At 71.7% G+C, this 46,017-nt stretch carries 37 protein-coding genes and 1 pseudogene (1 of these 38 running past the window's edge); 5 read left to right on the top strand and 33 right to left on the bottom strand.

The window, feature by feature from the left end:
• On the top strand, nt 1-462 hold a 462-nt coding region (locus BMX97_RS20355; RefSeq protein WP_143074661.1), incomplete at its 5' end, for an aldehyde dehydrogenase family protein.
• A gap of 262 nt (nt 463-724) precedes the next feature.
• On the opposite strand, the gene BMX97_RS20350 is transcribed toward BMX97_RS20355, so the two are convergent.
• The 13 genes and pseudogenes from BMX97_RS20350 to rimP all read right to left on the bottom strand — a co-directional run.
• Nucleotides 725-1,540 carry an ATP-binding cassette domain-containing protein gene (locus BMX97_RS20350; protein WP_091753099.1) on the bottom strand — a complete coding sequence of 272 codons (816 nt, stop codon included), beginning with the start codon at nt 1,538-1,540 and terminating at the stop codon, nt 725-727.
• Nucleotides 1,537-2,376, bottom strand: a complete 840-nt coding sequence (locus tag BMX97_RS20345; protein WP_177202288.1) for an ATP-binding cassette domain-containing protein — start codon at nt 2,374-2,376, stop codon at nt 1,537-1,539. Before BMX97_RS20345 ends, BMX97_RS20350 begins: the two co-directional genes overlap by 4 nt.
• Entirely contained in the window at nt 2,376-3,224 is an 849-nt protein-coding gene (locus tag BMX97_RS20340; protein ID WP_210187659.1) for an ABC transporter permease, read from the bottom strand. The genes BMX97_RS20345 and BMX97_RS20340 overlap by 1 nt, the downstream gene beginning before the upstream one ends.
• Complete coding sequence (locus BMX97_RS20335) at nt 3,221-4,165, bottom strand: ABC transporter permease (protein WP_091753098.1); 945 nt, start codon at nt 4,163-4,165, stop codon at nt 3,221-3,223. Before BMX97_RS20335 ends, BMX97_RS20340 begins: the two co-directional genes overlap by 4 nt.
• A gap of 326 nt (nt 4,166-4,491) precedes the next feature.
• On the bottom strand, nt 4,492-6,027 hold the full coding sequence (locus tag BMX97_RS20325) for an ABC transporter substrate-binding protein (protein WP_091753096.1): 1,536 nt from the start codon (nt 6,025-6,027) through the stop codon (nt 4,492-4,494).
• Nucleotides 6,028-6,151: 124 nt separating this feature from the next.
• A complete protein-coding gene (locus tag BMX97_RS20320) occupies nt 6,152-7,063 on the bottom strand; it encodes a LysR family transcriptional regulator (protein WP_091753095.1) in 912 nt (303 codons plus the stop codon).
• Nucleotides 7,064-7,174: 111 nt separating this feature from the next.
• The gene (locus tag BMX97_RS20315) at nt 7,175-7,600 is read right to left on the bottom strand and encodes an acyl-CoA thioesterase (protein WP_091753094.1); all 426 of its coding nucleotides are present in this window, start codon (nt 7,598-7,600) and stop codon (nt 7,175-7,177) included.
• Between the two features lie 12 nt (nt 7,601-7,612).
• Complete coding sequence (gene truB / locus BMX97_RS20310) at nt 7,613-8,710, bottom strand: tRNA pseudouridine(55) synthase TruB (protein ID WP_091753112.1); 1,098 nt, start codon at nt 8,708-8,710, stop codon at nt 7,613-7,615.
• A gap of 308 nt (nt 8,711-9,018) precedes the next feature.
• Entirely contained in the window at nt 9,019-9,429 is a 411-nt protein-coding gene (gene rbfA / locus BMX97_RS20305; RefSeq protein ID WP_091753093.1) for a 30S ribosome-binding factor RbfA, read from the bottom strand.
• Between the two features lie 167 nt (nt 9,430-9,596).
• Nucleotides 9,597-12,620 (bottom strand): translation initiation factor IF-2, encoded by a 3,024-nt coding sequence (gene infB / locus BMX97_RS20300; protein ID WP_091753092.1) that lies wholly within the window; start codon nt 12,618-12,620, stop codon nt 9,597-9,599.
• Between the two features lie 115 nt (nt 12,621-12,735).
• The gene (locus tag BMX97_RS20295) at nt 12,736-13,527 is read right to left on the bottom strand and encodes an RNA-binding protein (protein ID WP_060849705.1); all 792 of its coding nucleotides are present in this window, start codon (nt 13,525-13,527) and stop codon (nt 12,736-12,738) included.
• Between the two features lie 17 nt (nt 13,528-13,544).
• On the bottom strand, nt 13,545-15,248 hold the full coding sequence (gene nusA, locus BMX97_RS20290) for a transcription termination factor NusA (protein ID WP_091753091.1): 1,704 nt from the start codon (nt 15,246-15,248) through the stop codon (nt 13,545-13,547).
• Nucleotides 15,249-15,321: 73 nt separating this feature from the next.
• Nucleotides 15,322-15,924, bottom strand: a pseudogene (gene rimP, locus BMX97_RS20285) (ribosome maturation factor RimP); the annotation flags it as partial.
• A 316-nt stretch (nt 15,925-16,240) separates the two neighbouring features.
• On the opposite strand from rimP, the gene BMX97_RS32950 reads away from it, so the two are divergent.
• The gene (locus BMX97_RS32950; RefSeq protein WP_091753089.1) at nt 16,241-16,597 is read left to right on the top strand and encodes a nucleotidyltransferase domain-containing protein; all 357 of its coding nucleotides are present in this window, start codon (nt 16,241-16,243) and stop codon (nt 16,595-16,597) included.
• A 398-nt stretch (nt 16,598-16,995) separates the two neighbouring features.
• Here BMX97_RS32950 and urtE read toward each other — a convergent pair whose 3' ends face one another.
• The 5 genes from urtE to urtA all read right to left on the bottom strand — a co-directional run bounded on the left by urtE (nt 16,996) and on the right by urtA (nt 22,835).
• Nucleotides 16,996-17,691: an urea ABC transporter ATP-binding subunit UrtE gene (gene urtE / locus BMX97_RS20275; protein ID WP_091753088.1), complete on the bottom strand. Its 696-nt coding sequence runs from the start codon at nt 17,689-17,691 to the stop codon at nt 16,996-16,998.
• A 15-nt stretch (nt 17,692-17,706) separates the two neighbouring features.
• Nucleotides 17,707-18,498 (bottom strand): urea ABC transporter ATP-binding protein UrtD, encoded by a 792-nt coding sequence (gene urtD, locus BMX97_RS20270; protein ID WP_091753087.1) that lies wholly within the window; start codon nt 18,496-18,498, stop codon nt 17,707-17,709.
• Nucleotides 18,495-19,631, bottom strand: coding sequence for an urea ABC transporter permease subunit UrtC (gene urtC, locus BMX97_RS20265; RefSeq protein ID WP_091753086.1), 1,137 nt, complete (start codon nt 19,629-19,631; stop codon nt 18,495-18,497). The genes urtD and urtC overlap by 4 nt, the downstream gene beginning before the upstream one ends.
• Nucleotides 19,632-19,633: 2 nt before the next feature.
• Complete coding sequence (urtB, locus tag BMX97_RS20260) at nt 19,634-21,235, bottom strand: urea ABC transporter permease subunit UrtB (protein ID WP_091753085.1); 1,602 nt, start codon at nt 21,233-21,235, stop codon at nt 19,634-19,636.
• A gap of 313 nt (nt 21,236-21,548) precedes the next feature.
• Nucleotides 21,549-22,835, bottom strand: a complete 1,287-nt coding sequence (gene urtA / locus BMX97_RS20255) for an urea ABC transporter substrate-binding protein (RefSeq protein ID WP_091753084.1) — start codon at nt 22,833-22,835, stop codon at nt 21,549-21,551.
• Between the two features lie 260 nt (nt 22,836-23,095).
• Here urtA and BMX97_RS20250 point away from each other — a divergent pair, with 260 nt between their 5' ends.
• A complete protein-coding gene (locus tag BMX97_RS20250) occupies nt 23,096-24,760 on the top strand; it encodes an alpha-amylase family protein (protein WP_091753083.1) in 1,665 nt (554 codons plus the stop codon).
• 106 nt (nt 24,761-24,866) lie between these two features.
• On the opposite strand, the gene BMX97_RS20245 is transcribed toward BMX97_RS20250, so the two are convergent.
• Together BMX97_RS20245 and BMX97_RS20240 are read right to left on the bottom strand one after the other, a co-directional pair.
• The gene (locus BMX97_RS20245) at nt 24,867-25,898 is read right to left on the bottom strand and encodes a cysteine synthase A (protein WP_091753082.1); all 1,032 of its coding nucleotides are present in this window, start codon (nt 25,896-25,898) and stop codon (nt 24,867-24,869) included.
• Nucleotides 25,899-26,100: 202 nt separating this feature from the next.
• Complete coding sequence (locus BMX97_RS20240; RefSeq protein WP_244538541.1) at nt 26,101-28,542, bottom strand: heavy metal translocating P-type ATPase; 2,442 nt, start codon at nt 28,540-28,542, stop codon at nt 26,101-26,103.
• A 186-nt stretch (nt 28,543-28,728) separates the two neighbouring features.
• Here BMX97_RS20240 and BMX97_RS20235 point away from each other — a divergent pair, with 186 nt between their 5' ends.
• Nucleotides 28,729-29,367 (top strand): DUF1007 family protein, encoded by a 639-nt coding sequence (locus tag BMX97_RS20235; protein ID WP_091753081.1) that lies wholly within the window; start codon nt 28,729-28,731, stop codon nt 29,365-29,367.
• On the opposite strand, the gene BMX97_RS20230 is transcribed toward BMX97_RS20235, so the two are convergent.
• From BMX97_RS20230 to BMX97_RS20180, 11 genes are all read right to left on the bottom strand, one after another.
• Nucleotides 29,334-30,764, bottom strand: coding sequence for an ATP-binding protein (locus tag BMX97_RS20230; RefSeq protein WP_244538540.1), 1,431 nt, complete (start codon nt 30,762-30,764; stop codon nt 29,334-29,336). The two genes, BMX97_RS20235 and BMX97_RS20230, sit on opposite strands and share 34 nt — an antisense overlap.
• Entirely contained in the window at nt 30,733-31,860 is a 1,128-nt protein-coding gene (locus BMX97_RS20225; RefSeq protein WP_091753080.1) for a lysylphosphatidylglycerol synthase domain-containing protein, read from the bottom strand. Before BMX97_RS20225 ends, BMX97_RS20230 begins: the two co-directional genes overlap by 32 nt.
• Nucleotides 31,861-32,044: 184 nt before the next feature.
• Nucleotides 32,045-32,662: a uracil-DNA glycosylase gene (locus BMX97_RS20220; RefSeq protein ID WP_091753079.1), complete on the bottom strand. Its 618-nt coding sequence runs from the start codon at nt 32,660-32,662 to the stop codon at nt 32,045-32,047.
• A 23-nt stretch (nt 32,663-32,685) separates the two neighbouring features.
• The gene (locus BMX97_RS20215; RefSeq protein WP_091753078.1) at nt 32,686-33,435 is read right to left on the bottom strand and encodes a PIG-L deacetylase family protein; all 750 of its coding nucleotides are present in this window, start codon (nt 33,433-33,435) and stop codon (nt 32,686-32,688) included.
• 169 nt (nt 33,436-33,604) lie between these two features.
• Nucleotides 33,605-34,840, bottom strand: a complete 1,236-nt coding sequence (locus tag BMX97_RS20210; protein ID WP_091753077.1) for a glycosyltransferase family 4 protein — start codon at nt 34,838-34,840, stop codon at nt 33,605-33,607.
• Nucleotides 34,841-34,850: 10 nt separating this feature from the next.
• Nucleotides 34,851-35,675, bottom strand: a complete 825-nt coding sequence (locus BMX97_RS20205; protein ID WP_091753076.1) for a sugar phosphate isomerase/epimerase family protein — start codon at nt 35,673-35,675, stop codon at nt 34,851-34,853.
• Nucleotides 35,672-37,228, bottom strand: coding sequence for a YcaO-like family protein (locus BMX97_RS20200; RefSeq protein ID WP_091753075.1), 1,557 nt, complete (start codon nt 37,226-37,228; stop codon nt 35,672-35,674). The genes BMX97_RS20205 and BMX97_RS20200 overlap by 4 nt, the downstream gene beginning before the upstream one ends.
• 25 nt (nt 37,229-37,253) lie before the next feature.
• On the bottom strand, nt 37,254-38,297 hold the full coding sequence (locus tag BMX97_RS20195) for a Gfo/Idh/MocA family protein (protein ID WP_091753074.1): 1,044 nt from the start codon (nt 38,295-38,297) through the stop codon (nt 37,254-37,256).
• Nucleotides 38,297-39,469: a class I SAM-dependent methyltransferase gene (locus BMX97_RS20190; RefSeq protein ID WP_091753073.1), complete on the bottom strand. Its 1,173-nt coding sequence runs from the start codon at nt 39,467-39,469 to the stop codon at nt 38,297-38,299. The genes BMX97_RS20195 and BMX97_RS20190 overlap by 1 nt, the downstream gene beginning before the upstream one ends.
• Nucleotides 39,470-39,572: 103 nt before the next feature.
• Complete coding sequence (locus tag BMX97_RS20185) at nt 39,573-40,499, bottom strand: HD domain-containing protein (RefSeq protein ID WP_091753072.1); 927 nt, start codon at nt 40,497-40,499, stop codon at nt 39,573-39,575.
• A 2-nt stretch (nt 40,500-40,501) separates the two neighbouring features.
• Nucleotides 40,502-41,692 (bottom strand): inositol-3-phosphate synthase, encoded by a 1,191-nt coding sequence (locus BMX97_RS20180; RefSeq protein WP_091753071.1) that lies wholly within the window; start codon nt 41,690-41,692, stop codon nt 40,502-40,504.
• A 338-nt stretch (nt 41,693-42,030) separates the two neighbouring features.
• Between BMX97_RS20180 and BMX97_RS32945 the strand changes: the two genes are divergently transcribed.
• A complete protein-coding gene (locus tag BMX97_RS32945) occupies nt 42,031-43,365 on the top strand; it encodes a transglycosylase SLT domain-containing protein (RefSeq protein ID WP_244538539.1) in 1,335 nt (444 codons plus the stop codon).
• Between the two features lie 121 nt (nt 43,366-43,486).
• On the opposite strand, the gene BMX97_RS20170 is transcribed toward BMX97_RS32945, so the two are convergent.
• Both BMX97_RS20170 and BMX97_RS20165 read right to left on the bottom strand, forming a co-directional pair.
• Nucleotides 43,487-44,440 (bottom strand): cation diffusion facilitator family transporter, encoded by a 954-nt coding sequence (locus BMX97_RS20170; RefSeq protein ID WP_091753070.1) that lies wholly within the window; start codon nt 44,438-44,440, stop codon nt 43,487-43,489.
• 4 nt (nt 44,441-44,444) lie between these two features.
• Nucleotides 44,445-46,017, bottom strand: partial view of a DHA2 family efflux MFS transporter permease subunit gene (locus BMX97_RS20165; RefSeq protein WP_060849687.1) — the 3' portion only. 26 nt of this gene lie beyond the right edge of the window; the window shows 1,573 of its 1,599 coding nt (coding positions 27-1,599); its start codon lies beyond the right edge, outside the window; it ends in the stop codon at nt 44,445-44,447.

Here is a 46,017-nt window from a genome sequence, read left to right as displayed (position 1 = left end):
GAGCTGGTGGTCGACGGGCGGACCCTGAGCCTGCAGGGCTACGAGAACGGGTACTTCGTCGGCGGCACGCTGTTCGACCGGGTGACGCCCGAGATGACGATCTACAAGGAGGAGATCTTCGGGCCGGTGCTGGCGGTGGCGCGTGCGCCCGACTACGCGACGGCGGCGCGGATGATCAACGAGCACGAGTTCGGCAACGGGACGGCGATCTTCACCCGCGACGGCGACGCGGCGCGGGAGTTCGCGCACCAGATCCAGGTCGGGATGGTGGGGATCAACGTGCCGATCCCGGTGCCGATGGCGTTCCACTCGTTCGGGGGCTGGAAGGCGTCGCTGTTTGGCGACCACCACATGCACGGGCCGGAGGGGGTGCGGTTCTACACCCGGCTCAAGACCATCACGACCCGCTGGCCCACCGGCATCCGCGCCGGCGCCGAGTTCGTGATGCCGACGATGAAGTGAGAACCGGCGCCCCTTTCCACCCGGGAAGGGGCGTCCCGCCGGCGGAGCCGGGCCTCATCCGGACCGGGGCGAGGCCGGACGCAGAAAAAAGGCCGCCCCTTGCGAGGCGGCCCGAAGTCAAGGGAGGAAACGCCCAAGAAGGGCAGCACCGCGGCGACGCCATCGCCGCGGTGCGTGAAATCGTTTTCACACGCTGCACCGCACAACGCAAGCGCCGAGGCGACACAGCGGCCATGCGCTCACAGCATATCGTAACGTCATGTCAGGCCCGGCGTCGGCGTTGCCCCAGGGCCGCGAGGGTCGGCTCGGCGGCGAGCAGGGTCCGGGTGTAGTCCTCGCGCGGATGGTCGAGGATCTCGCGCACCGTCCCGGTCTCGACGAGCCGACCGGCCTGCATCACCCCGACCCGGTCGGCGATCTCGTCGACGACGCCGATATTGTGGGTGATGAACAGGACCGTCAGACCGTGCCGGTCGCGCAGGGACAGGATCAGGCGCAGGATCTGGGCCTGGATCGACAGGTCGAGGGCCGAGACCGCCTCGTCGGCGACGACGAGCTTCGGGTTCGTGATCAGCGCCCGGGCGATGGCGATGCGCTGGCGCTGGCCGCCGGAGAATTCGTGGGGGTAGCGCTCGGCGGCTTGCGCCGGCAGCCCGACATCCTCCAGCGCCCGGGCGACCAGGGCGGCGCGGTCGCGGCCCTTCGGCGCGTCGTCGAGGAGGTGGAGCGGCTCGGCGACGATGCGGCCGACCGAGTGGCGCGGGTTGAGCGAGCCGTAGGGATCCTGAAACACCATCTGGAAGTCGCGGCGCTTGCGCGCGAGCGCCTTGGGCGACAGCGCGAACAGGTCGTCGCCGCCGAGCCGCACCGTGCCGCCGGTCGGCCGGTCGAGGGCCATGACGATGCGGGCCAGGGTGGACTTGCCGCAGCCCGATTCGCCCACCACCGCGAAGATACTGCCGGGGGCGACGTCGAGGCTGACGCCGTCGACGGCGCGCAGGGACCGGATGGTGCCGCCGGCCCCGCGCAGGGCGTAGTCGCGGCTGAGATTGTCGATCGCGAGGAGCGGAGCGGTCACCGGGCACCTCCGGCGAGAATGGGTTCGGCGGCGAGGGCGGGTTCGGTGGAAAGCCCCGCCCGGGCCCGGCGCGGCAGCGCGGCGATGAGGTCCTTGGTGTACTGCGCGCTCGGGCGGCGCAGGACCGCCTCGGTCGGACCCGTCTCGACCGCGCGGCCGCGGCACATCACCAGCGTCCGGTCGGTGCTGCGGGCGATCACCCCGAGGTCGTGGCTGATCAGGATCAGCGACAGGCCGAGATCGGCCACCAGGTCGTCGAGGATGTCCAGGATCTCCTTCTGCACCGTGACGTCCAGCGCCGTGGTCGGCTCGTCGGCGATGAGCAGGTCGGGCTTCAGCGCGAGCGCGATCGCGATGCCGACGCGCTGGCGCTGGCCGCCGGACATCTCGTGCGGGTAGCTGTCGATGCGCCGCGCGGGATCGGGGATCCGCACCCGGTCGAGGAGGCGCAGGGCCTCGGCCCGCGCCTCGGCCCGGCCGGTGCCGCGGTGGAGCCGGATGCCCTCCGCGATCTGCTCGCCCGCCGTCATGGCGGGGTTCAACGCGGTCATCGGCTCCTGGAAGATCATGCCGATGCGCCGGCCGCGCACACCGCACAGCTCGCGCTCGCCCATCGCGAGGATGTTCTTCCCCTCGAGCAGGATCTCGCCGGAGGTGCGGGCGCTCTTCGGCAGGAGCCCGATGGTGGCGAGCGACAGCATCGACTTGCCGGAGCCCGATTCGCCGACGATGCCGAGGCTCTCGCCGCGGCCGACCTCGACCGAGACGTCCTCGACGACGCGGGCCTCGCCCCCGGGGCGCGGGAAGGCGATGGAGAGGTTGCGGATCGCGAGCATCAGGAGGCCTGCCGGCGGCGCGGGTCGAGGCGGGCGGCAAGCCCGTCGCCCAGGAGGTTGAGGCCGAGCACCGCGGCCGCGATGGCGAGCCCGGGGGCGAGCGCCAGGTGGGGCGCCTGGAGGAGGTAGGTCTGCGACTCGGCGAGCATCCGCCCCCAGGTCGGGGCCGGCGGCGGCAGGCCGAGGCCGAGGAAGCTCAGGCCCGCCTCGGTCAGGATCGCCATGGCGAGCTGGATCGTGACCTGGACGATGACCTGGGCCGAGATGTTGGGCAGCACGTGCTCGAGCGTGATCCGGGCCGTGCCCTTGCCGGCCATGCGGGCGGCCATGATGTATTCGCGCGCCCAGATCTGCATCGCCGCGCCGCGGGTGACCCGGGCGAAGACCGGGATCATGAACACGCCGATGGCGACGATGGCGGTGAGCGCCCCGGGCCCCAGGAGGGCGCCGAGCATGATCGCCGAGAGGATCGGCGGCAGGGCGAACAGCGCGTCGCAGACCCGCATCAGCACCGCGTCGAGCTTGTGGTTGGCCGCCGCCGCGACGCCGGCCAGCGTGCCGAGCACGGCGCCGACCGCGACCGCCGCGAAGGCGGTGGTGAGCGAGTTGAAGGCGCCGCGCATCAGCATCGAGGCGACGTCGCGCCCGAGCTGGTCGGTGCCCAGCAGCCCCGAGACCAGCGGCCCCTTGAGCTTCTGGAGGATGCGCATCCGGGTCGGGTCCGCGGGCGTCCAGACCAGGGAGGTGAGCGCGATCGCGATGAGGAGCGCCGTCAGGATGCCGCCGACGAGGAGCGGGACGCTGCCGGGGCGCCACCCGCGCCGCATCTTCAAGGCGAGAGCCGTCATGCGCGCCTCCTCAAGCGGGGATCCACGACCGTATAGAGCAGGTCGACCCCGAGATTGACCACGATGACGATGGTGGCGAAGACCATCACGACGTTCTGGATCACGATCAGGTCGCGCTGCGAGAGCGCCTGCCAGGCGAGCCGGCCCATGCCCGGCAGGGTGAACACGTTCTCGACCAGGACCGCGCCGCCGATCAGGAACGAGATCTGCAGGCCCAGCATGGTGATGACCGGCACCAGCGCGTTCGGCACCGCGTGGCGCCACAGGGCGCGGGAGACCGAGGCGCCCTTGGCCCGGGCGGTGCGGACGAAATCCTCGTTCATCACCTCGACCACCGAGGCCCGGGCGACCCGGGTGAGCACCGCCGATTGCGGGATGGCGAGCGCCAGCGCCGGCAGCAGCAGGGCGCGGACGGCCGCCCCGGGCTGGTCCCAGCCCGGAAAGCCGCCGGCCGGCAGCCAGCCGAGGCCGAGCGCCACCACCATGATGAGGAGGAGCCCGATCCAGAAGTTCGGCACCGCGATGCCGGCCTGGGCGTAGAGCGTCGCGGCCCCGTCCGCCACGCCGCCGGGCCGCGCCGCCGCGGTGACGCCGAGCGGCAGGGCGATGCCGACGGCCATGAGCACCGCGAGCCCGGTGAGCGGCAGCGTCACCGCCAGCCGCTCCCGGATCAACGCGCCCACCGGCACGCCGTAGGTGGTGGAGGTCCCCATGTCGCCGACGAAGAGCCCGCCGAGCCAGCGCAAGTAGCGGAGATAGGCCGGCGCATCGAGGCCCATCTGGGCGCGCAGGGCCGCCAGCGTCTCGGGTGTCGCCGAGGTGCCGAGCATCGCCGAGGCCGGGTCTCCCGGCACGATCTCCATCATGCAGAAGACCAGGATGGAGATCAGCACGAAGGTGACCGCGAAGCCGGCGGCGCGGCGGAGGAGGTGCCTCAGCATGGGGTGAACTCGAGCATCGGGGACTTCGCGGTGATCGAACTTGAAGTCGGGGAGAAGACTGCGTCGGCCCATGAGGCGCGGGTTTCCCCCTCTCCCCGCGGGCGGGGAGAGGGCCGCATCCCCCTTGCCGGGGATGCGGCAAGCGTAGGCGAAGCCGGAGCGACGGTGAGGGGGTGTTTCCGAAGAAGCTCCATTCGGCACCTCCCCCTCACCGTCGGCTGCCGCCTCGCTTTGGTGACGACAAGGTCACCAAAGCCCTCTCCCCGCCCGCGGGGAGAGGGGATGCACACGTCCCCCGTGAAACCCACAGGCGACAGGAAGAGCCGTCACTCGGTCCACCGCACCTCGGTGAGGTCGTTCGACGGCACCGGCTCGTTCCGCCAGAACCCCGTGAGCTTGGCCTTCCAGACGCTGAGCTTCGGCAGCACGAACAGGAACAGGGCCGGCACGTCCGCGGCCAGGATCTCCTGCGCCTCGCCGTAGAGCTTCAGCCGCGCGGCCTCGTCGGTCGCCTGGGCGGCTCGCGTCACGACGTCGTTGAAGGCCGGGTTCTTGTAGCCGAAGTAGTACGGATCGTTGGCGTAGATCCCGATATCCATCGGCTCGGCATGCGCGATGACCGTCATGTCGAAGCTGCGGTCGCGCATCACCTCCTGCACCCACTTGGCCGGGAACTCGGTCGGCACGATGGTCATCGTGACGCCGACCTCGGAGAACATCGCCTGCAGGATCTCCGCCGTGCGGGTGGCGTAGGCCATCTGCGGCGACTTGAAGGTGAAGGTCAGGCCCTTGGCGTAGCCGGCCTCCGCCAGCAGCGCCTTGGCCTTCGCCGGGTCGTAGGGGTAGACGCCCGTCAGGTCCTTGTAGCCCGGGTCGTTGGGCGTGTAGTGGCTGCCGATGGCCGCGCCGTAGCCGGAATACGCCCCCTCGATCAGTAGCTTGCGGTCGACCGCCATCATCAGCGCCTGGCGCACGCGCTTGTCGGCGAAGGGCTTTCCGGCGTTGTTCATGCCGGCCACGACCTTCATCTCGGTCAGGCCGGGCACGGCGGTGAAGGCCTTGTCCTTCTGGAACGCGCCGTAGAGCTCGGGGGCCGGCAGCAGCGGGTAGGCATCGACGTCGCCGGCCCGCAGGGCCGCGGCGGCGGCCTGGGGATCGCCGATGAAGCGGAACGTCACCTTGTCGAGATGCACCTTGCGGGCGGCGTCCCAGTGATCGGGGCTGCGCGCCAGCTCGACCCGGTCGCCCTTGCGCCAGGCCACGAAGCGGAACGGCCCGGTGCCGACCGGATTGCTCTTGAGGGTCTCGCGCGACTTCGGCTCGACCATCACGGCCGCCGGCAGGCCGAGCCAGAACAGCAGGTTGCCGGAGGGCTTCGATAGGGTGAGGACGAGGGTCGCGGGGTCCGGCGCCTTGACGTCGGCGATGACCGCGTAGAGCGCCTTCTGCGGGTTGACCGAGCCCGGCGCCCGGATCGCGTCGAGGGCGAACTTCGCCGTCTCGGCGGTGAACGGCTCGCCGTTGTGGAATTTCGCGCCCTGCTGGAGCGCGAAGGTGTAGGTCAGGCCGTCGGGCGAGACGGTCCAGCTCCTGGCGAGCTGCGGCTGCACCTTGCCGTCCCGGTCGACCCGGGTCAGGCCTTCGAACACGTTCTGCCACACCACCTGGCCGATCACGGTGGGCGCGGCGCTGGTCGGGTCGAGGCCGGGCGGCTCCACCGGCATGCCGACGACGAGGTCGGTCCGCGGCGCGGCCTCGGCGCGTCCCGGGAGCCCCAGCATCGCGGCCGCCAGGGCGGCCCCGGCGGCGGCACCGGCCAGCAGGCGGCGGCGCGGGCGGGAGAAGCGCGTGCGTGTGACCATGGAACCCCTCGTTGGCGTCTTCGCCGGCCGCCTCTGCCGGGCGGCCTGGCCGATGCCGCTAGGAGATCAGGATTTTGGGTGTGGCCGCAACAGCGATCTGGTGCGCACCCCGTAGCCGAAACCGCTACACCTCGCGATCTGCGCGGAAATCCGGCATGTGCTGCTCCAGAACCGCCACCAGCTTGGCGGCGGCGAAGGAGAGCGGCCGGTCGCGCAGGTGCGACAGGTCGAGATGGGTACGGATGCGCAGGCCCCGGAACGGCCGCGTCACCAGCGTTCCCGCCGCCGCGTCGCGGCGCACGCTGAAGGGCGGCAGGACCAGGACCGCCCGGCCCCGACGGGCGAGCTCGAGCTGGACCTCGAGGGCGCCGGTGGTGAAGACCGGATCGAGGGCGGGCAGGCCCGCCTCGCGCATCTGGCCGTCGAGGGCCTGGCGCACCCCGAAGGCGGCGTCGGGTACGGCCGTCGGATGGGCGAGGAGGTCGTCAGGACCGACCTGCAGGCGGTCGGCGAGCGGATGGTCGGGCGCCATCACGGCGGCGTGCTCGATGGCGACGCGGCAGCGCGCGACGGTATCGGTCCGGGGCGGCGTGAACAGGGTGACGGCGAGATCCGCCTCCCCCTCCGCCAGGGCCTGCATGCTGCGCCCGACGCTCGCCACCACGACCTCGAAGCGCACGTCCGGGTAGCTCGCGGAAAAGTCCGCCAGCGCCGGCACCAGCAGGCCCGAGGCCGCCGCCCCGCTGGCATAGACCGTGACGCGGCCCGCCCGCAGGCCCTTGAGGTCGTCGATCAGGGTGCGGACGTGGTCGAGCTCGCGCAGCGAGCGGGCCGAGCGCGCGGCGAGCAGCTCGCCGGCGGCGGTGAGGCGGATCCCGGTCGGGTCGCGCTCCACCAGCGGCGCGCCGAAATGGTATTCGAGGTTCTCGATCTGCCGGCTGATCGCGGTCGGCGCGATGCCGAGCTTTTCCGCGGCCCGCCGCATCGAGCCGTGCCGGGCGAGCTCGTTGAAGTAGATCAGGGCCCGCAGCTGCACGGCACGCACCCTCCTGGCGGTCGCGGGCCTCCGATGCGGGCCGCCATCACGGATACGGTGCGCGGGCGCCCGCGTCCACGCGTCCCCTCCCCGGCCGGCAGCGCAAAGGCTTCAGCCCTCCTCGACCACCAGCCCCACTGCCGCCTCCCCGGCCGCGCCGAGCGGCACGGGACGCCGGGTATCCTTCGAGAGCAGCACGCAGATCGATTCCGCCTCGCCCGCCACCGTGTCGCCGGTGAGGATGCGGTGGCGGAAGCCGAGCGAGGTGCGCCCCGCCCGGGCGAGCCAGGTCGCGGTGCGGACCCGGCCCGGGTAGTGCAGCTCCGCCCGGTAGTCGATGACGAAGCGGGCGATGACGAAGAAGGTGTCGGGCGTGAGCGAGGGGGTCAAGTGGGTCGCGAAGAACTGCACCCGGCCGCTCTCGCAGAACGCCGCGAAGACCGCGTTGTTGACGTGGCCGTTGGCGTCCGTGTCGCGGTAGCGCAGGACGTCCTCGCTCCACAGCACCCGCGGATCGGCGTCGATCCCGTTCGTCATCGCGCAAGCCCCTCAGGCGGTCCGGGGCGCGGTGCCGCCGAGGTGGAAGACCCGGTGCGGGACGAGCTCGCCGCGCTCGATGTCGCCGACCGCCACCAGCACGCCGCCACAGGTCGCGTAGGCCTTGCCCTCGGTCGGGGCGTCGCGGCCGCGCAGGATCACCGGCTGTCCGCGCATCAGGCGCATCGCCATGTCGCGGGAGACCGGGACGTGCGGCACCGCCTCGATCAGCGCCGTCTCGACCGGGCGCAGGATCGCCGCGTTGGCCTCGGCGTCGGCCGCCTCGAGGGCCGCGACGGTGCAGGACTGGTCCTCGGTGAAGGGGCCGACGCGGGTGCGGCGCAGGGCCGAGACGTGGCCGTAGCAGCCGAGCGCGCGGCCGAGATCGCGGGCGATGGCGCGGACATAAGTGCCCTTGCCGCACTCGGCCTCGATGACGGTGCGCTCGGGCGTGTGCGCGACGACCGCCAGCCGGTCGATCTGCACCGGCCGGGCGACCAGCTCCACCACCTCGCCGTCGCGGGCGAGGTCGTAGGCGCGCTCGCCCTGGATCTTGATCGCCGAGTAGCGCGGCGGCACCTGCTCGATCGCGCCGACGAAGCGCGGCAGCATCGCCTCGACCTGCTCCTGGGTGGGGCGGTCGTCGGAGGTGGCGACCGGGCGGCCTTCCGCGTCGTCGGTGTCGGTCTCGACGCCCCAGGTGACCGAGAAGACGTAGGCCTTGCGGCCGTCCATCACGAACGGCACGGTCTTGGTCGCCTCGCCCAGCGCGATCGGCAGGATGCCGGAGGCGAGCGGGTCGAGGGTGCCGGCGTGGCCGGCCTTCTTGGCGTTGAGCGCGCGCTTGACCGCCGCGACCGCATGGGTCGAGGTCATGCCGACGCCCTTGTCGAGGATCACCCAGCCGCTGATCTCGCGGCGCTTGGGCCGGTCGCCCGGCGGGCGGCCGCGGCCGCGGGGCCGGTCATGCCGCGGGCGGTCCTGACGCTGGCCCTCGCGCGGACCGTCCTGGCGCAAACCGTCCTGGCGCGGACCATCCTGGCGCGGGGCGTCCTCGCGGGCGGGGCGGGCCGCCTGCGGCGCGGGCTCTGAGGGCTGATCCTCGTGCATCGTCATCTTCCGTATCCGTTCTCGAACGGCGGTCGCCGCGGGACGTGCCGCCCGCTTTGCGCCCAAGCCGATCCTGTGTGGTGTCTCAAGTCGTCGCCGATGAGGCGGTTCACCGGCCCGGTCACCCGTGGGCCGGCAGCCACGTCGCGGGCTCCCCGGCCTCCCCTCGCGGCCGTCGCCGAACCGGTGACCGATTCGGCGGGCGATGCCTAGAGCATTTTCCGACGAAGGGGAAACCGGTTCGTCGCAGAACATGCGACAAAACAAAGACTTGGAGAGCTTTGCGATCGCCGCGATCGTGAAGCGCCCTAGTCCTCGGAATCCGGCTCGGATTCGAGGTCGCGCTGGACCTTGTCGCTGCGCAGGAGCGCGTCGATGCGGGCCGCCTCGTCGAAGGTCTCGTCGCGGCGGAAGCGCAGGTCGGGGGCGAATTTCAGCGCCACCCGGCGGGCCACCTCCTGGCGCAGCACCTTCTTGTTGCGCTCCAGCGCCTCGATCACCGGGCGCTCGTCCTGGCCGCCGAGCGGCATGACGTAGGCGGTGGCGAGCTTGAGGTCGGGCGACATCCGCACCTCCGGTACGGTGATCACGTGCTGGTTCAGCACCGGATCCAAGATGTCGCCGCGGCTCAGCACCTCGGCGAGGGCGTGCCGCACGAGTTCGGCCACGCGCTGCTGGCGCTGCGAGGGGCCTGCGGATTCCTGGGGTTTGCGCACCATCGTCTCTCCGGGCTCGGACCGGGCCGCGGGGCGGCCTCCCGGCCATAGGGGCCCTCGCGGCTGTCATCTGAACCGACGAGCCCGGGACGCTGGCGTCCCGGGCTCGCGGTATCCTTGTCAGGGACCGCCGCCATGACGGCGGACGGCCGATGGCAGCGGGGCTTGCGTCAGAGCGTGCGACGCTCCTCGTGCACGATGTAGCACTCGATCACGTCGCGCGGACGCATGTCCTGGTAGTTCTCGAAAGCCATGCCGCATTCCTGGCCGGACGCCACTTCCTTGGCGTCGTCCTTGAAGCGCTTGAGCTGCGAGAGCTTGCCCTCGTGCACCACCACGTTGTCGCGGATGAGGCGGACATGGGCGCCGCGCTCGACCCGGCCGTCCTCGACCCGGCAACCGGCGATCTTGCCCACCTTCGAGACGTTGAAGATCTCGAGGATGCGCGCCTCGCCCAGGCGCTCCTCGCGGAGCGTCGGCGGGAGCAGGCCCGACATCGCCGCCTTCACGTCATCCACGAGGTCGTAGATGATGTTGTAGTAGCGGATCTCGACGCCCGCGCGCTCGGCGGCCTCGCGGGCCTCCTTGTGGGCGCGGACGTTGAAGCCGAACACGACCGCACCGGAGGCCTGCGCCAGGGTGATGTCCGACTCGGTGATGCCGCCGACACCCGTGTGCAGGATGCGGGCCATCACCTCGTCGTTGCCGAGCTTCTCGAGCGAGCCGGAGATGGCCTCGACCGAGCCCTGCACGTCGCCCTTGATGACGAGCGGGAACTCCTTGCGGCCGGCGCCCTCCTTGAGGTCGCGCATCATGTCCATCAGCGTCCGGCCGGCACCGCTGCCGGTGGCCGCCGCGCGCTCGCGCTTCATGCGGGCGCGGTACTCGGTGACCTCGCGGGCCCGGGCCTCGTTCTCGACCACCGCGACGCGGTCGCCCGCCTCCGGCGTGCCGTTGAAGCCCAGCACCTCGACGGGGACGGACGGCGCCGCCTCCTTGGTGTTGCGGCCGGTATCGTCGACCAGGGCGCGCACGCGGCCCCACTCGGCGCCCGCCACGACGATGTCGCCGGTGCGCAGGGTACCGCGCTCGACGAGCACCGTGGCCACCGGGCCGCGGCCGCGGTCGAGCTTGGCCTCGATCACCGTACCCTCGGCCGACCGCTCGGGGTTGGCGCGCAGGTCCAGGATCTCGGCCTGGAGGGCGAGGCCCTCCAAGAGCTCGTCGAGGCCGTCCTTGGTCTTGGCCGAGACCTCGAACTCGAGGGTCTCGCCGCCCATCGACTCGACCTGGATGTCGTGCTGCAGGAGCTCGGTGCGGACCCGCTGCGGGTTCGCGTCGGGCTTGTCGATCTTGTTGATCGCCACGATCAGCGGCACCTCGGCCGCCTTGGCGTGGGAAATCGCCTCGATCGTCTGGGGCATGACGCCGTCGTCGGCCGCCACCACCAGCACCACGATGTCCGTCACTCGGGCGCCGCGGGCGCGCATCGAGGTGAAGGCCGCGTGGCCGGGGGTGTCGATGAAGGTGATCTTGCCGCCGGACGGCGAGGTCACCTGGTAGGCGCCGATGTGCTGGGTGATGCCGCCCGCCTCGCCGGAGACGACGTTGGCGTTGCGGATCGCGTCGAGCAGCGAGGTCTTGCCGTGGTCGACGTGGCCCATGATGGTCACGACCGGCGGGCGCGGCTGGGTATCGTCGTCGGTGTCGGCCTCGTCGAACAGGCCTTCCTCGACGTCGGACTCCGCGACGCGGCGCACGGTGTGGCCGAGTTCCTCGGCGATGAGCTGCGCCGAATCCGAGTCGATCACGTCGGTGATCTTGTGGATCTGGCCCTGCTTCATCAGCATGCGGATGACGTCGACCGCCCGCTCGCTCATCCGGTTGGCGAGCTCCTGGATGGTGATCGTCTCCGGGATGACCACCTCGCGGGCCAGCTTCTCCTTCTGCTCCACCTGGCGGTGGCCGGTCAGGCGCTGGTTGCGGCGGCGGAACGAGGCGAGCGAACGGGTGCGCTCGTCCTCGCCCGAGGTCGCGGTCGCGATGGTCAGGCGGCCGCGGTTGCGGTCGCCGCCCGGCGACTTCGGCGTCTTGGGCGGGGTGATGACCTTGAGCGGCATGCCGGGACGGCGGATGACCCGCTTGGTCTCGGCCTCCTCCTCGGCAGCGGCCGGACGGGCCGTGGCGGGACGCGCGGCACCGGCGGCGGCGGGCTTCGCCGCGGCGGTGGCGGGCGTCTCGGGCTTCGGCTCGGGCTTGGGCTCGGGCTTCGGCGCCGGGCGCGCCATGAAGTTCAGGTCGCGGGGCTTGCGCGAATCCGCCGTCAGGACGCGGCGCGGCTCCGCCGGCGCGGCCGGACGGGTGATGCCGACGCTCGGGACCGTGCGGGCGGCGCCGGGCACCGCCGAGGCGCGCGCACCGGCCGGGACGGCCGGACGAGCCCCCGCGGCAGCCGCCGGGCGGGCTCCGGCCGCGGCCGGACGGGCACCGGCCGGAGCCGGGCGAGCCGCTGCGGCGGCCGGACGGGCCGCGGCGGCCGGAGCCGCCGGGCGGGCGGCGGCAGGAGCCGCGGCCGCAGGTGCCGGGGCGGCGGCCGGCGCCTCGGGGGCGGCCGGAGCGGCAGCGACCGGGGCAGCGGCAGCAGCGGCGTTGCGGGCCGCATCTTCCTGGTTGCGGCGCTCGGCCTCCTCGGCGGCGCGGCGCTTGCGCGCGTCCTCCTGGCGGCGGCGCTCCTCTTCCTCGTGCTTGCGGGCCTCGGCGGCCTCGCGCTCACGGACCTCGGCGGCCTCGCGCTCGACGCGGCGCTGGGCCTCCTCGGCGGCGCGGCGGCGCTCCTCCTCCTCGCGACGCTTGGCGTCGACGAGGGCGGCCATGCGGGCGCTCTGCTCCTGATCGCTCAGGGTGCGCAGCACGACGCCGGACCGCGCGGCGGCCGGGCGATCCTGGCGCGGCCCGCCCGGACGGCCCTGCCCCTGGGGGGCGGAGCGCGCCTGGCTCGGCGCGGCGTCCCTCGGCGCAGCCGGAGCCGGCGCGCCGCCGGGGCGACGTTTCACCGTCTCGACCACGACCGACTTCGAGCGGCCATGGGAGAAGCTCTGGCGGACCGTACCCTGCTCGATCGGACGCTTCGTCGACAGCGTCTTGGCGGGGCCGGTATGCAACGTCTTGTCGCCCGGATTCTTCGTCTCACTCATTCAGTTCAGACCCTGGGGGTTCTCGTCCGTCCCGGGACCCGGCCTCCCGGCGGCCGCCTCCCATCGTATTCCCGGGAGCGCACCCGCCGACCGGGCCGATCCCATTCGATTCGTATCAACCACCGGCCTCCGGGGGGCCGGTCCGCAGCGAAGTCCCATCTTCCTGGACAGCGTCCGGGAGCGCCGCGTCGGTGCCTGTCGGCGCCGTTCCGGCGGTTCCCGGCGTCGCCGCCTCGCCGCGGAAGACGTGGAGCCGACGCCAACGCGCGAGCAAGCCGGCAGTGCCGGCTCCCGCGACAAGGGCAGCGTGTATCACATGATCCCGGCCCAAGGCCATGTCCAATTCTACACCGGACAGGTCGTCGATCACCGGGATCCTCGATATGGCATCGCCATACCGCCTGCGCAATGCCTGGCCGAGCTTGCGCCGCCCGTCGGCGCTCGCATCGCTGGCATGCACCAGGGCCTTGACCCCGGTCTCGCTGTCGACCGCGCTCTCGACCTTGGTGAAGCCGGTGACGACGCAGCCGCCCTTGTTGGCGAGCGAGAAGCCCTGGCGCATGTCGTCGCGCAAGCCCGCCTCGATCACGTCTGCGAGATCGGGCGCGACGCGCGCGTCCTTGCGCCGGAAGGCACGCTGGAACAGGCGCTTCTTCACCGCCTCCTGCACCGCCGCCCGGGTCGCCGTCACCCAGGCGCCGCGGCCGGGAAGCCGCGCGCGCAGGTCCGGCACCACCTGGCCGTCGGGGGCGAGCGCGAAGCGGATCATCCGGTCGGGGTTGCCCGCCTGCCGCGTGACCAGGCAGGTCCGCTCCGCGTTGGCGCGGCCGCGCCCGACGCCGGCGTCGAGGACGTCCGGCGGCAGCGCGTCCGCATCCTGCGGGTCGTCCTGCATGGTCTCGCTCATGGTTCGGCGTTCCCCGCTCAGGTCGGCTGACGCTCGGCGGTCGCGGCGGCGTCCTCCTCGACCGGCACCGTCTCGGTCTCGGTCTCCTGGCCGTCCTGCACCGCCTCGTCGTCGGCCTGCTCGCCGTCGGCGTGCTCGTCCTCCGAACCCTCCTCGGCCTCCTCGGCCGGGGGCGCCTCGACCCAGCCGGCATGGACGCGGGCGGCCATGATCATCGCCTCGGCCTCGGTGCGGGAGAGTTCGAACCCGTCGAGGAAGCCGGCATGGCGTACCGCCTCCGGCCCGCGGCCCTCGGTGTAGCCGACGAGGTCGTCGGTGGCGCAGCCGGCAAGGTCCTCGACGTTCTTCACGTCGTTCTCGCCGAGCGCGACCATCATCGGGGTGGTGATGCCGTCGATCTCGCGCAGGTCGTCGGCGACCCCGAGCTCGATGCGGCGGGCGTCGTTCTCCGCCTCGATGCGGTTGAGGTAATCGAGGGCGCGAGCCTGGATCTCGGCGCCGGTCTCCTCGTCGAGGCCCTGGATGTTGGCGAGCTCCGTCGGCTCGACGTAGGCGATCTCCTCGACCGAGCGAAAGCCTTCCGCGGCGAGCAGCTGGCCAACGGTCTCGTCGACGTCGAGGGCCTGCATGAAGGTGTCGGTGCGCTCGACGAACTCCTTCTGCCGGCGCTCCGATTCCTCGGCCTCGGTCAGGATGTCGATGTCCCAGCCGGTGAGCTGGGAGGCGAGCCGCACGTTCTGGCCGCGCCGGCCGATGGCGAGCGACAGCTGGTCGTCGGGGACCACCACCTCGATGCGGTCGGCCTCCTCGTCGAGCACCACCTTGACCACCTCGGCCGGCTGCAGCGCGTTGACGATGAAGGTCGCCTGGTCCTGCGACCACGGGATGATGTCGATCTTCTCGCCCTGCAACTCGCCGACGACCGCCTGGACGCGGCTTCCGCGCATGCCCACGCAGGCGCCGACCGGATCGATCGAGGAATCGCGCGAGATCACCGCGATCTTGGCGCGCGAGCCCGGATCGCGGGCGACCGCCTTCACCTCGACGATGCCGTCGTAGATCTCCGGCACTTCCTGGCCGAAGAGCTTGGCCATGAACTGCGGATGCGAGCGGGAGAGGAAGATCTGCGGCCCGCGCACCTCGTGGCGGACGTCGAACAGGTAGGCGCGGATGCGGTCGCCGGGGCGGAAGGTCTCGCGCGGGATCGACTCGTCGCGGCGCACGATGCCCTCGCCGCGGCCGAGGTCGACGATGACGTTGCCGTACTCGACGCGCTTGACGAGGCCGTTGACCACCTCGCCGATGCGGTCCTTGTACTCGTCGTACTGGCGCTCGCGCTCGGCCTCGCGGACCTTCTGGACGATCACCTGCTTGGCCGACTGGGCGGCGACGCGGCCGAAATCGAACGGCGGCAGGGTGTCGGAGATCACGTCGCCGACCTGGGCGGCCGGGTTGTGGCGGCGGGCCGACGGCAGGTCGATCTCGCGCGAGTCGTTCTCGACCTCGTCCACCACCAGGAGGTGGCGCGAGAGGCGCAGAGCACCCGTGCGGGGATCGATCTCGGCATGCACGTCGGTCTCGGCGCCGTAGCGCGAGCGGGCGGCCTTGGCGATCGCCTCCTCCATGGCGCCGATCACGATGGAGCGGTCGATCACCTTCTCGCGGGCGACCGCCTCGGCGATCTGGAGGAGTTCGAGCCTGTTGGCGCTGACGACGGCCATCGGTTCAGTCCTTCCTGGGTTGGCGTCTTCTGGGGAATTCGTGGGATCGTCTTCAGTGGGCGCGCGGCGGCGGCGCGCCCTCGTCCTGTTCCTCGTCGTCCTCGGCGTCGTCCTGCGGCGGGGCCGAGCCGCGCCGGAGCGACTCGCGCACGAGCGCGTCGGTCAGGACGAGGTGGGCCTCGCCGATGTCGCGCAGGGCCAGGTCGTAGGAGGACGGCAGGCCCTCCTTGGCGTCGGGAAGCTCGATGCGCACCGTGTCGCCCTGCGGCGCCCGGATGATGCCGCGGAAGCGCTTGCGTCCGTCGAGCGGTGTCGCCAGCTCGACCTTGGCCTCGTAGCCGGCCCAGCGGGCGAAGTCGCCGGCCCGCACCAGCGGCCGGTCGATGCCCGGCGAGGAGATCTCGAGGTAGTAGGCGCCGCCGATCGGGTCGTCGACGTCGAGGATCGGCGAGATCGTGCGGCTCACCGTCTCGCACTCGTCGACCGACATCGTGCCGTCCGGCCGCTCGACCATGATCTGCACCGTGCAGCCGCTCTGGCTGGAGACCTTCACCCGCACGAGACGGAAGCCGAGGCCCTCGATCGCGGGCTCGATGATCTGCGCGACGCGCGCGGCGACACCGGTCTCGGTGATGAGGCGCTTCTCGGCCGGGTTGTGGTCTGGGGCGTCGGTCATGAGGTCGGTGCCGCGGCGGGGTCCCCGGGAGGAGCCCTGGGAGGGGAGGCAATCTGGCGTTCGGCTCGCGCCCGGGGAGGCTTGCGGCAATAAAAAAGAGCGGGCCCCGGGGGGACCCACTCCCGCACCGCAGCCTCATCGGCCACGAACAGAACTGATGACGACGGAGATAATCCGGGTGGGGGCGGAATGCAAGGTGGTGGGGGCCTGTCACGGCCGAGGAGCGCGGCAGACGAGCCGGCTCGTGCCTTCCGCTCCGCTTCCAGATGACGAGATGCGGAGCCCTTGCTACCATGACCATCCGGAGGATCGGGCCATGACGACGCCGGCATCCGTGGCAGAACTCGTGCCCGCTACAGGCGAGTATCCCGCGCTGAAGACGCTCCTGGAGCGGATCGAGGCTGTCTACGCCCCGGAAGACGTGCTGCTGTTCGGCAGCCGCGCGAAGGGTACGGCGGGACCCGACAGCGACTGGGATCTTTTGGTGCTTCTGCCCGACGATGCCGACGAGCGGCTGCTCGACCCCTTGCTCGGATACGAGACCCAGAGGGGATCGGGGGTTTACGCAGACGTGCTGTGCTCCCTAAGGAGCGAATTCCTGTCGGATTTGGGCGTCGCCAATTCGCGGACGCGGGACATCGCTGGGCATGCCGTCCGTGTCTTCAAGCGATAATCGTCATATCGCCGTCGCACTCGTTACGACTTTTGCGGAAAATGGATTTCGAATCTCCCGGACACGTCGCGCGCCAATGGCGTGACGTTTGTCAGCATGGGGCTTTCCCATCCGCAACCTCATCCTGAGGTGTTAGTCGATCGAAGATCGGCTGACCTCGAAGGAGGGCTCCAGAAGTCTCTGCGGTTTCTGGAGCCCTCCTTCGAGGCTCCCTGCGGTCGCACCTCAGGATGAGGTCGCGGGCGGGAGAAGGGATCGAACGCGGAGGATCACGACGAAGCAGGCAGCGTTCTAGTCTTTCCTGAACGTCCTGCGGTTCTGGTTTCCGGGATCCGCTGACGCGGCCCCGGAATGACAAACAGGGTGTCAAATCTGTCGCGACATAACGGAAGCCACCGTCACACCGACAGCCACCGCCGCACCTGCGCCTCGACCATGCCCGAGCGCGGGCCCGCCTCGACCACCTGGCCGCGATCCATCACCGCGTAGGTGTCGCAGAGGTCGCGGGCCCATTCGAAATACTGCTCGACCAGCACGATCGCCATGTCGCCCTTGCCCCGCAGGTAGTCGATCGCCCGGCCGATATCCTTGATGATCGAGGGCTGGATGCCCTCGGTCGGCTCGTCGAGGACGAGGACGCGGGGGCGGGTGACCAGGGCGCGGCCGATGGCGAGCTGCTGCTGCTGGCCGCCCGAGAGGTCGCCGCCGCGCCGGCCCAGCATGTCCTTGAGGACCGGGAAGAGGTCGTAGATCTCGGCCGGCACGTAGCGGTCGGCGCGCTTGCAGGGGGCAAAGCCCGTCTCGAGGTTCTCCTTCACGGTGAGGAGCGGGAAGATCTCGCGCCCTTGCGGCACGAAGGCGATGCCCTGGCGGGCGCGGTCGTAGGGGGCGAGCCGGCTGATGTCGCGGCCGTCGAGCTTGACCGCGCCCTTCGACACCGGCTGCTGCCCGACGATGGCGCGCATCAAGGAGGTCTTGCCGACGCCGTTGCGGCCGAGCACCGCGGTCACCTTGCCGAGATCGGCTGTCAGCGAGACGCCGCGCAGGGCCTGCGCCGCGCCGTAATGGAGATCGATGGTCTCGACGGAGAGCATGGCTGACAACAATCCTCAGCGGCCGAGATAGACCTCGACCACCCGCGGGTCGGCCGAGACGGAATCGATCGAGCCTTCGGCGAGCACCGCGCCCTCGTGCAGGCAGGTGACGCGGCATTGCAGCGCCCGCACGAAGTGCATGTCGTGCTCGACCACGATGACGGCATGATCCTTGGCGATGCGGCGCAGCAGCGTCGCGGTCGCCTCGGTCTCGGCGTCGGTCATGCCGGCCACCGGCTCGTCGACGAGGAGGAGCTTGGGGTCCTGCGCCAGCAGCATCCCGATCTCCAGCCACTGCTTCTGGCCGTGCGAGAGGTCGGCCGCCGGGCGCGCCCGGTGGGCGATCAGCCCCACGGTCTCCAGGATCGCGTCGATCTGCGCCCGCTCGACCCGGTTGCGCCAGCCGAACAGGGAGGCGGTCGCGGCCCGCGGCCCCTTGAGCGCCAAGAGGACGTTGTCGGCGACCGACTGGCTCTCGAACACCGTCGGCTTCTGGAACTTGCGGCCGATGCCGAGCTCGGCGATGGCCGCCTCGTCCATCCGGGTCAGGTCGTGCACGCCGTCGTAGATCACCTGGCCGGTATCGGGCCGGGTCTTGCCGGTGATGCAGTCCATCATCGTGGTCTTGCCGGCGCCGTTCGGACCGATGATCGCCCGCATCTCGCCGGGCATCAGGGTCAGGGACAGGCCGCGCAGGGCCCGGTAGCCGTCGAACGTGACCTTGATGTCGTCGACGTAGAGGAGCGCCTGGGTGAGCCGCTTCTCGTGAACCGGGTCGGAGGGGGAAAGGGCGACCGCCGCGCTCATGATCCGCGGCCCTCCTCGGCGAGAGTGGGGGGAATGTCGGTCCGGACCCTGGCCCGCCGCGCGCCGAGGCGCTCGGACAGGGTGCCGAGGATGCCCTTGGGCATGAACAGGGTGACGACGACGAACAGGGCGCCCAGCGCGAACAGCCAGGCATCCGGCAGCGCGCCGGTGAGCAGGGTCTTGGCGTAGTTGACCAGGACCGCGCCGAGCGCCGCGCCGACCAGCGTCCCGCGCCCACCCACCGCGACCCAGATCACCGCCTCGATCGAGTTGGCGGGGGCGAACTCGGACGGGTTGATGATGCCGACCTGCGGCACGTAGAGGGCGCCGGCCACCCCCGCCATCATGGCCGAGACGGTGAAGGCCAGGACCTTGAAGTGGGCCGTGCGGTAGCCGAGGAAGCGGGTGCGGGACTCGGCATCGCGGATCGCGATCAGCACCTTGCCGAAGGCCGAGGTCGTCATGAACCGGGCTACGAGATAGGCGAGCCCCAAGGCGACCGCCGTCAGGACGAACAGGACGACGCGCGTCCCCTGCGCCTGCACGCTGAAGCCGAGGATGTCCTTGAAGTCGGTGAGCCCGTTGTTGCCCCCGAGCCCCATGTCGTTGCGGAAGAAGGCGAGCATCAGCGCGAAGGTCATCGCCTGGGTGATGATCGACAGGTAGACGCCGGTCACCCGCGAGCGGAAGGCGAGCCAGCCGAACACGAAGGCGAGGAGGCCGGGCACCAGGAGCACCATCACGGCCGCGAAGGGAAACCAATCGAAGCCGTGCCAGTACCAGGGCAGGGACTTGTAGTTCAGGAAGACCATGAAGTCGGGCAGGATCGGATTGCCGTAGACGCCGCGCGGCCCGATCTGGCGCATCAGGTACATGCCCATCGCGTAGCCGCCGAGCGCGAAGAACGCGCCGTGGCCGAGCGAGAGGATGCCGCAATAGCCCCAGACGAGATCGAGGCTCAGCGCCAGGATCGCGTAGGCCAGGTACTTGCCCATCAGCGAGACGGCGTAGGTCGGGACGTGGAACGCCGACCCCGGCGCGGTGAGGAGGTTGAGGGCCGGCACCACGATGCAGGCGAGCGCGAGCGCGGCGAGGAAGATCCAGCCCGGCTTGTCGATGCGGGAGAGCAGCATGGTCAGGCCTCCACCGCCCGGCCCTTGAGCGCGAACAGGCCGCGCGGCCGCTTCTGGATGAACAGGATGATGAAGACGAGGAGCAGGATTTTTCCCAGCACCGCGCCCGCATAGGGCTCGAGGAACTTGTTGGCGACGCCGAGCGTCAGGGCCGCCACCAGCGTGCCCCACAGGTTGCCGACGCCGCCGAAGACCACGACCAGGAACGAATCGATGATGTAGCCCTGGCCGAGATTCGGCGAGACGTTGTCGATCTGCGAGAGCGCGACGCCCGCCACGCCGGCGATGCCCGACCCGAGGCCGAACGTGAAGGCGTCGATCCACGGCGTGCGGATGCCCATGGCGGCGGCCATGCGGCGGTTCTGGGTGACGGCGCGGGTCTTCAGGCCGAACGAGGTCGCCTTGAGGATCAGGTTGAGGGCGACGAAGACGCCGAGCGCGAACACCACGATCCACAGCCGGCCCCAGGTGATCGAGAGGCCGAAGAGGTCGAAGGCGCCGGACATGTAGGACGGCGCCCCGACCTCGCGGTTGGTCGGCCCGAAGACCGAGCGCACCGCCTGCTGCAGGATCAGGCTGATGCCCCAGGTGGCAAGCAGGGTTTCCAGCGGCCGGCCGTAGAGGTGACGGATGACGGTGCGCTCGATCAGGATGCCGACGGCGCCGGCCGCCAGGAAGGCGAGCGGGATCGCGATCGGCAGCGACCAGTCGAACAGGCCGGGGGCCTTCTGGCGGATCAGCTCCTGCACCAGGTAGGTGGTGTAGGCGCCGAGCATCACCATCTCGCCGTGCGCCATGTTGATGATGCCCATCACCCCGAAGGTGATGGCGAGCCCGATCGCCGCGAGCAGCAGCACCGAGCCGAGCGAGATGCCGTACCAGGCGTTCTGGACGTTCGCCATTAGGGCCTGGCGGGTCTCGATGCCGGACACGCCGCGGGCGGCGGCGTCGCGCACGCTCTGGGCGGGATCGGTCGCGAGGCCGCGCAGGATGCCGAGCGCTTCCGAGTCGCCGCGGGCCTGCAGGGTGTCGATCGCCGAGAGCCGCTCGATCTCGGGCGCGCCGGGTTTCGCCAGCAGGGCCGCGGCGCGGGCCTCCTGCAGGCTGCGCTTCACGCCGGCGTCAGACTCGCGGGCGAGCGCGGCGTCGAGGGCCGGGAGCGCCGCGGCATCGCGGGCCTTGAACACCGCATCGGCGGCGTTGCGGCGGGTCGCGGCGTCGGGGGCGAGCAGGTTGAGACTGCCGAGCGCGGCGTCGATCGCGCGGCGCACCCGGTTGTTGACGCGCACGGGCTTGAGGCCGTCGGGGCTCACCGCCGCGCCGGTGCGGGCGTCGACGACCGTGGCGCCGTCCTTGATGGCGAGCGCCTTGTCGTCCGGGCGGTAGAGCAGGCGGTTGTCGGTCAGCGCGCGCAGGACCGGCCCGGCCTTGGGATCGCCGCTGGCGGCGAGCGCCGCGATGGCGGCCTCGATGTCGGAATAGCTGTCGCTGGCGAGCCGGGCATAGGCGGCGTCGGACCCGGTCTGCGCGGCGGCCGGCAGGGCCAAGACGGCGCAGAAGGCGGTGCACCAGGCGACGAGGAGAAGGACGAGGCAGCGGCGCATTCAGGAGGGTCCGAGGTGGAGAGCGTGCCTGCCTCGCGAAACGAGGCGGTGGAGGTGGCGCCCATCGTGCTGGGCACCCGCCCCTTTCCCGGACGACTGGAACGAAGTGGAAGGAGATCCGGGATCCAGCACAAGATGTCGCGAAGCGTCCGCTCGTCTGCAACGTTGCAGTTTGCAGAGCCGCTTCGCGGCACTTCGCTCGCTGGATCCCGGATCTCCTTCCGCTGGCGCTGCAGTCGTCCGGGAAAGGGGAGCCGGAAGGCATCCCCTTGCGGCCCCTCCCCTCTCGGGGGAGAGGCCCGTCGTCACGCGATCACGCGCCGCCGCACTTCTTCGTCTTGGTGTTGTAGTTGCCGCAGTTCAGCTTGACCCAGTCGGCCTCGAGGTCCTTCGAGCCGTCGAGCTGCTTCGACCAGGCCTCGCCGGGGATCAGGCCGTCGGTCTTCCACACCACGTCGAACTGGCCGTTGTCCTTGATCTCGCCGATGAAGACGGGCTTCGTGATGTGGTGGTTGGCCAGCATCTCGGAGGTGCCGCCGGTCAGGTTGTCCTGCTTGATGCCCGGCAGCGCCGCGATCACCTTGTCGGGATCGGTGGTGCCGGCCTTCTCGACCGCCTTCACCCACATGTTGAAGCCGATGTAGTGGGCCTCCATCGGGTCGTTGGTGACGCGCTTCGGGTTCTTGGTGTAGGCGTGCCACTTGTCGATGAACGCCTTGTTGGCCGGCGTGTCGATCGACATGAAGTAGTTCCACGCGGCCAGGTGGCCGAGCAGCGGCTTGGTGTCGATGCCGGCCAGCTCCTCCTCGCCGACCGAGAAGGCGACGACCGGGATGTCGGTCGCCTTGATGCCCTGGTTGGCCAGCTCCTTGTAGAACGGCACGTTGGCGTCGCCGTTGACGGTCGAGACCACCGCGGTCTTCTTGCCGGCCGAGCCGAAGCTCTTGATCGCGGCGACGCGGGTCTGCCAGTCGGACTGGCCGAACGGGGTGTAGTTGATCGAGATGTCCTCGGGCTTCACGCCCTTGGCCTTCAGGTAGGCTTCGAGGATCTTGTTGGTGGTGCGGGGATAGACGTAGTCCGTGCCCTCCAGCACCCAGCGCTCGACCTTCTCCTCCTTCATCAGGTAGTCGACGGCCGGGATCGCCTGCTGGTTCGGGGCGGCACCGGTGTAGAACACGTTGCGCTCACTCTCCTCGCCCTCGTACTGGACGGGGTAGAACAGGATCGAGTTCAGCTCCTTGAACACCGGCAGCACGGACTTGCGCGACACGCTGGTCCAGCAGCCGAACACCGCCGAGACCTTGTCCTTGGCGATCAGCTCACGGGCCTTCTCGGCGAAGAGCGGCCAGTTCGAGGCCGGGTCGACCACGACCGCCTCGAGCTTCTTGCCGAGAACGCCGCCCTTCTTGTTCTGCTCCTCGATGAGCATGAGCATGACGTCTTTGAGCGTCGTCTCGGAGATCGCCATCGTGCCCGAGAGCGAGTGCAGGATGCCGACCTTGATGGTCTCCTGCGCCGAGGCGACCGTTGTCGCCAGCGTGCCGAGCGCCAACCCGCCCGCGACAGCAGCGCGCGAGAGCCAACCCTTCCACGTCATCGTTATCGTCTCCCTGGGCCGATGCGGCCACGCCCCGATCCGCAAGGCGCGTGCCAAGGAAAATCCGAAAAAGGTTCCCATGCCTGCGGGCTCAAATTGTGGGCAAGCGCCGGATTTCGGGGCCGCCTGCCCGCCTTTTGCCGAACGTGCTGCTCGCCTGGGCGCCATTCTGCCTAAGCCGACGCCAAGGCTACGCTTGGGCTGCACCTGCCCTAGTTGTCCAGTCGAGCCACAATCGACGAGGCGTGAGGAGAACCGGGGTGATCGAGGACCTCTGGTACAAGAACGCGGTGATCTACTGCCTCTCGGTCGGCTCCTTCATGGATGCCAACGGCGACGGCATCGGCGATTTCGAGGGACTGGAGCGGCGCCTCGATTATCTGCTCGGGCTCGGCGTGACGGCGATCTGGCTGCACCCGTTCCAGCCCTCGCCGGGGCGCGACCACGGCTACGACGTGGCGGATTACTACGGCGTCGACCCGCGCTACGGCACCCTCGGCGACTTCGTCGCCTTCACGCACGCCGCCAAGCAACGCGGGATGCGGGTGCTGATCGACCTCGTGGTCAATCACACCTCCGACCAGCATCCGTGGTTCAAGGCCGCCCGCTCCGACCCCAACGCCCGCACCCGCGACTGGTACGTCTGGTCGAAGACGAAGCCGGCACATGCCCACGAGGGCATGGTCTTCCCGGGCGTGCAGAAGAGCACCTGGACCTACGACAAGGAAGCCAAGGCCTGGTACTTCCACCGGTTCTACGACTTCCAGCCCGATCTCAACACCGCCAACCCCCACGTCCAGGCCGAGATCCTGAAGATCATGGGGTTCTGGATCCAGCTCGGCGTCTCGGGCTTCCGGATGGACGCGGTGCCGTTCGTCATCGCCGAGAAGGGGCCGGAGGTCTCGGGCGAGCCGCACGAGCAGTTCGAGCTCCTGCGCCTCTTCCGCGAGTTCCTGCAATGGCGCCAGGGCGATGCGATCATCCTGGCCGAGGCCAACGTGCTGCCGCGCCAGGACCTCGACTATTTCGGCGAAGACGCCGACCGCATGCACATGATGTTCAACTTCCAGGTCAACCAGGCGCTGTTCTACGCGCTCGCGTCGGCCGATGCGCGCCCGCTGGTGAAGGCGCTGCAGAAGACCTGGAACCGCCCACCCTCCGCCCAATGGGCGATCTTCCTGCGCAACCACGACGAGCTCGACCTCGGGCGGCTCACCGAGAAGCAGCGCCAGACCGTCTTCGAGGAATTCGGGCCCGACCCGGACATGCAGCTCTACGGACGCGGCATCCGCCGGCGGCTGGCGCCGATGCTCGGCGGCGACCGGCGCCGGATCGAGCTCGCCTACAGCCTGATGTTCACCCTGCCGGGGACGCCGGTCCTGCGCTACGGCGACGAGATCGGCATGGGCGACGACCTCTCGCTGCCCGAGCGCGACTGCGCCCGCACGCCGATGCAGTGGTCGCACGAGCCCCAGGGCGGCTTCACTCTGAGCGACACGCCCGAATCGCCGCCGATCCACGAGGGCCCGTATGCCTTCAGCCACGTCAACGCGGCGGCGCAGCGCTGCGCGCCGGAATCGCTCCTCAACTGGATGGAGCGCATCATCCGCATGCGCAAGGAGGTGCCGGAGATCGGCTGGGGCGACTTCACGGCCCTCGAGACCGGCGACACCGGGATCCTGGCCCTGCGCTACGACTGGCGCAACAACGCGGTGCTGTGCCTGCACAACCTGTCGCCGGAGCCGAAGGAGATCACCTTCGCCACCGGCCTCGACGGCGACGGCCGCAACCTGATCGACCTGCTGACCGGCCAGCGCAGCCTCGCCAACGACGACGGCTGCCACCGGGTGCTCCTGGAGGGCTACGGCTACCGCTGGTACCGGGTGGGGGGCCTGGACTACCTGCTGCGGCGCAGCGAGATCTGACGCGAGACCCCGACGATGGCGTCCGGATCTCGTCTCACCAACCGGCGCGGCGCTCGAGCGACGCCGAAATCCGCATCGCGACGCAATCGATCGGATTTCGCATGGCTCACCCCATCAGCCCCGGATCGATCGTCCGGGGGGCATCGAGCCAGTGCGGCACCGGCAGGTCGCGGGCGCGCAGGAAGCCGGGGTCGAACAGCTTCGAGGCGTAGCGGGTGCCGTAGTCGCACAGGATCGTCACGATCGTGTGGCCGGGGCCGAGACGGCGGGCGAGCCGGATGGCGCCCGCCACGTTGATGCCCGACGAGCCGCCGAGGCACAGGCCCTCCTCCTCCAGGAGGCCGAAGACCAGCGGCAGCGCCTCGGCGTCGGGGATGCCGAAGGACACGTCCGGCCGGAACCCCTCGAGGTTGCCGGTGATGCGGCCCTGGCCGATGCCCTCGGTGATCGAGGTGCCCGAGGCCCTGAGCTCGCCGGTGGCGTAATAGGGATGGAGCGCCGAGCCGTCGGGATCGGCGAGCCCGATCGTCACCCCGGGGTTGCGGGCGCGCAGAGCCGCCGCGGTGCCGGCGAGCGTGCCGCCGGTGCCGGCCGCGCAGATGAACCCATCGACCTTGCCCCCGGTCGCCTCCCAGATCTCCGGGCCGGTGGTGGCGATGTGGGCCTCGCGGTTGGCGAGGTTGTCGAACTGGTCGGCGAAGAAGGCGCCGCCGGGCTCGGTCGCGGAGAGCCGCGCGGCGAGGCGGCCGGCCACCTTCACGTAGTTGTCGGGGTTGGCGAACGGCACCGCCGGCACCTCGACGAGGTCGGCGCCGGCGAGCCTCAGCGCCTGCTTCTTCTCCGCCGACTGGGTGTCGGGGATCACGATCACGGTCCGGTAGCCGCGCGCCGCGCCCACGAGCGCCAGACCGATGCCGGTATTGCCCGCCGTGCCCTCCACGATGGTGCCGCCGGGCCGCAGGGTGCCGGCGCGCTCGGCCGCCTCGACCATGAACAGGGCGGCGCGGTCCTTCACCGACTGGCCCGGATTCATGAACTCGGCCTTGCCCAGGATGGTGCAGCCGGTCTCCTCCGAGGCGCGCTTGAGGCGGATCAAGGGCGTGCCGCCGATCGCGGCGAGGATGTCGGAGCGGATCATCGCGGGGTCATCCGGGGCTGGCGGGCCTTTGTGCCCGCGGGGGGTGGCGGTGATGCCGCGAAAGCGGGTGGGCGGCAAGGCCGTGAGGCCGGGGCCCGGCGGCCGGGCCGATGGGTCGCGACGGCGGGCGTCGTTTATGCCGGATGCCGCCGTCGCGTCCCGCCTGGGCCGGGCGGTCGCGCGGCTTCGGTTCGCGGGAGCCTCACGCCCGCCGCAGCCGCAGCGCGTTGCCGAGGACGAACACGCTCGACAGCGCCATGGCGCCCGCGGCCAGGACCGGCGACAGCGACGGCCCGCCGACGAGCCGAAGCCCCCCCGCCGCCACCGGGATCAGCGCGACGTTGTAGGCGAAGGCCCAGAACAGGTTCTGGCGGATGTTGCGCATCACGGCGCGCGACAGCCGCAGCGCCTCGGCGACGCTCGCGGGGTCGCCGGCCATCAGCACCACGTCGGCGCTTTCCACCGCCACGTCGGTGCCGGTGCCGATGGCGAGCCCCACCTCGGCCTCGGCGAGAGCCGGGGCGTCGTTGATGCCGTCGCCCACGAAGGCGACCGGGCCGTGCCGGTCGCGCAGGGCCCGGACGGCGTCGCGCTTGCCCTCGGGCAGCACCTCGGCCAGCACCGTCGCGATGCCGAGGCTCCGGGCGACGCCCTCGGCGGTGCGCCGGTCGTCGCCGGTGACGAGGGCGACCGCGAGGCCCCGGTCCTCGAGCGCCCGCACGGTCGCGGCCGCCCCGGCCTTGACCGGATCGGACACCGCCAGCAAGGCCGCCGGCACGCCGTCGACGGCGAGGTAGACCGGGGAGCGGCCGTGCGCGGCGAGGCGCGCGGCCTCCGGCGCGAGGCCCGACAGGTCGAGGCCGGCGAGGTGGCGCGGAGCGCCGATCGCGACGAGCCGCCCGCCGGCCCGGCCGGTGACGCCGTGGCCCGGCACCGCCGCGACGTCGGCGACCGGCGGCAGGCTCAGGCCCTTCTCGGCGGCGGCCGCCACGATGGCGCGGGCGATCGGATGCTCGGAACGGGCCTCGACGGCGGCGGCGAGCGCCAGCACCGCATCGGCGTCGAAGCCGGGGGCCGGGACGAGGTCGGTGAGGCGCGGGCGGCCCTCGGTCAGGGTGCCGGTCTTGTCGAAGGCGACGACCCGCACCCCTTCGAGCGCCTGCAGGGCCGCGCCGCTGCGAAACAGCACGCCGCGTTCCGCCGCCCGGCCGGTGCCGACCATGATCGAGGTCGGGGTGGCGAGCCCCATGGCGCACGGGCAGGCGATGATCAGCACCGCGACGGCGTGGACCAGGGCCGTGCCGAGGGCGGGCGCCGGGGCCAGCGCCAGCCACGCCAGGAAGGTGAGGCCGGCGAGCCCCAGCACCGCCGGCACGAAACGGGCGGTGACCCGGTCGGCGAGGGCCTGGATCGGGAGCTTGGCGCCCTGCGCCGCCTCGACGAGGCGCACGATCTGGGCGAGCGCGGTATCGGCGCCGACCCGCTCGACCGCGATCTCCAGCGCCCCGGTGCCGTTGACGGTGCCGCCGGTCACCGGGTCGCCCGGGGCCTTCCCCGCCGGCATCGGCTCGCCGGTGAGCATGCTCTCGTCGATGCGCGACGTGCCCGCGACCACCCGGCCGTCCGCCGGCAGGCGCTCGCCGGGGCGGACGCGGACGCGGTCGCCGACCTGGAGCGCGGCCGCCGGCACCTCGGTCTCGGCGCCGTCGCGCAGGAGGAGCGCGGTCTTCGGCGCCAGGCCGACGAGGCGCGCCACCGCCGCGCCGGTGCGGCCCCGCGCCCGCGCCTCGAGGTGCCGCCCGAGCAGGATCAGGGTGACGATGAGGACCGAGGCCTCGAAGTAGATGTGGGCTGAGCCCGCCGGCAGCAGGCCGGGCGCCAGGGTCGCGACCAGGGAAAACAGGTAGGCGGCGCCGGCGCCGAGCGCCACCAGGGCGTTCATGTCCGGATGGCCGCGCAGCAGGCCCGGCAGGCCGCGGGCGAAGAAGGACCGCCCGGGTCCGAACAGCACCAGGGTGGCGAGCACCGCCTGGATCCCGGCGCTCCACCGCTCGGGCAGGAGGCCGTGGCCGAGCAGGTGACCTTGGCCGAGCAGGTGGCTCCCCATGTCGAGCGCGACGACCGGGAGCGAGAGCAGGGCGGCGAGGACGAGATCGCGGGCCGGCGGGCCGGACTCGCGGGGGGCCGCAGGCGCAGCGGCCTGCGCCGTCGCCGGGCGGGGCGCGTAGCCCGCCTCCCGGATGGCGGCGTCGAGCGCCTCGCGGGGCACGAGGCCGTCGGGATGGCGCACGCTCACCCGGCCGGTGGCGAGGTTGGCGCTCGCCTCCCGCACGCCGGGCACGGCCTTCAGCACCCGCTCGATCCGGCCGGTGCAGGAGGCGCAGGTCATCCCCTCGACGGCGAACTCGCTCGTCGCCTCGGGCACCGCGAAGCCGGCCTCCTCCACCGCCTCGGCGAGCGCCGCGGGATCGTTGTCGGGTGCGAGGTCGAGGGTAGCCCGGCCGGTGGCGAGGTTCACCGCCACCGCCTGCACCCCCGGCACCCGCGTGAGCACCCGTTCGACCCGCCCGGTGCAGGAGGCGCAGGTCATCCCCTCGACGGGCAGGGTGATGCGGCGGGCGGATGCGGTCATGGATGCGGTCATGGCAGCGGTCTCCCGCAGGCATATGTGGGGCGCGGGGCGCCGCCGCGATACGGCCCGCGCCGTCATCGGCCGTTGCGTCCCGAACATGGTTTCGCCGTGCTCGGGCGTCAGAGCGCATGACCGCCCCGGGACACCGACCGGACACGATCGAGCGGTCATGACGACGGGGCGAAGCGGGAGCGGGCGATGATCGGGCGGGTGCTGGCGGCGGGGGCGATGCTGTGCGGCGGGGCTGGGGCGGCCCTGGCGCATCCCCACGTCTGGGTGCAGGCGCGGGCCGAGCTGGTGCTCGACGGCAAGCGCAACCTCGTGGCGATCCGCGAATCCTGGACCTTCGACCCGGAATACTCGGCCTTCGCGGTGCTGAACCTCGATTCGAAGCGCGACGGCGTGCCGGATCCGGCCAAGCTCGACGCGATGGCGGTCGAGCGCCTGGAGGCGATGGCCGAAACGGCGTATTTCACCCAAGCCAAGCTCAACGGGCGCCCCGTGACCTTCAAGGGCGGGCCCTCGCCGAAGGCGCGCTACGCGCAGGGGCGCCTGACGATCGACTTCACCCTGGTGCCGCAGGGGTCGGCCGGCCCGGTGCGCAACCTGGTGGTGAGCTTCGACGACCCCGATTTCTACGTCGCCTTCGGGCTGCCGCCGGACGACCCGGTCAAGCTGTCGGGCAGCCCGGATTGCGTGCTGAGGCTCAACCGCCCGGCGCGCGAGGCCAAGGAGGGCGAGCAGCTGATCCCCGACGAGGAGGCGACCGGCACGCCGGGCGCCGCCGCGGCGGCCGCCGCCGACTATACCGGGCGCCTGCTCGTCGCCTGCCCCTGATCGGCGGGCACGGGGGTATCCTGGGGCGGAGCGCCCTTCGGCGGGGCGCCGTGCGCCGGGATCAGGGCGCGGAAGGTCGCCCCCTGCCCCGGGGTGCTCTCGATCACAAGCCGGCCGCGATGGCGGGCGAGGATGTGCTTGACGATGGCGAGGCCGAGGCCGGTGCCGCCCTGCTGGCGGCTCGAGGCGGCGTCGACCCGGTAGAACCGCTCGGTCAGGCGCGGCAGGTGCTCGGGGGCGATGCCCGGGCCTTCGTCGCGCACCGCGACCTCGACCTCCGGCGGCCGGTTGTCCTCGGCGTCGCGCAACCCCAGGCGAAGCTCGACCCGGCCGCCGTCGCCGCCGTACTTCACGGCGTTCTCGACCAGGTTCTCGATCACCCGCAGGATCTCGTCGCGGTCGCCCAGCACCCGCAGCGGCCCCGGTGCGGCGTCGAGCGTGAGGACGACGCCGCGCTCGCGGGCGATCAGCCCGAGCGCGTCGGCGATCTGGCGGGCGAGCGGGACGACATCGACCGCTTGCGTCGGCGGGACGTGGGCGCGCAGCTCGATGCGGGAGAGCGACAGCAGGTCGTCGATCAGCCGGGTCATCCGCAGGGCCTGGACCCGCATGATGCCGAGGAAGCGCTCGCGCGCCTTGGCGTCGTCCCGGGCCGGGCCCTGCAGGGTCTCGATGAAGCCGAGCAGCGAGGCCAGCGGCGTGCGCAGCTCGTGGCTGGCATTGGCGACGAAATCGACCCGCATCGTCTCGAGGCGCTGGGCCGAGGTGAGGTCGCGCAGGAACAGCACCACGTTCGGCCCGGCCCGCCCGGCCTCGCCGCCCTGCATGGCGCCGATCTGCACCTCGAAGGTGCGCTCGGTCGGGACCCGCGGGGAATAGACGGTCTTCAGGGGCTCGCCGGTGCGCAGCACCGTCTCGATGCCGTCGAGCACGTCGGGATCGCGCAGCGCGAAGGAGAGCGGGTGGCGCGGCCGCAGGGAGGGCAGGAGCGCGCGGGCGGCCGCGTTCGACTCGATCACCAGGGCGCGGCGGTCGATCAGGATGACGGGGTCGGGGATGTTGGCGAGCAGCGCCTCGGCGAGGCCGTGTCGGCCCCGGCCCGGCCCGGCGTCGAAGCGCGGCACCGGCTCGCCGCGGCGGGGAGCGGCCGCGAGGCCGCCGACCAGGAGGGCGAGGAGGGCCGCGATCCCGGTGCCGAGGTCGAGCCCGTGGTGCCATATCTCGATGGCGGTGAAGACCAGGACGGCGAGGAGGGCGCCCCGCCAGGCCGCCCGGCGCGCGGCCGAGAGCGAGCCGGAGGCGACGGGCAGGAACGGCACCGTCGGCTCGTCCGGCAGCGTGTCGTCCCGCGGCGGGTCGCCGGCGTCAGGGCGTGGGGTCGCTCTCGGCGGCATCATCGTCGGGCGCCTCCCGCGGGGTGAGGCGCGCCCGCTTGGCGATCTCATAGGCGCCGAGCGCGGCCAGCGCCACCACGAACGGGATCAGGTAGTAGCAGACCCGGAACAGCAGCAGCGCGCCGAGCACCGATTCCCGCGGCAGGCCGGAGAGCGCCAGCAGCACGGTCGCCTCGAACACCCCGAGCCCGCCCGGCGCGTGGCTGGCGATGCCGAGCATCGCAGCGAGCACGTAGATCGCCACGAAGGTCTCGAAGCTCAGGCCGTGGCCGGCCGGCAGCAGCACGTAGAGCACGCCGGCCGCCGCACACACGTCGCCGGCGCCGACGAGCATCTGGCTCAGGGACAGCTTCAGGCCCGGCAGCTCCAGGCGCCAGCCCCGCACCTTCACGCTGCGGCGCTTGACCGTGACCCAGGCCAGGTAGGCCAGCACCGCGGCGAGCACGGCGGCCCCGAGCCCCTGGTTGAACAGGGCGCTGGTGTAGGTGAGGTGCGAGAGCGGCCCGGCCTCGCGGACCAGGCTGATGCCGAGCACCGCCCCCATGCCGAGCCAGAAGGTGAAGCCGGCGACGATGGTGAGCGCCGCGATCCGCCCGGGACTCAGGCCCTGGGCGGAATAGATCCAGTAGCGCACCGTGCCGGCGGTGAAGAGCGGGAAGCCGAGGTTGAAGCTCACCGCGTAGCTGGTGAACGAGGCGAGCGCCGTGGTGCGGTAGGGTACCTTCAGCTTGAGCTGGCGCAGCGCCAGGGCGTCGTAGCAGGTGAGGAAGAGGTAGCTCACCACGACGAGCACGATGGCGAGCCCGATCTGGTCGGGCGTCGCCGCCAGGAAGGCGGTGCGCAGCTCGGCCCAGGTGACGGTGGAGACGAGCTTGCCCAGCACCCCGAGGGAGATGACGAACAGCACGACGCTCGCCAGCGTGCCGAGCCAGGCGTAGCGCCGCCGGTGGCGGGCGCGCCGCTCCTCCGCCGGGGCCGCGGGGTCGCCCCCCGGGTCCTGCCCGGCCGGGTCCTCGTCGCGCGGCGGCCCGCTCCCTGCGCCCGTGTCGCGCAGGGGCTCGGCCCGCGCGAGGGTCTTGTCCTGATTGGCGAAGTTCATCGCGTCGGCGTCCGACCCCGCTCGTCACCGGCGCGGGCCCGCGGCCGATCGCGGCCAGGCTCGCGCACACAGGTGCCCGGCGGCACTCCGACAGAGCCCCGCTCGCTTGAGCCCGCCATGTAGGCCCTCTGCCGGCGAATGACCAGACGGACCATGCGGCAAGGGGGACAAAGGGTCGGCTGAATCACCCGGGGAGCCCGAGATGGCGGGCGGCCTCGGCCAGCCCGGCGGCGATCCGGGCCGGCACCGCCGGGCTGGTGCAGACGTAGGTCGGGCTCGGATGCGGGACCGCCACCACCGGCAGGCCGGGGCGCGACGCGGCGAGGTCCGGCGCCAGCCCCTGCGCGACCCGGCCGGACAGGACGACGACCGCGAGGTCCGGCATCAGATCGACGAGCGGCGGCAGGTAGGCCCGGGCCGCCCGGATCTCGGCCGTCCGCGGCGCCCGGTTGCGGGCGCCGGCCGCGTGGATCACCCACGGCACGGCGTTCCAGATCAGGGTGTCGGTGCGCGGGATACCGGCCTGGCCCAGGAACCGGAACAGGTTGGCGGCGGTCCCGGTCGGGTTGTCGCGGGACACGAAGGCGGTGCGGCCGGTGGCCGGTCCCGGAGTCTCGAGGAGCAGCAGCAGGCGGGCCGTCACGCCGCCGTCGAGGGGGTCGGCCTCCGGTACCGGCCGGTCCTGCTCGGCCTGGATCCGCCCGGCGAGGGCGCGCAGGGGCGCGAGGTGGGGGCTGGCCTCCGCGAGGGCGTGGCGCGCCGCGACGGCCCCGGGATCGGCCAAGGTTTTCGGGCCGGACATTGTCGGTGCGGCCGGCCCGTCGCTCACGCGAGGGCGAGCCCGTCCGGCAGGGTGCCGGCGAGGCGGAAATGCTCGCGGCCGCCCTCGGCGTTCAGGCGCTCGGCGAGGCCGGCGGGGCCGCCGAACTGGAAGCCGATCTGGCTCGCATAGGCCGCGCAGGCGGCGTGCTTGGCCGCCTCGTCCTCGGCGGACAGGTAGATCGTGACGGACGCGAGCGCCGCGAAGGTCTCGCGGAACGGCTCCTTCGGGTCGGGGTGGCGCACGGTGTAGGGAAAGTCGCGCCACCACAGCACCGGGCAGGCGGGCGCGAGCGCGCTCAGCGCCCGCACCAGCTGGACGTGGTCGACATGGCCGCCGACGCCCTGCGGGGCGAGCAGCAGGTCGGGGGCGGCCTCCGCCATCAGGCGGGCGAGGACGGGGGCGAGGTCGTCGGCGAGCGGGTCGTCGGGCCGGGTCCCGGCGAAGAGTTCCGGCGCCGAGGCGTAGCCGCGATGCGGCGCCTCGGAAAGCGCGACGTGCACCGGCGGGGGCAGGCCCAGGGCGGCGGCCGCCGCCCGGTCCTCGTCGCGGCGCAGGGCCATGTAGTCGACCTCCGGCCCGAGCCCCTTGTCGAGCTGGCAGGCGAGGGCGAAGCCCGTCGGCCCGGGCACGCTGGCGGTGAGCAGCGTCACCATCACCACCGTCCAGCCCCCGTTCGCGAGTTGCGCCAGGGTGCCGCCGCAGGAGAACGCGGCGTCGTCGAGATGGGGCGAGAGGGCGAGGGCTGTGGGCATCGACTCACTTCATCTCAAGACAACCAGTGGAGCGCAGATTTCCCCTCCCCCCTCTGCGGGGGAGGGAGAAAGCACCGCCTCGCCTTTCCCCGTACAGTCCTGCGCCCGCGGGGAGAGGAGAGACGCGGGCAAACCTGGGGTGAGCCTTCCGGCCGCGCTGGAAGGCGCCTCACAACAGGTGCGGCTCGGCCCGGAAGCGGCAGTCCGGGTCGTGCGGCAACTCGGGGTCGAAGGCCGGGTCCGGCCGCTCGTCCTTCACGGCGGCGTAGACGTCCATGATCTGGCGCCCGACCGCCTGCCAGGAATAGACCCGGCGGCACTCTTCCAGGGCGGACGCCGCGAGGCGGGCGCGCAACGGGCGGTCGGTGATGATCCGGTGGAGCGCCTCGGCCAGGGCCGGCACGTCGCCGGGCTGGACCATGAGCCCGTTCTCCTCGTCGCGCAGGCAGTCCGAGACGCCGACCGAGTGGGTCGAGACCACCGCCTGCCCCGCCGCCATCGCCTCCAGGATGGTGTTGGAGAACCCCTCCGCGTAGGTCGGCGAGACGAAGACGTCGCCCATCGCGTAGAGGCCCGGCACCGCGTCGTACTCGGCGTAGCCGGTGAAGCGCACCTCCGCCTCCGAGAAGCCCAGATCGGCGGCGAGCGCCTGGGCCGGCTCCACGTCGGGACCGATGCCCGAGATGATGGCGGAAAACGGCGTGCCGCGCAGGCGCAGGAGGCTGAGTGCGTCGATGAAGTCGAGCACGCCTTTCCGCCGGTCGACCCGGCCGTGATAGAACAGCCGCACCGGGTCGGCGGCGTCGCCGGGCTGCCAGCCCTGCGGCGGGCGGAAGCGCGCGGTGTCGACGGCGCCCGGCACGATGGTGAAGCGCGCGGGATCGCTGCCGAGCCGGTCGCAGACTTCCGCCACGAAGGAGCGCCCGCCGATCAGCAGCGCGTTGGCGTGGGCCAGCACCCGCACCATGGCGAGGCGATGGGTCTCGCAGCACGAGCCGACCCAGTGGCCGTCGCCGCCCTGGATCGAGACCACGTTCGGCACGCCCAGTTCGCGCGAGGCGATCAGCGTGGCAAAGCCCGTCGGGTAGCCGTACTGGGCGTGCAGCACGTCGAACGGCTTTTTCCGGTGCTCGGCCGCGATCGTGTCGACCATCGTGGCGATGTCGCGCTCGAAGTCGCCGCTCTCCTGTTCGCCCCGCTGTTCGAGGCCGATCACCCGCACGCCCGGCACCGGCGGCGGCGGGCCGCCGCCATAGACCTTGGTGCCGAAGGCATCGCCCCGGTACTGGCTCACCATCGTGACGTCGTGGCCGGCGCCGACGAGCTCGCGCAGGAGGTTCTGCGCGTAGACGCTCATGCCGGAGATCGCCGGGAAGTAGCGCCGGCTGACGAAACAGATCCTCATTGGCAGATCCTCACCGGCGGCACTCCCGGAGATAGCGCAGCGAATCCGGGATCATCCGGTCGGCCCGGTGGCTCTCGCGCGAGAGCTCGACGCAGACGAGCCTGTCGAAGCGGATGGCTTCGAGGGCGTCGAGCACGCCCGGCACATCCATGTCGCCCTCGCCGAAGGGCAGGTGGATATGGGTGCCGCGCGCCATGTCCTCGATCGCCACGGTGCCGAGGCGGTCGGCGAATTCATGCAACGCCGCCGCCGGCTCGCGCTCCTGCGTCACCAGGCAGTGGCCGGTATCCAGCGCCAGGTTGAGGCCCGGGACGTCGAGGGCGGCGTAATCGTCCAGGGTCTCGACCAGCATGCCGGGCTCGGGCTCCAGCGCCGCGACGACCCGGCGCTCGGCCGCGTAGGCGACGACCTGCTCGAGGCCGTCGCGCAGCCAGCCGCGCGCCTCCGCCGGATCGATTCCGGGCTTCGGCACGCCGGCCCAGAACGACACCGCCTCGGAGCCGAGGATCGCCGCGATGTCGATCGCGCGGTGCAGGAAGGCGACCCGGCGGGCGCGGCCCGCGGCGTCGGCGGTCACCAGGGTCGGCTCGTGCTTGGCGCGCGGATCGAGGAGGAAGCGGGCGCCGGTCTCGATGACCGAGCCGAGGTTCAGGCCGTAGAGCCGGCCGCGCACCCGCTCCGCTTCTTGCGCCCAGCTCGAAGCGAAGGGATCCAGATGGTGGATGTCGAGGGTGAGCGCGACGCCGTCGTAGCCGGCATCGGCGATGAGATCGAGGGCGTCGTCGAGGCGGTGGTTGGCCGCCCCGTTGGTGTTGTAGGCGAAGCGCAAGCTCATGCCGCCCTCCCCCGCCGCTCCAGGCGGAACGGCGCGTGGTGCGATTCCGGCTCGCGGTAGAGCGGATAGAGCGGGCCGACGATCCGTTCGGCCAAGGCGACGTCGAACAGCGGCTGGCCGCCGAAGCGCTCCAGCGCCTCGGGCGTCAGGCGCACCGGCCGCAGGGTCTCGCTCTCCTCCCCGAAGCGGATCAGCGGGTGGTCGCGCTCGATGAGCTTGCGGGTGTTGCGCTCGCCGATGCGGTAGTAGCTCATGGTCTCGACCTCGAGCCCCGGCACGATCGCCTTGACGATGCCGACACCGCCACCCGGCGGCGAGGCGTCGACGTAGAGCACGTCGAAGCCCTCCGCCTCCAGCCGCTCGCGGGCGATGCGGGCGCGGTCCTGGCCGGTGGGGGCGGCTTGCGTCGGCAGGTCGGTGAAGCGCTTGGTGGCGCGCTCGGAATAGACGGTGCCGGCGAGGTAGTCCCGCAGGGTCTCGGCCGGCTTGTCGATCCAGTCGAGCATCGCGGCGAGCGCCCTGCCCTCCTCGAGGTCGAGGCTCGGGAGCGCCTTCTCGATGAAGGCGTCGACGTAGCCCGGCGGCGTGATCGAGCGGGCGAGCGCCAGCGGCCCGTGCCCGAAGGTCTTGCGCACCCGAGCCGCCTGGAATTCCAGGATCGCCTTGCGGAGCGCCCGCTCGCGGTCGGGATCGCAGGCCTCGCCGCAGGCCGAGAGCGCGATCGGCGCGGGCGTGCGCGCGGCGTCGAGGTCGTAGCCGACGCAGTAGACGTTGGTGAAGCCGAACTGGTCGGTGGCAAATTTCGGCATCGCGCGGATGCCGAGGGCCTCCAGCCGGTCGAGCATCGCCCGCGTTTCCGGCCCCAGGCCCTCCGAGGTGTCGAGCATCACGCCCTGGTCGAGGGCGCGGAACAGCAGGCCGTTGCCGTCGCGCTGCAGGAGTTCGAGGAGCCCGTGCCCGAGGGCGAACTCCACGTCCGGCCCGGCGCCCAGCCCGTTGGTGATGAGGTTGGTGAAGGGCTGGTAGCCCTCCGACAGCTCGAAATAGTCGGTCGCCGCGAGGTCGAGCGGCATCAGCACCGTCTCGCCGGTGCGCGCCCGCACCGTGCCGGTCCATTCGAGGATTGTGTCGCGGTTCACCGGGCTGCCCGCCGGCAATCCGAGGGTGAGCGGATCGGCGACGGCGTTCGCGCCGAACACCCGCACGAGGTCGTGGTAGCTGGCGCGCTCCTTCTTGCGCGGGATCAGCGCCAGGCTCGGCATCAGGTTCTCGGCGATCTCGGCCACCGAGCCGATGATCGCCTCGTCGTCGGTGGCGCCGTAGCCGATGCCGCTCGGCATCGCGCCGACGAAGTAGGGATCGTCGAGGAAGAGCGAGACGAACCAGCACGGCACCCCGGTGCGGTCGAGGGGGGCGAGCGGAAAGCCGACGATCTTTCCCGGCGGCAGCACGTCGAGATAGGCCTTGACGGCGTCCGGCAGGCGCTCGGGCAGGCCCTCGATGACGCGCGGCTGGCGGTAGGCGTAGGGGCGGGGTGCGGCGGGTTTGTCCACGAGCGATCAGACTCCTCGGGGGCCGTCAGGCGGCCGGCGCGACGGGGGATGGGGCGGGACGGTGCGACGGGGAGGCGGCGTAGGCGCGGGCCAGCAACCGCATGGTGTGGAGGTCGCGGGCGGCCGACCAGGCGTCGCGGCCGGCCGGATCGCGCAAGGAGCGCCCGAAGGCCCGTACCTGCTCGAGGAACGGCGAGGCCTCGGTGTCGAAGGGCAGCGGCGTGCTCTCGCCCGTGGCGCCGTCGATGAAGGTGACGCGGCCGCCGGCCTCCTGGCCCATTGTGTTCTGGGCGATCAGCAAGCCTTTCGTGCCGGCGATCTCCAGGCGGCGGCGCGGCAGCGCGTCGGGGCAGTTGTAGGCGACGTGGAGGCTCGCGAGCACGCCGGAGCCGGTACGGCCGATCAGCAGCGCGCCGTCGTCGACGGCGTAGTCCTGGGCGCGGGCCTGGGTCAGCGCCGTGATGTCGAGGATCGGCTCGTCGAGGAGGAAGTCGGTGAGGTCGAGGCCGTGGGGGGCGAGGTCCATCAGCGCGCCGCCGCCGGCCTGGGCCTGGTCGATGCGCCAGTTGGCCTGCCCGGGAATCGCCGTCCAGCCCCGGTCGAGCCAGCAGGCATAGACGATCCGGATCACCGTCACGGTGCCGACCCGGCCGGCGCGGATCGCGTCGCGCAGGAGCCGGTGGGCCGGGTGGTGGCGCTGGTCGAAGGCGGTGCCGTAGAACGCCCCGGTACGGGCGACCGCCGCCGCCATCGCCTCGGCATCGTCGAGCGCGGCCGCCATCGGCTTCTCGCACAGGATCGCCTTGCCGGAGGCGGCCAGCGCCTCGACGGCGCCGCGATGGAGGTGGTTGGGGGTCGCGACGTAGACCGCCTCGACCTCCGGCTCGGCGATGAGCCCGGCGAGGTCGGCGTGAGCCCGCGCCCCGAGCGTCGCTGCGGCGTCCCGCGCCTCGGCGCCCGGATCGCAGACCGCGACGAGGCGGTGGCCGGCCTGCCGGATCGCCGGCGCCATGAAGTCCCGGGCGACCCAGCCGAACCCGACGATGCCCCAGCCGATCGAATCCACCATCACCAGCGCTCCGGCAGATCGACGAACTCGCGTGTGCGGGCGCGGTCGAGGGTGTCGGGGGTCATCTCCAGGGTCTCGGGGCCCGCGGAGTGCGACGGGTAGGTGGCGCGCACGGCGTATTCGTCGCGGTAGCGCTCGGAGGGCCAGGCGATGGCATAGCCCCCGGCGGGGTCCGGCGCGTAGAGCGGGTTGAGGCGCAGGTGCGCGCCTTCCCGCGGCAGGGTCAGCCCGTCGACGAGGGGGCGGGGCGCCGGGCGCATGCCGGGGCCGCACACCACCGAGAACGCCTCGGCATGGTTGAGGGCGGCGGGCGCAGCCGGGACCGGGGCGCGGGCCTCGACCAGCGCCCGGGTCAGCTCGTCGTCGTCGTAGACGAGCCCGTCGGGAAACAGCTCCTCGATCTCGGACGCCGAGACCGCGTGGCCGGCCGAGAAGCCGGGCCGGGCGCTGTTGTGGACGTGGCTCAGCGCCAGCCACCCCTCCTCGCCGGCGGTCTTGCGCAGGGCGTCGAGGATGCGGGCCTTCTCGGGCAGGAAGTAGAACGCGTCGTGGCACATCACGAGGTCGACCGGCGCCTGGTCGATCGGCCAGTGCGGCGAGGCGGCGTCGAAGCAGACGAGCTGCGGCCGCTGCCCGGCGACCCAGTGGCGGGCGACCCAGAGCTTGGCGAAGACCACGTCGCCGCCCGAGACCCGCACGCCCCGCCCCTGCAATTCGCGCAGGTAGTGGCCGATGCCGCAGGCGAGCTCGAACGCGCAGAGCGGCTTGTTCCAGTGCGCCTCCAGCAGGGCGAGGCCGGCGAGATAGGTCGGGTCGGTCCAGCGGTTGACGAAGTAGTCGCCGACCCGGCCCCAGCCGAGGCGGCCGCAGGCCTCGCGCAAGGAGACGTACTTCATGTCGCGCACGAGGTCGCGCAGGGCGGCGGGGTCGGCCGTCGGTCCGGTCCACCACTCGTCCTGGTCGGCGAGCAGGAGTTCGAGGGCGTGGCCCGGCGCGCCCTTGTCGAGGTGGCCCAGCACCTCGCCGACGAGGCCGTCGCGGCCGACCCGCAGGTAGGGGATGCCGTCGACCACCGGCCAGCGCGGGCCGCGCTTGCCCTCGCGCAGGGAATGGGGCGTGTCGTGGTGCAGCGCCTCGCCGGTGACCGGCGAGAGGAGCCCGAACGGGATCACGGTTGCGTTTCCTCGCGGCGCCCGCCCCGCGGCGGGTTCTGACGGGAGATAGGGCGCGAACGCCGGATGGGGCGCGGATGCCGGGGGCATCCGCGCTTCCGCCTCACGGCAGACGCATGTCGGCGAGCACCCGGTCGTGAAAGCCCTTGACCGGGCCGTCATGCACGAGCGCCATCTCGCCCAGCACCGTGTCCATGGTGAGGGAGGCCGCCCGCAGGTGCTGGGCGATCTGCAGCACCCGGTCGATCACGTCGGCGGCGTGGAAGGCCCGGCCCTCCGCCGTGCGGTCGTCCGCCAGGATCTTTCGGGAGGAGGCGACGACGTCGCGAAGCGGCGCATCCAGCTCCGAGAGCGCCCGCTCGCTCAAGGTGGCGATCACCGCGTCGAGATGGTCGCCGAGCAGGATCTCGCCGGTGAAGCCCGCATCCGGCATCAGCGCGTTGTGCAGGTGGTGGGCGAGGGCCGCAACGAACACCGTGGTCGGGTCGGCGCCGTAGAACGGGCTCAGCGCGACACCGTAGACCGCCACCACGAGGCAGTGCTCGGCATGGTTCTCCGGCGGCTCGAGCAGGATGCGCGGCTTGCCCGGGCAGGTGACGCCGGCCCGCGGCTGGTCGGCCTGGAGCAGCGCGAATTGCGGCAACGGGCCGGGCGTCCAGTCCCGCGGCGCCGAGAGGCACGTCCGCAGGCGCTCGGCGAGGCCTGGATCGAGCGGACCCGCCACCTCGTCGAAGCCCCGCACGAGCACGTCGGAGGCCTGCTCCTGCGAAAGGCCCGCGACGGCGAGGAAGGCCGCGTCGAGGTCGCCGAGACGGGAGGCGGCCAGCGCCTTGGCGGTGATGTCGAGGGCGAGCGCCGCCGGGTCGGCCCCGCCGGCGAGCGCCGCCCAGGCCTGGAGGAAGAGCCGCTCGGCGATCGAGCCGTCGCGCCCGGCGGACCGGACGCGCTTGATGTCGTTGAGCTCGACGAGGAGCTCGCGCAGCGGAAGCGGGGCCTGAGCCCCGCCCGCCAGATCGTGGCCGGCAGCCATTCCTAGTGGACGCCGAGCCAGTCGAGCAGCATGCGCTCCTGCACGCCGAAGGCGTGCTCGGGGCCGTGACCGTTCTTCACCATCGGCGCCTTGAAGAACGTCGACAGCTGCTCCTGCACGCCGCCGTCGCCGCGCTTCTTCGCCAAGTCCAGCACGCGGGCGATCTCGATCACCAGCGGGGCCGCCAGGATCGAATCCTTGCAGAGGAAGTTGACCTTGATCTGCATCCGCTGACCGAGGAAGCCGGTGACGTCGATGTTGTCCCAGGCTTCCTTGTCGTCGCCGCGCGGGCGGTAATAGTGGATGTGGACCAGGTGATCCTCGACCGGATAGCCGAGGATCGAGTCCAGCACCGTGCCCTTGGTGTTGAGCTTGGACTGGAGCGAGTCCTTGTCGTTGAGCGCGAGGCCGTCGCGGTTGCCGAGGATGTTGGTCGAGAACCAGCCGTCGACGTGGAGCGCGCGCGCCTTGAGGGCCGGCGCCAGCACCGTCTTCATCATGGTCTGGCCGGTCTTGCCGTCCTTGCCGGCGACCGGGACGTTGAGCTGCTTTGCCAGATCGACCAGCGCCGGGACGTCGGCGGCGACCGACGGGGTGAAGTTGGCGTAGGGGATGCCGTTCTTGATCGCCGCGTAGGCGTAGAGCATCGCCGGGCTGATCGCCTCGTCGCTCGAATCGAGGCCGCGCTCGAAGGCGGCGGCCGAGTTCAGCGTCGGATCGTCGAGGTCGGGCCAGCGCTCGGTCGAGGCGAGGTTGACCACCACCACGTCGTCGACGCCGGATTCCTCGCGGAAGCGCTTGAGGTCGCCGGCGATGCAGTCGACCGCCTCGCGGTGGTCCTTGGCGACGATGCGGTTGCCGCCGTCGATGTTCTTGCAGAACTTGGCGCTGCCGACCGCCGGCCACGGCTTCATGCCGTTGAGCACCTGGGCGCCGTTCTCGATGTCCTGACGGGTCAGGACGCCGTGCCCGGTCGCCGCGGCGCCGAGATCGTCGCCGTTGAGGTCCCAGCCACCGAAGACGAGATCCTTGTAGCCGACCATCCCGGCCACAGCGTGGCCCGCAAGGGGCAATCCATCGAGGCGGTTCGAGCCGGACTTGATCATCTCGATACCGGCGATGGCGGTGGTGGCGACGGCCCCCCCCATCCCGACGAAAGCGACGCCGACGCGCCGACCGGGCTGAATGCTCATCGGTAGGGATTGTCCTCTCTCAGACCCGCGGACCCCGGGCGGGGCGGTGGGGCACTCGTTCGCCCACTCCGCGTGGCGACTGGAAATGCCCCGGGGAGTATTTGGTTCCGAGGTCGCGCACGATTTTTTCGCGTCCCCGCGGTCGAATTCCGCCGGAGCGGCCGGTCTGCGTGTCAGCGCCTGACGACGGCCGCCGGACGGTACGCCGCGAAATGGGCCGAGGCCCTGCCCCGGGCTCGTCCCATTATGGACACACCGGCCCGCCAGAGGTGCCGGCGAGCGAAGCAACGGCGCGGCCCCGTCAGGACCGGTTCCGCGCCACGGACAAAAGGTTGGAGATGGGGGTTTACCCGGAGCCGGCGCCCTGCGCCGACGACGCCGGCCGAGTCGTGCCCGAGACGGGCGCGGACACCATCCGCTGGCTGACCGCCCGCGACGGCCACCATTCGAGACCGCAGGGCCGCCGGCGCCACGTGCGCGCCACCGCGTTGGTCACCTCGCTGAGCCGCAAGGCCGCGGCCGCGCTGGCGGTCGGCGTCGCCTTCGCGGCCTGCCTGCCGCAGGACGCCCTCGCTCCGGCGGCGGAAGCCCACGACCGAATCGACTTTTCCGCCGCCCGTCCGCTTCCGGCGTCCCGCGGCGCGATGCCCGACTGGTCGGGCCCGGCCCTCGTCGAAGAGACACCCAGCACCACGGCGCTGATCCGCGACGACCTCGAGCGCCTGGGCCGGACGATGCGGGAGCCCGGGACGCAGGACGCGGCGATCGCCGATCCCGCGGCGGCTCCGCAGGCCGCGACGCCGTCGCAGGCCGCCCTGTCTCCGGAGGCGCCCCCGCTCCAGGCCGCCCTGCCCGAGGCCTCGCTGCCCCAGGCTCCCCCGGCCGAGGATGCGTCCTTGCCCGAGGAGATCTCCCTCGCGGAGGTGACCGCCCTGCCCGAGGAGACGGCGGACGGACGGGTCGTCTTCGGCGACAAGAAGGTGCCGCGGGCGCTGGTCGAGACCATCGTGCGGGCGGCGCGCGAGACCGAGGTCGATCCCGTCTACCTGATGGCGCTCGCCGACAAGGAATCGACGTTCCAGCCGGAGGTACGCGCCGCGACCTCGACGGCCGAGGGGCTGTTCCAGTTCCTCACCGGCACCTGGCTCGAATTGCTGCGGACGTTCGGCGCCAAGCACGGCTACGCGGCCGAGGCCGAGCTGATCGAGAAGCGCGGCGGCACCCTGGTGGTGCTGAAGGAGGCCGACCGGCGCCGGGTGCTGGCCCTGCGGCGCGACCCCTACGTGGCGAGCCTGATGGCCGGCGAGATGATGAAGCGCGACCGCAACCGCGTGGAGCAGCGCCTCGGCCGCGACCTGAAGCCGACGGAATGCTACTTCGCGCACTTCCTGGGCGCGGCGAGCGCCGGCAAGTTCATGGAGTTGACGGCGGAAAAGCCGCATCAGCCGGCGCAGGCCTCGTTCCGGGCCGCTGCCAAAGCGAATCGCAGCCTTTTCTTTCGCCGCGAGGGCAGGAAGACGCGTAGTCTGACGGTCGCCGAGGTTTATGATCGCCTCGACGGCATGATCGACCAGCGCCTCGACCTGTACCAGCCGGTCGCGGCGATCGCGGAGCAGATCGACCTGCGCCGCCCTAACGAAGCTCCGCCGGCGGCGCTGAGCCAGCTTCCGTAGATCCGACCGTCCCACGGCCTCTATGTGAGCGAAGCGGCCATGGGAGCGACGCGGGGGAAGGACGGCCCACGCGTCGGGACACTGCGACAACGAGGGAGGCGGGCGCCGGTTCCGCCCTGTTTCAGGATTTTTTAACCGGTGGCGCCGACCGGGCCCGTGGGTCCTCGTGCTCCCGCACCGGCAGCTGGAAATACAGGTGCGCGACCCCGGGCAGGCCGTGGCGGATCGCGGCGCGCAGGTCGGCGGTGGCGCGGCGCAGGCCGTCGCCGGTGAGGTCCGGTGCGAGGTCGAGGCTGACCGCGAGCAGCACCGTGCCGGGACCGAGCTGCAGGCTGCGCATGCGCTCGATCCGCACCACCCGGGGGTCGGCCGAGAGGATCGCCCGCGCCTGATCGATCACCCGCGGCGAGGCGCTCTCGCCGGTGAGCAGGCTGCGGGTCTCGCGAAACAGCACGCCGGCCGTCGCGATCAGAAGCAGCCCGATCGCCACCGAGGCGGCCCCATCGCCGTGCGGCCAGCCGAGGAAGCCGCTCGCGACCACGCCGAGAAGCGCCAGGCCGAGGCCGATCAGCGCCGCCCCGTCCTCCAGGATGATCGCGAAGGTGCTCGGGTCCTTGCTGCGGGTGACCGCCGTCCAGAGCGATTCGCGGGCAAAGCGCGCCCGCATCTCCCGCCGGGCGGTGCGGAACGACAGGCCCTCGAACACGCCCGAGAGCACGATCACCCCGACATTGACCCACGGAGCCGTCATCGCCTCGGGATGGCGCAGCTTCTCCACGCCCTCGTAGACCGCGTAGGCGCCACCCAGCGTGAAGATCAGCAGTGCGACGACGAAGGACCAGAAGTACAGTTCGAGCCCGTGGCCGAAATTGTGGCTGTCGTCGGCGGGGCGGGCGGCGCGGCGCATCCCGTAGAGCAGGAGGCCCTGGTTGCCGGTATCGACGAAGGAGTGCACGGCCTCCGTGAACATCGCCCCGGAGCCGGTATAGAACGCCGCCGCGAGCTTGGTGACCGCGATGGCGAGGTTGCCGGCCAGCGCCGCGTAGACGACGAGCTTCGATCCGCTGGATGCCACGCCGTCAATGCCCCCCGACCGGGGCCTCGCCGCCGCGCTTCACGTTCTTGAGGATCATCGCCAGCGGCACCGCGCAGGCCGACACGATCGCGAGCGCCCAGAACACGTCGATATAGGCGAGGAACGCCGACTGGGTCTGGACCTGCCGGCCGATCCAGGCGATCGCCTGGTTCTGCGCGTCCACCGTGCTGGCGCCGCGGGTCGCGAAGAACTGCGTCGCCGTCCGCAGGCTCTCCTGGTAGGCAGGCTCGGAGGGCACGACGTGCTCGACGAGGCGGCTGGTGTGGAATTGCTGGCGGTAGGCCAGGATGTTCTGGGCGAGCGACACGCCCATCGAGCCGCCGACGTTGCGGGCGACGTTGATCAGGGCCGAGGCCTGGTCGGTCTGGTCCTTGGTGATCCCCTCGTACGAGGCCGCGGTGATCGACAGGAAGATCATCGGCAGGCCGAGGCCGATATAGACCCGCGACCAGACGAAGAAGCCGAAGTTGAGGTCGCCGTAGAGGTTCGTCAGCTCGTACATCGCGAAGGCGATGATGGTGGCGCCGGTGGCGATCAGGTACTTGGGCTGCACGTAGCCCGAGACGCGGCCGATCACGAACATCATCACGCAGGTGACGAGGCCGCCGGGCGACAGCGCCAGGCCGGCCCAGGTCGCCGTGTAGCCGAAATAATCCTGCAGGAGCTGGGGCAGGAACTGCGTCGTGGCGATCAGGATGGCGCCGGTGGCGAGCATCACGAGGAAGCACGAGCCGAACTGTCGCTTGGCCAGGAGGCGCAGGTCGACGACCGGGTTCTTGTGGTTCAGCTCCCACGGGATCATCGCCACGAAGGACAGGACCGTCAGGCAGGCGAAGACCACGATCAGGTTCGAGCCGAACCAGTCCTTGCGCTGGCCCTCGTCGAGGACGACCTCGAGCGAGCCCAAGAAGGTCGCCACCAGGATGAAGCCGACGATGTCGAAGCGCACGCCCTCGCGGCGCAGGCGCTTCCTCTCCTCGACCGCCGATTTCGGGTCCTGCACCAGCCACCAGATCAGGAACAGGGCGACCGCGCCGACCGGGGCGTTGATGAGGAAGCACCAGTGCCAGGAATACTGGTCGGAGAGCCAGCCGCCGAGCGTCGGCCCGATCACCGGGGCGACCACGATGGCGATGCCGTAGAGCGCGAAGGCCTGGCCGCGCTTCTCGGGCGGGAAGGAATCGGCGAGGATCGACTGGGCGAGCGGCGCCATGCCGCCGCCGCCGAGCCCCTGCAGCACCCGGAAGAACAGGAGCGATTCGAGGCTCCAGGCGAAGCCGCACAGGATCGACGACACCGTGAACAGCGTGATCGCCGCCATGAAGAAGGCTTTTCGCCCGTAGCGCTTGGCGAGGAAGCTCGAGGCGGTGAGCACGATCGCGTTGGCGACGAGGTAGCTCGTCACCACCCAGGCCGCCTCGTCGGGGCCGACCGCGAGCCCGCCCGAGATGTAGCGGAGCGCGACGTTGGCGATGGTGGTGTCGAGCACCTCCATGAAGGTGGCGATCGCCACCACGACGGCGATGATCCACGGGTTGTGGTCGCCCGCGGCGCTG

This window comes from Methylobacterium sp. ap11 (assembly GCF_900110515.1).
GTDB lineage: Bacteria > Pseudomonadota > Alphaproteobacteria > Rhizobiales > Beijerinckiaceae > Methylobacterium > Methylobacterium ajmalii.
The sequence above is the reverse complement of the archived record's forward strand: the minus strand, read 5'-3'. Positions and strand labels throughout refer to the sequence as shown.

Bases quoted from the DNA above. Each gene is read 5' to 3' on its own strand.
- BMX97_RS20345 (WP_177202288.1), bottom strand. From the start codon at position 2,376: ATGCTCGCGATCCGCAACCTCTCCATCGCCTTCCCGCGCCCCGGGGGC.
- BMX97_RS20340 (WP_210187659.1), bottom strand. From the start codon at position 3,224: ATGACGGCTCTCGCCTTGAAGATGCGGCGCGGGTGGCGCCCCGGCAGC.
- BMX97_RS20335 (WP_091753098.1), bottom strand. From the start codon at position 4,165: ATGCTGAGGCACCTCCTCCGCCGCGCCGCCGGCTTCGCGGTCACCTTC.
- BMX97_RS20325 (WP_091753096.1), bottom strand. From the start codon at position 6,027: ATGGTCACACGCACGCGCTTCTCCCGCCCGCGCCGCCGCCTGCTGGCC.
- BMX97_RS20315 (WP_091753094.1), bottom strand. From the start codon at position 7,600: ATGACGAACGGGATCGACGCCGATCCGCGGGTGCTGTGGAGCGAGGAC.
- truB (WP_091753112.1), bottom strand. From the start codon at position 8,710: ATGCACGAGGATCAGCCCTCAGAGCCCGCGCCGCAGGCGGCCCGCCCC.
- rbfA (WP_091753093.1), bottom strand. From the start codon at position 9,429: ATGGTGCGCAAACCCCAGGAATCCGCAGGCCCCTCGCAGCGCCAGCAG.
- infB (WP_091753092.1), bottom strand. From the start codon at position 12,620: ATGAGTGAGACGAAGAATCCGGGCGACAAGACGTTGCATACCGGCCCC.
- BMX97_RS20295 (WP_060849705.1), bottom strand. From the start codon at position 13,527: ATGAGCGAGACCATGCAGGACGACCCGCAGGATGCGGACGCGCTGCCG.
- nusA (WP_091753091.1), bottom strand. From the start codon at position 15,248: ATGGCCGTCGTCAGCGCCAACAGGCTCGAACTCCTCCAGATCGCCGAG.
- BMX97_RS32950 (WP_091753089.1), top strand. From the start codon at position 16,241: ATGACGACGCCGGCATCCGTGGCAGAACTCGTGCCCGCTACAGGCGAG.
- urtE (WP_091753088.1), bottom strand. From the start codon at position 17,691: ATGCTCTCCGTCGAGACCATCGATCTCCATTACGGCGCGGCGCAGGCC.
- urtD (WP_091753087.1), bottom strand. From the start codon at position 18,498: ATGAGCGCGGCGGTCGCCCTTTCCCCCTCCGACCCGGTTCACGAGAAG.
- urtC (WP_091753086.1), bottom strand. From the start codon at position 19,631: ATGCTGCTCTCCCGCATCGACAAGCCGGGCTGGATCTTCCTCGCCGCG.
- urtB (WP_091753085.1), bottom strand. From the start codon at position 21,235: ATGCGCCGCTGCCTCGTCCTTCTCCTCGTCGCCTGGTGCACCGCCTTC.
- urtA (WP_091753084.1), bottom strand. From the start codon at position 22,835: ATGACGTGGAAGGGTTGGCTCTCGCGCGCTGCTGTCGCGGGCGGGTTG.
- BMX97_RS20245 (WP_091753082.1), bottom strand. From the start codon at position 25,898: ATGATCCGCTCCGACATCCTCGCCGCGATCGGCGGCACGCCCTTGATC.
- BMX97_RS20240 (WP_244538541.1), bottom strand. From the start codon at position 28,542: ATGACCGCATCCATGACCGCATCCGCCCGCCGCATCACCCTGCCCGTC.
- BMX97_RS20235 (WP_091753081.1), top strand. From the start codon at position 28,729: ATGATCGGGCGGGTGCTGGCGGCGGGGGCGATGCTGTGCGGCGGGGCT.
- BMX97_RS20230 (WP_244538540.1), bottom strand. From the start codon at position 30,764: ATGATGCCGCCGAGAGCGACCCCACGCCCTGACGCCGGCGACCCGCCG.
- BMX97_RS20225 (WP_091753080.1), bottom strand. From the start codon at position 31,860: ATGAACTTCGCCAATCAGGACAAGACCCTCGCGCGGGCCGAGCCCCTG.
- BMX97_RS20220 (WP_091753079.1), bottom strand. From the start codon at position 32,662: ATGTCCGGCCCGAAAACCTTGGCCGATCCCGGGGCCGTCGCGGCGCGC.
- BMX97_RS20215 (WP_091753078.1), bottom strand. From the start codon at position 33,435: ATGCCCACAGCCCTCGCCCTCTCGCCCCATCTCGACGACGCCGCGTTC.
- BMX97_RS20210 (WP_091753077.1), bottom strand. From the start codon at position 34,840: ATGAGGATCTGTTTCGTCAGCCGGCGCTACTTCCCGGCGATCTCCGGC.
- BMX97_RS20205 (WP_091753076.1), bottom strand. From the start codon at position 35,675: ATGAGCTTGCGCTTCGCCTACAACACCAACGGGGCGGCCAACCACCGC.
- BMX97_RS20195 (WP_091753074.1), bottom strand. From the start codon at position 38,297: ATGGTGGATTCGATCGGCTGGGGCATCGTCGGGTTCGGCTGGGTCGCC.
- BMX97_RS20185 (WP_091753072.1), bottom strand. From the start codon at position 40,499: ATGGCTGCCGGCCACGATCTGGCGGGCGGGGCTCAGGCCCCGCTTCCG.
- BMX97_RS20180 (WP_091753071.1), bottom strand. From the start codon at position 41,692: ATGAGCATTCAGCCCGGTCGGCGCGTCGGCGTCGCTTTCGTCGGGATG.
- BMX97_RS32945 (WP_244538539.1), top strand. From the start codon at position 42,031: ATGGGGGTTTACCCGGAGCCGGCGCCCTGCGCCGACGACGCCGGCCGA.